At 55.4% G+C, this 57671-nt stretch carries 45 protein-coding genes (1 of these 45 cut by a window edge); 25 read left to right on the top strand and 20 right to left on the bottom strand.

The features are described from left to right. Positions 1 to 231 carry the 3' end of an aspartate--tRNA ligase gene (gene aspS / locus CPH65_RS20505; RefSeq protein ID WP_096175562.1) on the top strand. It extends 1551 nt beyond the left edge of the window, so 231 of the gene's 1782 nt are visible here — the last part of the coding sequence; its start codon lies beyond the left edge, outside the window; its stop codon occupies positions 229 to 231. 104 nt (positions 232 to 335) lie between these two features. Here the strand turns inward: aspS and CPH65_RS20500 are convergent, their stop codons facing one another. Then, on the bottom strand, positions 336 to 2543 hold the full coding sequence (locus CPH65_RS20500; RefSeq protein ID WP_096175561.1) for a hypothetical protein: 2208 nt from the start codon (positions 2541 to 2543) through the stop codon (positions 336 to 338). A 420-nt stretch (positions 2544 to 2963) separates the two neighbouring features. Between CPH65_RS20500 and CPH65_RS20490 the strand changes: the two genes are divergently transcribed. Further along, the gene (locus tag CPH65_RS20490) at positions 2964 to 4637 is read left to right on the top strand and encodes an EAL domain-containing protein (RefSeq protein ID WP_157747834.1); all 1674 of its coding nucleotides are present in this window, start codon (positions 2964 to 2966) and stop codon (positions 4635 to 4637) included. 182 nt (positions 4638 to 4819) lie between these two features. After that, positions 4820 to 6388 carry an EAL domain-containing protein gene (locus tag CPH65_RS20485; RefSeq protein WP_172891557.1) on the top strand — a complete coding sequence of 523 codons (1569 nt, stop codon included), beginning with the start codon at positions 4820 to 4822 and terminating at the stop codon, positions 6386 to 6388. Between the two features lie 91 nt (positions 6389 to 6479). Here the strand turns inward: CPH65_RS20485 and CPH65_RS20480 are convergent, their stop codons facing one another. Continuing rightward, entirely contained in the window at positions 6480 to 7967 is a 1488-nt protein-coding gene (locus tag CPH65_RS20480) for an AMP nucleosidase (RefSeq protein WP_096175557.1), read from the bottom strand. A gap of 437 nt (positions 7968 to 8404) precedes the next feature. On the opposite strand from CPH65_RS20480, the gene CPH65_RS20475 reads away from it, so the two are divergent. Together CPH65_RS20475 and CPH65_RS20470 are read left to right on the top strand one after the other, a co-directional pair. Then, a complete protein-coding gene (locus CPH65_RS20475) occupies positions 8405 to 8734 on the top strand; it encodes a hypothetical protein (RefSeq protein ID WP_096175556.1) in 330 nt (109 codons plus the stop codon). Between the two features lie 105 nt (positions 8735 to 8839). Next, positions 8840 to 9463 (top strand): LysE family translocator, encoded by a 624-nt coding sequence (locus tag CPH65_RS20470; RefSeq protein ID WP_096175555.1) that lies wholly within the window; start codon positions 8840 to 8842, stop codon positions 9461 to 9463. Between the two features lie 90 nt (positions 9464 to 9553). Here CPH65_RS20470 and CPH65_RS20465 read toward each other — a convergent pair whose 3' ends face one another. Next, positions 9554 to 13246: a vitamin B12-dependent ribonucleotide reductase gene (locus tag CPH65_RS20465; RefSeq protein ID WP_096175554.1), complete on the bottom strand. Its 3693-nt coding sequence runs from the start codon at positions 13244 to 13246 to the stop codon at positions 9554 to 9556. Positions 13247 to 13464: 218 nt separating this feature from the next. Between CPH65_RS20465 and CPH65_RS20460 the strand changes: the two genes are divergently transcribed. From CPH65_RS20460 to CPH65_RS20440, 4 genes are all read left to right on the top strand, one after another. After that, the gene (locus CPH65_RS20460) at positions 13465 to 13656 is read left to right on the top strand and encodes a hypothetical protein (RefSeq protein ID WP_096175553.1); all 192 of its coding nucleotides are present in this window, start codon (positions 13465 to 13467) and stop codon (positions 13654 to 13656) included. A 363-nt stretch (positions 13657 to 14019) separates the two neighbouring features. Continuing rightward, positions 14020 to 14712 carry a PleD family two-component system response regulator gene (locus CPH65_RS20455; protein ID WP_157747833.1) on the top strand — a complete coding sequence of 231 codons (693 nt, stop codon included), beginning with the start codon at positions 14020 to 14022 and terminating at the stop codon, positions 14710 to 14712. Between the two features lie 136 nt (positions 14713 to 14848). Beyond that, positions 14849 to 15268, top strand: coding sequence for an NADH:ubiquinone oxidoreductase subunit NDUFA12 (locus tag CPH65_RS20450; protein WP_096175551.1), 420 nt, complete (start codon positions 14849 to 14851; stop codon positions 15266 to 15268). A 317-nt stretch (positions 15269 to 15585) separates the two neighbouring features. Beyond that, complete coding sequence (locus CPH65_RS20440) at positions 15586 to 16020, top strand: DUF2155 domain-containing protein (protein ID WP_371359360.1); 435 nt, start codon at positions 15586 to 15588, stop codon at positions 16018 to 16020. Positions 16021 to 16084: 64 nt separating this feature from the next. Here the strand turns inward: CPH65_RS20440 and aat are convergent, their stop codons facing one another. The 4 genes from aat to aroQ all read right to left on the bottom strand — a co-directional run bounded on the left by aat (position 16085) and on the right by aroQ (position 19372). Beyond that, positions 16085 to 16771 (bottom strand): leucyl/phenylalanyl-tRNA--protein transferase, encoded by a 687-nt coding sequence (gene aat / locus CPH65_RS20435; protein ID WP_096175549.1) that lies wholly within the window; start codon positions 16769 to 16771, stop codon positions 16085 to 16087. Between the two features lie 235 nt (positions 16772 to 17006). Next, a complete protein-coding gene (accC, locus tag CPH65_RS20430; protein WP_096175548.1) occupies positions 17007 to 18347 on the bottom strand; it encodes an acetyl-CoA carboxylase biotin carboxylase subunit in 1341 nt (446 codons plus the stop codon). Positions 18348 to 18373: 26 nt separating this feature from the next. Next, positions 18374 to 18853 carry an acetyl-CoA carboxylase biotin carboxyl carrier protein gene (accB, locus tag CPH65_RS20425; RefSeq protein ID WP_096175547.1) on the bottom strand — a complete coding sequence of 160 codons (480 nt, stop codon included), beginning with the start codon at positions 18851 to 18853 and terminating at the stop codon, positions 18374 to 18376. Positions 18854 to 18919: 66 nt separating this feature from the next. Further along, positions 18920 to 19372 (bottom strand): type II 3-dehydroquinate dehydratase, encoded by a 453-nt coding sequence (gene aroQ / locus CPH65_RS20420; RefSeq protein WP_096176542.1) that lies wholly within the window; start codon positions 19370 to 19372, stop codon positions 18920 to 18922. A 162-nt stretch (positions 19373 to 19534) separates the two neighbouring features. On the opposite strand from aroQ, the gene CPH65_RS20415 reads away from it, so the two are divergent. Beyond that, positions 19535 to 19753 carry a hypothetical protein gene (locus CPH65_RS20415; RefSeq protein WP_096175546.1) on the top strand — a complete coding sequence of 73 codons (219 nt, stop codon included), beginning with the start codon at positions 19535 to 19537 and terminating at the stop codon, positions 19751 to 19753. Here CPH65_RS20415 and CPH65_RS20410 read toward each other — a convergent pair whose 3' ends face one another. After that, on the bottom strand, positions 19754 to 20545 hold the full coding sequence (locus tag CPH65_RS20410) for a DsbA family protein (protein ID WP_096175545.1): 792 nt from the start codon (positions 20543 to 20545) through the stop codon (positions 19754 to 19756). It lies immediately after the preceding gene. Between the two features lie 178 nt (positions 20546 to 20723). Further along, positions 20724 to 22172: a M48 family metalloprotease gene (locus CPH65_RS20405; RefSeq protein ID WP_096176541.1), complete on the bottom strand. Its 1449-nt coding sequence runs from the start codon at positions 22170 to 22172 to the stop codon at positions 20724 to 20726. Positions 22173 to 22314: 142 nt separating this feature from the next. Between CPH65_RS20405 and CPH65_RS20400 the strand changes: the two genes are divergently transcribed. Then, on the top strand, positions 22315 to 23487 hold the full coding sequence (locus tag CPH65_RS20400) for a pyridoxal phosphate-dependent aminotransferase (protein ID WP_197703897.1): 1173 nt from the start codon (positions 22315 to 22317) through the stop codon (positions 23485 to 23487). A gap of 448 nt (positions 23488 to 23935) precedes the next feature. On the opposite strand, the gene CPH65_RS20390 is transcribed toward CPH65_RS20400, so the two are convergent. Next, a complete protein-coding gene (locus tag CPH65_RS20390) occupies positions 23936 to 26914 on the bottom strand; it encodes a ribonuclease E/G (RefSeq protein WP_096175543.1) in 2979 nt (992 codons plus the stop codon). Between the two features lie 764 nt (positions 26915 to 27678). On the opposite strand from CPH65_RS20390, the gene CPH65_RS20385 reads away from it, so the two are divergent. The 4 genes from CPH65_RS20385 to prfB all read left to right on the top strand — a co-directional run bounded on the left by CPH65_RS20385 (position 27679) and on the right by prfB (position 34295). Further along, positions 27679 to 28995, top strand: coding sequence for an N-acetylmuramoyl-L-alanine amidase (locus CPH65_RS20385; protein WP_172891556.1), 1317 nt, complete (start codon positions 27679 to 27681; stop codon positions 28993 to 28995). A 50-nt stretch (positions 28996 to 29045) separates the two neighbouring features. Further along, positions 29046 to 30287: a sodium:proton antiporter gene (locus CPH65_RS20380; RefSeq protein ID WP_096175541.1), complete on the top strand. Its 1242-nt coding sequence runs from the start codon at positions 29046 to 29048 to the stop codon at positions 30285 to 30287. A 285-nt stretch (positions 30288 to 30572) separates the two neighbouring features. Then, positions 30573 to 33023 (top strand): penicillin-binding protein 1A, encoded by a 2451-nt coding sequence (locus tag CPH65_RS20375; protein WP_096176539.1) that lies wholly within the window; start codon positions 30573 to 30575, stop codon positions 33021 to 33023. Positions 33024 to 33160: 137 nt separating this feature from the next. Next, a protein-coding gene (gene prfB / locus CPH65_RS20370) for a peptide chain release factor 2 (RefSeq protein ID WP_096175540.1) occupies positions 33161 to 34295 on the top strand; the annotation gives its coding sequence in 2 pieces (ribosomal slippage) (positions 33161 to 33229 and positions 33231 to 34295; 1134 coding nt in all). Positions 34296 to 34609: 314 nt separating this feature from the next. Here prfB and CPH65_RS20365 read toward each other — a convergent pair. The 3 genes from CPH65_RS20365 to bcp form a co-directional block, all read right to left on the bottom strand. After that, entirely contained in the window at positions 34610 to 34759 is a 150-nt protein-coding gene (locus tag CPH65_RS20365; protein ID WP_096175539.1) for a DUF3563 family protein, read from the bottom strand. 357 nt (positions 34760 to 35116) lie between these two features. Then, positions 35117 to 36553, bottom strand: a complete 1437-nt coding sequence (locus tag CPH65_RS20360; protein WP_096175538.1) for a M23 family metallopeptidase — start codon at positions 36551 to 36553, stop codon at positions 35117 to 35119. A 250-nt stretch (positions 36554 to 36803) separates the two neighbouring features. Continuing rightward, positions 36804 to 37289: a thioredoxin-dependent thiol peroxidase gene (bcp, locus tag CPH65_RS20355; RefSeq protein ID WP_096176538.1), complete on the bottom strand. Its 486-nt coding sequence runs from the start codon at positions 37287 to 37289 to the stop codon at positions 36804 to 36806. Between the two features lie 277 nt (positions 37290 to 37566). On the opposite strand from bcp, the gene CPH65_RS20350 reads away from it, so the two are divergent. Continuing rightward, complete coding sequence (locus CPH65_RS20350; protein ID WP_096175537.1) at positions 37567 to 40980, top strand: AsmA-like C-terminal region-containing protein; 3414 nt, start codon at positions 37567 to 37569, stop codon at positions 40978 to 40980. 90 nt (positions 40981 to 41070) lie between these two features. On the opposite strand, the gene tyrS is transcribed toward CPH65_RS20350, so the two are convergent. Beyond that, positions 41071 to 42327 carry a tyrosine--tRNA ligase gene (gene tyrS / locus CPH65_RS20345; protein WP_096175536.1) on the bottom strand — a complete coding sequence of 419 codons (1257 nt, stop codon included), beginning with the start codon at positions 42325 to 42327 and terminating at the stop codon, positions 41071 to 41073. Positions 42328 to 42490: 163 nt separating this feature from the next. Between tyrS and CPH65_RS20340 the strand changes: the two genes are divergently transcribed. Further along, positions 42491 to 43639, top strand: a complete 1149-nt coding sequence (locus tag CPH65_RS20340; protein ID WP_244574467.1) for an anhydro-N-acetylmuramic acid kinase — start codon at positions 42491 to 42493, stop codon at positions 43637 to 43639. 169 nt (positions 43640 to 43808) lie between these two features. On the opposite strand, the gene CPH65_RS20335 is transcribed toward CPH65_RS20340, so the two are convergent. Then, on the bottom strand, positions 43809 to 44501 hold the full coding sequence (locus CPH65_RS20335) for an alpha/beta hydrolase (protein WP_096175535.1): 693 nt from the start codon (positions 44499 to 44501) through the stop codon (positions 43809 to 43811). A 319-nt stretch (positions 44502 to 44820) separates the two neighbouring features. On the opposite strand from CPH65_RS20335, the gene CPH65_RS20330 reads away from it, so the two are divergent. The 8 genes from CPH65_RS20330 to CPH65_RS20295 all read left to right on the top strand — a co-directional run bounded on the left by CPH65_RS20330 (position 44821) and on the right by CPH65_RS20295 (position 52589). Beyond that, positions 44821 to 45987, top strand: coding sequence for a cysteine desulfurase family protein (locus CPH65_RS20330; RefSeq protein ID WP_244574466.1), 1167 nt, complete (start codon positions 44821 to 44823; stop codon positions 45985 to 45987). Between the two features lie 277 nt (positions 45988 to 46264). Next, positions 46265 to 47749, top strand: coding sequence for a Fe-S cluster assembly protein SufB (gene sufB / locus CPH65_RS20325; RefSeq protein WP_096176536.1), 1485 nt, complete (start codon positions 46265 to 46267; stop codon positions 47747 to 47749). 9 nt (positions 47750 to 47758) lie between these two features. Beyond that, positions 47759 to 48265 (top strand): cupin domain-containing protein, encoded by a 507-nt coding sequence (locus CPH65_RS20320; protein WP_096175533.1) that lies wholly within the window; start codon positions 47759 to 47761, stop codon positions 48263 to 48265. Positions 48266 to 48294: 29 nt separating this feature from the next. Further along, positions 48295 to 49044, top strand: coding sequence for a Fe-S cluster assembly ATPase SufC (gene sufC / locus CPH65_RS20315; RefSeq protein ID WP_096175532.1), 750 nt, complete (start codon positions 48295 to 48297; stop codon positions 49042 to 49044). Positions 49045 to 49059: 15 nt separating this feature from the next. Further along, entirely contained in the window at positions 49060 to 50367 is a 1308-nt protein-coding gene (gene sufD, locus CPH65_RS20310) for a Fe-S cluster assembly protein SufD (RefSeq protein ID WP_096175531.1), read from the top strand. Positions 50368 to 50424: 57 nt separating this feature from the next. Next, complete coding sequence (locus tag CPH65_RS20305; protein ID WP_096175530.1) at positions 50425 to 51672, top strand: cysteine desulfurase; 1248 nt, start codon at positions 50425 to 50427, stop codon at positions 51670 to 51672. A 57-nt stretch (positions 51673 to 51729) separates the two neighbouring features. After that, positions 51730 to 52119, top strand: coding sequence for an SUF system Fe-S cluster assembly protein (locus CPH65_RS20300; RefSeq protein ID WP_096175529.1), 390 nt, complete (start codon positions 51730 to 51732; stop codon positions 52117 to 52119). An 83-nt stretch (positions 52120 to 52202) separates the two neighbouring features. Continuing rightward, on the top strand, positions 52203 to 52589 hold the full coding sequence (locus CPH65_RS20295; RefSeq protein WP_096175528.1) for an iron-sulfur cluster assembly accessory protein: 387 nt from the start codon (positions 52203 to 52205) through the stop codon (positions 52587 to 52589). Positions 52590 to 52687: 98 nt separating this feature from the next. On the opposite strand, the gene CPH65_RS20290 is transcribed toward CPH65_RS20295, so the two are convergent. The 5 genes from CPH65_RS20290 to CPH65_RS20270 all read right to left on the bottom strand — a co-directional run bounded on the left by CPH65_RS20290 (position 52688) and on the right by CPH65_RS20270 (position 57578). After that, positions 52688 to 53689 (bottom strand): GGDEF domain-containing protein, encoded by a 1002-nt coding sequence (locus CPH65_RS20290; RefSeq protein ID WP_244574465.1) that lies wholly within the window; start codon positions 53687 to 53689, stop codon positions 52688 to 52690. A 383-nt stretch (positions 53690 to 54072) separates the two neighbouring features. Further along, positions 54073 to 55578: a DEAD/DEAH box helicase gene (locus CPH65_RS20285; protein ID WP_096175526.1), complete on the bottom strand. Its 1506-nt coding sequence runs from the start codon at positions 55576 to 55578 to the stop codon at positions 54073 to 54075. 236 nt (positions 55579 to 55814) lie between these two features. Next, on the bottom strand, positions 55815 to 56258 hold the full coding sequence (locus CPH65_RS20280) for a hypothetical protein (RefSeq protein ID WP_096175525.1): 444 nt from the start codon (positions 56256 to 56258) through the stop codon (positions 55815 to 55817). Positions 56259 to 56414: 156 nt separating this feature from the next. After that, positions 56415 to 57125 carry a hypothetical protein gene (locus tag CPH65_RS20275; RefSeq protein ID WP_244574464.1) on the bottom strand — a complete coding sequence of 237 codons (711 nt, stop codon included), beginning with the start codon at positions 57123 to 57125 and terminating at the stop codon, positions 56415 to 56417. Between the two features lie 174 nt (positions 57126 to 57299). After that, complete coding sequence (locus tag CPH65_RS20270; protein WP_244574463.1) at positions 57300 to 57578, bottom strand: hypothetical protein; 279 nt, start codon at positions 57576 to 57578, stop codon at positions 57300 to 57302. Positions 57579 to 57671: the final 93 nt, after the last annotated feature.

Below are 57671 nucleotides of genomic sequence, written 5' to 3'. Positions count from 1 at the left end.
GAGCGTTTCGGCGGCATGTATCGGGCCTTCCAGTATGGCGCGCCTCCGCATGGCGGTATGGCTGCTGGTATGGATCGCATCATCATGCTGCTCTGCGGCACGCCCAACTTGCGCGAAATCTCACTGTTCCCGATGAACCAGCAGGCCGAAGACCTGATGATGGGCGCGCCGAGCGACGCAACCAATCAGCAGCTGCGTGATCTGCATTTGAGACTTAATCTTCCAGAATAAGAAAATTCTGCAAGTTTCTGAATTCAATAAAAAAGGCGGCTTTCGAAGCCGCCTTTTTCTATGTCTGATGATGTCGAAATGCAGACTTCTTACCTGCTATTCGGTTAATTCTCGTTTGCTGCTACACCAATGTTGAGCAGATCGGGAATAGTGCCCGGATCCTGAGACATTGCTGCCAGGACCTGCATCACGGGGACGGGTGCGCCCGGGTTCAGCATGATCTTGAGGCTTTTGGGATCACTCAGGAAGGCGCGGATCTCGCCGCCAACCGCTTTGGCGAAGTCGGGCTTGGTAAAGGCAGACAGGGTCGCCTGAGCCTGACTGGATGCGAATTCGCGCACCTGATCGGGGCCCATGCCGGTGGTGACGCCAGCCAGATCGATCAGGTTGTCAAGGCCGCCCAAATCAGCAAGCGTGAGGTTGGAAGGCTGGATCGTGCCGGTCATCATGGCCGCTTGCGCCATTTCCGGATTGTCCAGATAGTTCCGGATGATGCCGCCGAAGCCCAAGTTACCGGACAGTTTGGCTATCTGCATCAACTCGATGGAAAGGGGATCCACATTGACGGTTTCGCTGTTTTCATCCCAGGCGATCTTGATGTCTTGGTTAAATGTCAGACTATCAAGATTAAGCTGGGTCATCAGCACCGACGCGAGGGGATGGCGAAGCAGTGATTTGGAAATCGTCAGCTCGTCGATCTTGGACGTGAAGAGTGCCGGAATGGCAAGGCCTTGACGTTTCATGCCGGTTTTAAGCGACGCGAGGCTAACCTTGTTGTCTTTTGCGTCCTGATAGGACAGATCGCTGATAGCAATGTCAAAGCCTTCAGGGGCGATCTTTGCCATTTCTGCGGATGTTGGATCCTGTCCCTCAAGGCGGCGCATGAAGAAGTTTTCAATTTCGTCGTAGTTGGCGAATTCGAGGTTCTCGAGCGCCAGACGTCCAAGGGACAGCTGAATGCTCGGAGGACCGCCATAGGTTACGCCTGACAGGGAGACTTCTCCAACACCTTCGGCGCTGATATCGGAAACGTGCAGTTTGCCGATGCTGGCTTCGATTGTCTGGCCCTTGTACTTGCCTTCGGGCATGGTGCCCTTGGCTTTTATTTCACCATTTTCACTCAGCCCGAGGCTAAATCCGCGCAAGAGATCAAAGCCGGCCCGGAACAGGGCGCGTTTTTGTTCAGCGGGCAGATTTTCCGGTGACTGACCCTTGGCGATGAGTTCATCGATCAGGGGAACGATGTAGGTCTGAGGCTGCTTGAGCGCGAAGTCCTTCATCACCGACGGGGCGATCGAAAATTCGAAGAGGTCCGTGGCGGTCATTGTGATCGGACCGGTATTGACCTCGGACAGAACCATCGCGTTGTCGTCTTGAGCCGACAGGTTGGGATCTATAGCGGCCAACATGGCTGCAATATTGTAATCCTTGTAAGTCGTCTTTCCGACTTCGTAGGTCAGCTTTTCAGGTATCCCTTTGAGGGATTGATCGGGTGTCTCGTCGCTCTCGGTTTGACCCGCCATCATGGCTCTAAGCGGCATCTCACCCTTTTGATAGGCCAGTTCGTAGCTCTCGATCTTGCCGTCCCGCATGTTCTTCATGGTCAGAGGCCCCAATTCGGCTTCTTCGGTGACCACGCCTTTGCCTGTGAGTTGGGTCGTCGTGTAGCCTGCAGAGGTGTATTCGTCGAGGTGCGGTTTGAGCAACAGCGGACGCATATAGTCCAGTACGCTGCCAATCGGGCGGTCAGAGGCGATTTCGAATTTGCCAAGAAATGGCTGATAGCCATTGACCATTTCGTCCTTGCCAAGGCCCGTTCCCTTGATTGTCGCGTCGTTGTCGGTGCCGGGCATATCGATGGTGACAAGGAACTGATGTCCTTCGTAGCTCATCGTGTCGTAGGAAACACCATCAAGCTCCAGTCTCATGCCAGTTGCCGTGATCGTTGGCACTGTCATGGTCATGGATATGTGGCCTTCGGTATCTTCTTTCTCGTCCGATTCTTTCGATCCGTCCGAAGCAGCGCTGCTTTTGCTGCCATCGGCTTTGTTTTGATCATCGAGCTTCAGCAAGTCATCATTAAGCGACATCAGGTCACCGGGGAGTGACCAGTCAAACTTGTAGGTGACATTTTGAGCCGTCAGGACATCACCATCTTCCTGATAGTGCATGGATCCAACCTCGGCGGTGAACAGGCCGCTCTGGTTGAGGTCCCGGATGAGTTCCGAAAATGCCTCTTCAGCTCCGCTCTGGGCGTGAGCCAATGAGGTTGAAATAAGAAGGAAAGAAATGGTCCAGCTGTGGCGCTTCATAAGCAAATTGCCTTTTTGGCTATCAGTGAGCAGAGTGAACGACCAATTGGTCTTGCTCCGTGTGAATGGAGTGCGCGGAGCATTGCGGAGAAATGTGGCAACAAGACGCACGAAATGACTCGGCAAGCTTCGGAAATGACGGTTGTTGCCCCGCAGTGCGCGCCGTTTCCCAGCGGCAGTATGTGGGCGGGACATTGCGAGATTACGAAGTCTGTGTCGGTCCTGGGGAAAAGACAATAGGCAGGATGTATCAGTTTTGTATGCCTGTCTTGTCAGGACGTTGTTTGCTCCAGTCCTATCACGTCTGTTCCGATATCGAAATGTGCTTATCACGTTTAAAATTGTTGTTTGCAATCGGATGGTTAAAGCAATGTTAGGGGTCTTTTCCTAAAGTCGCTTAGTCAATAGGGAAGCAAATCTTTGAGAAACAGAATCCGATCGGTCATTTTGATGTTACTGGGCGTTGTTCTCGGTCTCGCACCGATGTTCCTTGCCCATGTGCTCATGCGCGACTATGTGCAGTCGCGGGCCGTGTGGAATCTGGAACAGACGGCCTCCCGATCGCTTGCCAATGCGGAACGGTTGATTCAGGTCGCGGTCGACGTTTTCACTACTTTGCCGCACCAAAATCACGTGCCAGCCTGTGACGCTTCGCTTCAGGCATCGTTTCGGGAGATGACCCTGCGCCATGGCGATATGCATAACATCGGCCTGATCTACAACAAAAATCAAATGTACTGCTCGTCCATCCGGGATATTTCGCGTCTCCATCTTCTTTCGGGTGGTGCTTCCGGAACTGTCCCTCACTTGCACTATTTTGCAGTTGTGGATGGCTTTACGGACAAAAATGGATTGCTCGTCACCTGGAAGATCAAAGAGGGTGTTTCGATTGGTGCGTTCATTCTTGCTGAATCATTCGATCTTGATTCCATGCAGACCGAGTTTGGTTCCGATTATAGGATGTCGGTGAAACTGGCCGACGAAGCGGTGATCGCTGAAACATCACCCGAGATAAAACTGAGACAGGCATCTCCGTTTGCAGATATTCAGGAAGATCCGATTTGGGCGGGGGATCTTGTGACCCTCAGCAAGACCTCTGAGCGTTACCCAATCGGTGTGTCGATTTCGGTCCCCTTTGCCAGTGTCTGGCAATCCTTTGACGGTATCATGAATGTGATTCATGGGTTTTCGGCGCTGACCGGGGTGTTCATCCTGTTTTTCTGCGTTCGCTTGGGCATGCGCAAGCCCAGCCCCTATATCAGCATCAAGCAGGGTATCAAGCTGCGGGAGTTCGTGCCGTTCTATCAGCCGATCATCGATATCCAGAGCGGACGTCTTGCTGGATGCGAGGTGCTGGTGCGGTGGCGTAAATCCGATGGTTCGATTGTTCCGCCGGGCCACTTCATCGACACGGCGGAAGCATCCGGACTGGCCTTGCCAATGACGAGCCTTTTGATGGAACAGGTCGCTGTGGAATTGTCGAATTCCTATGCGCGGTTCCCGCATCTCAAGGTCGCTATCAACCTGTTCAACCGGCATTTCGATGATATCGAGATCGTTAGCGAGATTGAACGGACTTTTGGCAACTCCGGGGTTCGCTTCAAGCAATTGGTCTTTGAAGTAACAGAGCGCCAGCCGCTCGAGAATCTTGACCGGGCTCGCGCTATCATAGAACGGATGCAGCGGCTCGGTGTGCGGGTCGCTCTGGATGATGCCGGGACGGGCCACGGGGGATTTGCCTATCTGCAGAAGCTCGGGATGGACATCATCAAGATCGACAAACTGTTTGTCGACAGCATCACGGCTGAGAGCGAAACCTCACCCATTGTCGATTCCCTCAGTGCCATGGCGAAGGGGATGAAGATGGTGGTCGTGGCAGAAGGGGTGGAGACCGAGGGTCAGCTCTCCTATCTGCGCAAGGCGGGGGTCGATGAAGCGCAAGGCTATCTGTTTGCGCCTCCGCTTCCTAGTTCTGCCTATCTCAAGCTGGTTGAGAAACTGGGCAAGTCGCCTCGTCATCAGTCGCCTGAGGATCTTCCAACCGTTTTGGGGCCGGACAACAGCGTTACGATGCCCAAAGAGATTAGCGCCTAGTCGACAGGTGCCTTTGGTGAGAGGAACCGCGAAGCCTTTGCTTGAAGGTTTGTGCAGATCTCGGCTCGGAATATTAAGGCCAAATATGTCAACCGAATTTTCATCGCTCGTGGGGTATAGTGGTGGTGGGAATAGGGGTGCGGGGATTCATGTTTAGGAATGCCACGAAAATTGCTGGCTACATGTCGTTTGGAGTGTTGGGCGCGTTGCTTCTCACTATGGGCGCGCGCGGCGTACTTGATTGGCAGACACGCTCCGAAGTCGAAGAAGGACTCAATGTTTCTGCGCAATTGATGCTGGAGCGTGCCTCGGAGGCGACGCAGACCACCATCAAGGTGTTGAACGATCTTGCGAATTCGTCGGGGCTTTCCTGCACCCATGATCATCGTTACCTTTACAGTGACGCCGTCAGGTCGACCCCGTGGATCGACACCATCGGTCTGGTTGATCGCAATGGCAATCTGGTTTGCACCGATCTTGGTCAGTCGTCCCGTCAGAAGGGGCTTTTGTCGACATACGATACCAATGATCCGGAGGTGATGCTGTCGCTTTCCGAGGGCAGGAAAGAAGGCGAGATGGCCTCTCTTCTGGTTATTCGCCATATCACCAACGGTCGCCGGCTGGTGGCCCGGGTGCCCGGCGAATTGATCCGTATCGATCCTGTTCGCAACGAATTGCGCCGCTTCCGTGTTGCCATGCTGTCTCTGGGCAACAACGAACCATGGTACATTCTGGAAGCGTTGGAAAGCGGTGAGACCTCTGTCCATGTTCGCGCCATGTCCGAGTTCATGCCGTTCGAGGTCAACATCTCGGTCTCCAAGGCTGCGCTTGATGTCATTGCGCATCAACCGCGCAAGATGATCAATGCATTCGGTTTCATTCTTTGTGCCATTGCGCTGGTTGGTGGATTTCTTCTTGGGCGGTATCGTCCGACCGAGGGGGATCGCATTCTGGCTGCATTGGACAATGGAGAATTTGTGCCGTTCATGCAGCCGATCGTGTGTCTGGAAACGGGCCGAATCACGGGATGCGAAGTGCTGACACGCTGGAACAAGCCAGATGGCACTGTCGTTCAACCACACGAATTCATCCCGCTGGCTCAGAACTATCGGGTCACGCGAGAAGTCACCAACCGGATCATGGAAGATGCAAGGGACGTGATTGCCCCGCTCATTGATGGTGGTGGCGATCTGAAAGTCTCGTTCAATCTCTTTTCAAGCCAGTTGGTTGACGAGGCCATCGTCGATGACGTCCAGAGCGTTTTCGGCGAAAGCTCGGTTGGCTACACGAATCTGATCTTTGAAGTGTCAGATCGGGTTCCGATTACCGACTTGACCCTGGCCAAGGATATCATCAGCCGCATTCAGGCATTGGGGTCCGAAATCGCTCTCGATGATGTGGGATCGGGTCACAGTGGCCTGTACAATCTGACGAGCATCGGTGTTGATATTCTCAAGCTCGACAAGCTTATGGTGGATGCCATCGATCAGGGACTTGCGGGAACCGAGTTGGTCAAGGGATTGATTGAGCTGGCCGCTCGCCTCAACATCGGAGTGATTGCTGAGGGCATCGAAACCGAGAGGCAGGTGGTCGAATTGCGCCGAATGGGTGTGTCTGCCGCGCAAGGCTATCTCTTCGCGCCGCCGCTACCCGCCTCATCGTTTGCCGAATTGTACAAGGCTTCCCGGGCCCTTGCCTCACAGAAGGACGCGGCGCCCGAGGAATTGGATGAAGCCGTGAACGCTGCCTGATTGCGCAGCCGAGGCTCTTGTTCATTTGCTTTTCAGAATAAAAAAAGCGGCTCCTGAGGGCCGCTTTTTCTTTTTGATGATCAGTTCGCAATCACTGGAAGGCCGTTTCTGCGAAGCTGCGCAGTTTCCTAGAATGAATGCGTTCTATCGGCATCTTGCGCAGCTCTTCCAACGCTCTGATGCCGATTTGAAGATGCTGGCCGACTTGTTCGTTGTAGAATGAGCTGGCCATGCCGGGGAGCTTCAATTCGCCATGAAGTGGTTTGTCCGAGACGCACAGAAGCGTGCCGTAAGGAACGCGGAAGCGGAATCCATTGGCGGCAATCGTGGCCGATTCCATATCCAGCCCGATGGCGCGAGACTGGGACAGGCGCTCCACCGGTTCCCGGTGGTCGCGCAATTCCCAGTTCCGGTTGTCGATCGTTGCGACGGTCCCGGTTCGCATGATCCGCTTGAGCTCGTAGCCGCTGTAGCCAGTGATGTCGGCGACGGCCTTTTCGAGTGCGACCTGAATTTCGGCTAGGGGCGGAATGGGCACCCAGGTGGGCAAGTCCGCGTCCAGAACATGATCCTCGCGGACATAGCCATGTGCGAGGACATAATCGCCAAGACGCTGCGTGTTGCGCAGGCCCGCACAATGGCCCAGCATCAGCCAGGCATGGGGGCGGAGCACTGCGATATGGTCGGTGATCGTCTTGGCGTTTGATGGCCCGACGCCGATGTTGACCATCGAGATGCCGTCCCGTCCCTTGCGTTTCATATGGTAGGCCGGCATCTGGGGCAGGCGCGCGAGCGGCGAGCCGATCTCAGGCGATGTGGCACCGCGTGGAGTCTCGACATTGCCCGGTTCGACAAAGGCTTCATATTCAGAGTTGCCACTGGCAATTTCTTTACGGGCCCAGTTCACGAATTCGTCGACATAGAATTGGTAGTTGGTAAAGAGGACGAAATTCTGGAAGTGCTCGGGCCGGGTCGCCGTGTAATGGGCAAGACGATGAAGCGAGTAGTCGATGCGTGGTCCGGTAAAGGGTGCAAGCGGGATGATCTCGTCAGGCGCGTAATGCTGTGTGCCGTTGACAATGGCGTCATCGGTGATGGACAGATCCGGCACATCGAACACGTCGCGCAAGGGACGCTCCCATGTTTCCGGCAACGAACCATCGACATCCATGCCATTGGGCCAGGCAAAGTGAACAGGGATCGGCGTGTTCGACGGGCCGACTTCGATGCCCACATTGTGATTGGCCAGCAGCAGTTCGATCTGGGTTTTCAGGTAGTGTCGAAACAGATCGGGACGGGTGATGGTTGTGGTGTACTGCCCCGGTCCGGGCACATGACCAAAGGACAAGCGGCTGTCGATGTGGGCGTGGGTGTCCGTGGTCAGGCGGATTTCGGGGTAGGTGGCGCGATAGCGTCCCGATATGGGTACATCACCGTTGGCCACACGCGCGAATGCGGACTGCAGAAACTCGGTGTGCGATTCATAGATCAGCAGCAACCGGTCAATCGCGTCTTCGGCGTTGCGGTAGGTTTCGTGATTGAACTGATTTGGTGCAATTACGGAAAAGGGGGAATTCATTGTTGTTCTTTCTCCTTTTCCTCTGGCCTTTTCTGCGTTTTTTGCAAAAAGGTCAAGAGAAAATCTTCTTCGGCAACACTTGCAGGCCTGCTGTTGCAATTTTGCGATCATTCAATAGTGGTGGATTTCCGGCTATCAGCTTGGGCTCGTCGGATCTGCCACACAATATCCTTCATTTGTTGCGAGCTATTGTGCAGCGTTTTTCTTGTGAAATTGTAAGGATGCAATTTTTCAATTTGTTTACACAGTTAGGCGTACTCTAAGGTGAGTAATTTGTTACTTACGACGCTTGAGGCGGTAAGTCAGCTTCGCAACAGCTTACGTGAGTATAAAACTCTTTCGCCATGGTCGAAGGGTCGCTGTGGGGGAAACCTGAAAATGACTGGATACATTGGTTTCTTTTGGCCGATCGGGTCGAATAGAATAGGAGATCTGAAATGACTGTCGGACAGTTCGTGAAACCCATCATATTGCTCTCGGCAACGCTTGTGCTGCTGGCGTCACAGGTGGCATCGTCTCAAGCTGCCTGTCTTGTCAACGTGACGGATCGCAGCCTTATCCTTTTCATGAAATCTCCTGTTGAGCGCATTGAGCGCAGCTTTCCCATTGGCGCGCGGGTCTGTCAGACAGTGTCCGATCAGACAGTGGTCGAAGCCCATATCCTCCCCTATGTCGGGGCGCGATTTGGCTGTGAGGCCGAGATCAAGGGGCAACAGGTGCTGCGATTGCGGCATTTCGGCACCATGAACAAGTGCGAGTTCGAATAATCGGGCTTTGCTTTCATCCGGTCTTGCGGCCGGGTAACCGTGATTGTATTTCACTCATTTCATGACCTATAGTGGCCGGGATCGATTTTTCTTTCGGAGCCACCCATGTCCATTGAGTTTCTCATTACTTCATTGTTTGTCGTGATCACGCCCGGAACCGGTATGATCTATACCTTAGCCACCACGCTTGGTTATGGCTTTCGCGCTGGCCTACTTGCTGCGCTCGGCGGCACGCTTTCCATCATTTCCCATATTGCCGCCGCCATTCTGGGGCTTGCGGCACTGCTCCATGCCAGCGCCATGGCGTTTCAGATCGTCAAGTTTGCTGGCGTCGCCTATCTTCTTTATATGGCTTACAAAATGCTCAAGGAGAAAGGGCAGCTGGACGCCGAGAGCCTTGGTGCGGAAAACAGGGAAGGGCGCACGGCGCTGGTGATTATTCGCGACGGCATTCTGCTCAATCTGCTCAATCCCAAGCTGTCGATTTTCTTTCTGGCCTTTCTGCCGCAGTTCATTCATGTAGATGAGGTCAATCCGGTGTTTGAAATGGCCGCGCTCGGGGCCGTGTTCATGCTGATGACGTTCGTTGTTTTCGCGCTCGTTGGCCTTGCTGCTGCGTCTGTCAGGGACAAGGTCTTGACCCGTCCGACCGTTATGAATTGGCTGAAGCGCGGATTTGCTGCGACCTTCGTCATGCTCGGCGCCCGCCTTGCGCTGACGGAGCGTTGAGGTCGGGTTTCTTTTATAGATCTGCCATAGAAATGAAAAAGCCCCGCTCGATCTGAGCGGGGCTTTCTATTTTGGTTTGTCCTGAAACTGTTACGAGCAGCCGCTCGTACTTCCACAGGTGTCGCATTTGAGGCAGGTACCGTTGCGGACCATGGTGAAGTTGCCGCATTCGGAGCAGCTTTCACCCTCATACCCCTGCATGCGGGCCAGAGCGATCTGGTTGGCCTTGACAGGCTTTGCCTTTGTTTCGGTTGAGCCGACCTCTGCATGGCCGTGGTCATGATTGTGATCATGCTCGACCTGTGTGTCCGGCTTGAGCATGGTCGCCGAGGACGGCATCACGGCAGGAGCCGGTTCTGATGCGGTCTGGGTTGGCGAGCCAACAGCGTCGGTGCCTTCCACGAGTTTGAAGCGTTTGGACCCGCCGCGCAGCAGTCCCTTGGAGATTGGCACCGTGAGTTTGCCTTCGGCGTTGCCCTTGCTCATGGCTGTTGCTTCGATATCGGCCGGATTGACATGGGCCAGATCGTGGCGATCCAGATAGGAAACCGCCAATTCGCGGAAGACATAATCAAGGATCGACGTCGCGTTCTTGATGGCGGCGTTGCCCTGAACCATGCCGGCAGGCTCGAACCGGGTGAAGGTGAAGGCGTCGACATATTCCTCGAGCGGAACACCATATTGCAGGCCAAGGGAGATGGCGATGGCGAAGTTGTTCATGATCGAACGGAACGCCGCGCCTTCCTTGTGCATGTCGATGAAGATTTCGCCAAGGCGTCCGTCTTCATATTCACCGGTGGTTACATAGACCTTATGGCCGCCAACGCGGGCTTTCTGGGTGTAGCCCTTGCGGCGATCAGGCAGCTTTTCCCGGTCGCGAATGTGACGTTCGACGATGCGCTCGACGATCTTCTCGGTGACGAGGGTCGCACGCTCGGTCATCGATGTGGATGCCGAGGTGAGGGCCTCGACCACATCTTCGGCTTCGTCGTCATCATCGGCGAGCAGTTGGCTGTTGAGCGGCTGGCTGAGTTTGGAGCCGTCGCGATAAAGAGCATTGGCCTTCAATGCCAGTCGCCAGGACAACATGTAGGCGTCCTTGCAATCCTCAACCGAAGCATCGTTTGGCATGTTGATCGTCTTGGAGATCGCACCGGAGATGAAGGGCTGGGATGCGGCCATCATGCGAATGTGGCTGTCGACCGAGAGATAGCGCTTGCCGATGCGACCGCACGGGTTGGCACAATCGAAGACCGGCAGATGCTCGTCTTTCAGGTGAGGGGCCCCTTCAAGGGTCATCGCACCGCAGACATGGATGTTGGCAACGTCGATTTCTTCCTTGCCGAAGCCAAGGGCCGCCAGCATGTCAAAATCGGGGTCATCAAGCGTTTCGCTGTCAAAGCCGAGGGCTTCCTTGCAGAATTCCTCACCAAGGCTCCACTTGTTGAAGGCGAACTTGATGTCAAAGGCGCTGCCGAGGCCGCTTTCGATCGCAGCGATTTTTTCGTCGGTGAAGCCTTTTTCCTTCAGCGCATTGTGGCTGATGGCGTTGCAGTCCTTGAGAGACCCGCGACCAACGGCATAGGCTTCCATGTCCTTGATCTGCTCCTCGCTGTAACCCAGTTTGCTCAATGCATTGGGCACGGCGCGGTTGATGATCTTGAAGTAGCCGCCACCGGCGAGTTTCTTGAATTTGACCAGCGCGAAGTCCGGTTCGATGCCCGTGGTGTCGCAGTCCATGACCAGACCGATGGTGCCGGTGGGGGCGACAACGGTGGTCTGGGCGTTGCGATAGCCATACTGCTGGCCGAGATCGACGGCTTTGTCCCATGCGGCGATGGCGCGCTGAACAAGGGTCTTGTCGGAGCAGCTGGCGTGGTCAAGACCGACCGGCGCAATGTCGAGGCCCTCATAGCCATCGCTTTCGCCATAGGCGGCCCGGCGGTGGTTGCGCATCACCCGCAGCATATGCTCGGAGTTTGCCTCATAGCGGTCGAACGCGCCCAGTTCCTTTGCCATTTCAGCAGACGTGGCATAGGAGGTGCCGGTCATCAGAGCGGAGATGGCACCACAGATTGCGCGGCCTTCGTCGCTGTCATAAGGAATGCCGGAGGTCATCAAGAGGCCGCCGATGTTGGCATAGCCAAGACCAAGGGTGCGGTAGAGATAGGACCGTTCGGCGATTTCCGGCGATGGGAACTGTGCCATCAGAACAGAGATTTCAAGCACCATCGTCCAAAGACGCACGGTGTGCTCGAACTGATCGACGTTGAGGGTTCCGTCGTCTTGGCGGAACTGCAACAGGTTGATCGAGGCAAGGTTGCAGGCCGTGTTGTCGAGGAACATATATTCCGAGCACGGGTTGGAGGCGATAATGTCGCCATCTGCCCGGCAGGTGTGCCACTCGTTGATGGTGGTGTGATACTGAAGCCCCGGGTCGGCAGATGCCCATGCGGCATAGCCGATCTGATCCCACAGATCACGCGCCTTGACGGTCTTGCGTACATCGCCCTTGATGCGGCCGATGAGGTTCCAGTCGCGGTCTTCCTTGACTGCATTGAGGAAGTCGTCGGTGACGCGGACCGAGTTGTTCGAGTTCTGGCCCGAAACGGTCAGGTAAGCGCCGCTATCCCAGTCGGTGTTGTAGGTATCGAACTGAATATCCTTATAGCCCTGTTTGGCAAACTGGATGACGCGGCGGATGTAGTTCTCGGGAACCTGCGCCTTTTTGGCGGCGCGGATTTCGCGCTTCAGGGCAGGGTTCTTGGCCGGATCAAAGCATTCGTCATTGGAGCCCTGACAATTGACGCAGGCCTTCATGATCGCTTTCAAATGCTTGGAGACGATCTTGGAGCCGGTGACGATCGCGGCGACCTTCTCCTCTTCCTTGACCTTCCAGCTGATGTAGTTCTCGATATCCGGATGATCGATGTCGACCACGACCATCTTGGCCGCGCGACGGGTGGTGCCGCCGGACTTGATCGCGCCCGCTGCACGGTCGCCGATCTTGAGGAAGGACATCAGGCCCGAGGATTTGCCGCCACCGGACAGGGGCTCGCCTTCGGAACGCAGGGAAGAAAAGTTGGTGCCGGTGCCGGAGCCGTATTTGAACAGGCGCGCCTCGCGAACCCACAGATCCATGATGCCGCCATCATTGACCAGATCATCAGAGATGGACTGGATGAAGCAGGCATGGGGCTGCGGATGCTCGTAGGCACCGGTCGAACGGGTCAGGCGACCGGTTTCGAAATCGACATAATGGTGGCCCTGGCTGGGGCCGTCGATACCATAGGCCCAATGCAGGCCGGTGTTGAACCACTGCGGAGAGTTCGGGGCAACGCGCTGGGTGCAGAGCATGTAGCGCAATTCGTCAAAGAAGGTGCGTGCGTCGGCTTCGGTGTCAAAATAGCCACCTTTCCAGCCCCAGTAGGTCCAGGTGCCCGCCAGGCGGTCAAAGACCTGCTGAGCGGCCATTTCGGGACCGAAGCGCTGTTCTTCCGGCAATTGCGCGAGCGCATCTTCATCGGGTACGGAGCGCCACAGCCATGACGGCACGGAGTTTTCCTCCACGCGTTTCAGGATGGCAGGTACACCGGCCTTGCGGAAATATTTCTGTGCCAGAATGTCCGAAGCAACCTGAGACCAGGATGTCGGAACGTCAATGTTTTCCAGCTTAAAGACAATGGAGCCGTCTGGGTTGCGGATTTCGCTTGTTGCCTTGCGAAAGTCGATCTCGTTATAGGCTGATTTGCCTTCTTCGGTATAGCGCCGCTCTACACGCATTGAGTATCCCCTAAAGATATCTGAGTGCTGACAGTCTTCCCGTCAGTCATTTGCCCTATACAGAAAGGAGGAAGACCATGGCCCTGGTGCATCCGCAATCCTGCAATCCGAAGAGTCCATATTCGCCGCGAATCGTGGCACAGTGGACTCGTTTTGCGGACACCATTACACCGTTGAGTGGTTAATGAGATATTAACATATCTCTAGATATAGTGTCCATGCCAGTGTCGAATGACGATATCTGGTGTATTTCCCTTATTTCCTATGAACACAGAGCACAAGAAAACCCGACCGTGAAAACCGTCCGAGTTCAGCAGGTCTTGCTGCCGGATCGGATGATCCACGGTGTTACGGCTTGCTATTGTGAACAGGAAATCCGGGAATTGCCGCCGGAAACGCATCTGTCTTGACTGGTTGGAGTATGGAATTTTGCAGGGTGCAGCGTCAAGCAAAGAAAACTACGTCTGGTGGTGTGTGTTGTGTTAAAAACTATATCTAGTGCCTGTCGATGTGCCCGCGGAATAGGAAGAATCCGCCCCTACCGGCGTCAAGTGCCTAGAGTTTCGTACGTACGATCCGGGCTGCAATAAATCTGTTAAAATTAGAGACAAATTCGAGTTCAATTTGCACCCTCATTTTGAGCGTGATTTAAACGCTCTGTGCCATAGTTGCCAACGGACGGGCATAAGCCTCAATAATACAACGGGTTGGTGGGTTGCATGGAACATCATTCAGCTTTTGGACTGGATATCGAATCGTTAGATATTGTCATAGTGGATGACTCCAAGACCATCCTGACCATGATTCGATCGATGATATCCGCCCTCAAGGTGGCACGAGTGCGATCATTTGATCGCGGGGATCTTGCTCTGCACGCTATATTGCAAGAGCCGCCGAATGTGATCCTGACCGATCTGGCCATGTCGCCGATGTCAGGCATGCAGTTGATCAAGCTGATCCGGCAACAGACGATGGAGCCGCTGTGCTTCATTCCTGTCATCGTCATAACAGCTCACGCAACTCAGGCCCGGGTGGCACAATTGTTCGAGATTGGTGCGCACCACGTGTTGGCCAAGCCGCTTTCCTCTGCCGTGCTGCAAAATCGTCTGCGAGCGCTCAGCAGTGATCGGCGCGTCATGCGTCTTGACGGGGATCGCTATGTGATTGACGGCATGCATGAAGTGCTGCTCGAAAAGCAGTCGCGGTTGAAATCGCTGGAGAAGGCGAGGGAGTTCCACGAGCAGGTTTTGCCTCAGGCCAAGGAATCGCAGCGTGAGGCGGACGAGATTCTGCGCGGGCTCGATGTCTGCGAAGAAGAACCGATCCGTGCACGGCCCTTTGCCTCGTCCGGCATGCGGATTGCGGAGCATCTCAGAGAAGCAAAGGTGCGCGAAGACAAGTCAAAGAGCGCGTCTCGTCCGAGCTCAAAGCGGTATGCCGGCGTCAGTCGTCGCGGCAACCGTTGAGGTCCCTATGCTCATGCTGCGGCGTCTCAAGTCTCGCGCCGACAGATCAAGCCGCTTTTCACCAAAGCAGTCTGGACATCAGGAAAATTTTGTAGTCATAGTGCCCTGACTGAACCGTGAGGAAAGTTGGCGCACCATGAAGAAATTTCTGCTTTTGCTGTTCACTTGGTGGGGAAACGCAACCCTTGGGACCTTGGTGCACACCAAGCGGCGCGGCATCTATGTCGGCAAGGATGACTTCGGCAACAAATACTATAAGCAAGCGGTCAAGCATAACGCGAGCTATTCGGGAAGCCGAAAGGGCGAGCGACGCTGGGTCATTTATGCTCAGGACGCAGAAGCAAGCGCTGTGCCTGCCGGTTGGCATGGCTGGCTGCATTACCGCACCGATGTTGCTCCCAGTCAGGATGACTATGTGTCCTGGCCTTGGCAGAAGCCTCATCAAGCCAACAGGACCGGAACAGATGAAGCCTATCGACCTGCCGGATCGATTCTGTCGCCTCAGAGCCGCCCCGTTGCTACTGGGGACTATGAAGCATGGTCGCCGGAAGGGTGAGAGACGTCTTTGACCCCCGCGAAATGGGTTGAAGGATATCCTTGGGGACAATCCCAGTCTCGCCAGAATTGAGAGCTAGACAAGAATCGCCATGCTGTGAGGGTGGCGATTTTCTTTTGCCTTTGCCGGTACGATCCAGTTCAACTCTTGCAAGACGCTGCTTTTTTGCCAGTTCACTCTTGCCTTGGAGCACCAAAGGGCGATAGGAACGAGATGATAAATCAGGTGCCTGTGCGGCGCGGCTTGGGATGGTTCGAAGATACCACGGTATGCGGACCGGTTCTCATTTGTCTGACGCATGGAGGTCGGAGAATTCGATGATGTGTTTGAAGAACCGCCAATGGTTCACGAAGGCCATGCTTGGGCTTGGCGCAGTCGTTTTGGCTTTTGGTGGTCTGTTCGGGTCTCCGGCGGCGGCACAGAAGGTTGCCAATCCGGTTGCGGTCTTTTCCGGGCTGGACAAGATCACAGGTCGGATCATCCAGTTTGATGTCTATGTTGATGAAACGGTCCAGTTCGGCGCCCTGCAGGTCACGCCTCGTGTGTGCTACACGCGGCCCGAGACCGAGCGACAACAGGTCACGGCTTTTGTCGAGGTGGACGAGATCACGCTTGAGCGCAAGGTGCGCCGCATTTTCACCGGCTGGATGTTCGCATCCAGCCCGGGACTGAACGCAGTCGAGCACGGGGTCTATGATGTCTGGCTCGAGGGCTGCCGGGAAAATTCGGAAGTTCCCAAGCCACAACAATAGTTGCCTTTTGCTTCAGTCCGCACCTGCCATCTCGGGATGCGTCATCTCTCATATCTGTGTACGCTCAGGCGCTTTTGTTGTCCGATGAGGCGTCTTTGTTGTTGTTCGTCGCAGCCTTGTCGTTAGGCTGTTGATCAAAGGCATGGAAGTCGCCGACGTCTTTCAGGGCATGTTCGAGCAGTTCGTGATATTCGGCTTTGGGCACTTCCAGCGCACCAAACTGCTTGAGATGGTCCGTGATGAATTGGGCGTCGAGCAGGGTGTAACCCCCGACCTTGAGACGATCTACGAGATGGACCAGAGCCATTTTTGACGTGTCGCGCTCCCGCGAGAACATGCTCTCGCCAAAGAAGGCGGTTCCCAGCGACACCCCATACAATCCACCCACCAGACGATCCTCATCCCAGATTTCAACCGAATGGCAATGGCCCATATCGAACAGGCTGCGATAGAGATCGTGGATCTGATCGTTGATCCATGTCGAGGGGCGGTCCGGTGCCGCTTCGGCGCAGGCATCCATGACGGCACCGAAAGCGCTGTCGACCCGAATGTCGAAAGGGGAGTTGCGCATGGTGCGCAACAGGCGACGGGGGGCATGAAAGCTGTCGAGCGGAATAACGCCACGAAAGTCGGGCTCGATCCACAAGACTGTCGCGTCGTTTGCATCCTCTGCCATGGGAAAGATGCCACAGGCATAGGCTCTAAGCAGAATTTGAGGTGTAATCTCGAACGTCTGGGACTCGTCTGTCATGAGCGCATTCTGGTCTATTTTTCAGTCAGATCGATTGTCGAGAGAGCATGCAGCAGCACATCCTATGCTCCTGCCTGTCCGCTTGCCAAGGTCGTATTGAATGCCATTGAAACCGTCATGAGAATAAACCGGTTTTGCCGACATGCAATCAGCTTTTGCTCGATGGAATGGAAAAAGACCGCACCAGAAGTGCGGTCTTACTATCACGGCAACAGCTTTTGTCCTATCCGGCAGGTTATTTCATGCCCAGATGCTTTTCCAGCCAATGAATGTCATAGGCACCGTTCGCGATGTCAGGATTGTCGACCAGCGAGCGGAACAAGGGCAGCGTGGTGTGAATGCCGTCAACGATGAATTCGTCAAGAGCACGCCGAAGGCGCATCATGCATTCGACGCGGTTGCGGCCTGTCACGATGAGCTTGCCGATGAGGCTGTCATAGTAGGGCGGGATGGTGTAGCCCTGATAGACACCCGAATCAACGCGCACGCCAAGTCCGCCCGGTGGGTGGTAATAGGTGATACGGCCCGGAGATGGTGCGAAAGTTTCCGGGTTTTCGGCGTTAATGCGGCACTCGATGGCATGACCGTTGAAGGTGATGTCTTCCTGCTTGATATCGAGGCCAGCACCACAAGCAACCTTGAGCTGCTCGTTGACCAGATCAATGCCGGTGATCATCTCGGTAATGGGATGCTCTACCTGCAGGCGGGTGTTCATTTCGATGAAATAGAATTCGCCGTTTTCATAAAGAAACTCGATTGTGCCGGCGCCAGAATATTGCAGGCCCTGCATCGCCTTGGCGCAGATGTCACCGATTTTCTTCTGCTGTTCCTCATTGAGGGCAGGGGATTGTGCTTCTTCCCAGACCTTCTGGTGACGACGCTGCAAAGAGCAGTCGCGCTCGCCAAGGTGAATGGCGTGGCCCTTGCCGTCGCCCATGACCTGCACTTCGATATGGCGCGGGGTCGAGAGATACTTCTCGATATAGACCGTGGCGTCACCGAAGTTGGATTCGGCTTCACTGCGCGCGGTGCTGAAGGCAACGCCAATGTCTTCTTCCTTGTGGACGACCTGCATGCCCTTGCCGCCACCACCGGATGCGGCCTTGATCAAAATGGGATAGCCCATTTCGGAAGCGATGCGCTTGGCTTCTTCAACGGAACCGACGCCGCCTTCAGAACCCGGAACAACCGGAATGCCGAGGCGTTTGGCGGTCTGTTTGGCGGCGATCTTGTCGCCCATGATGCGGATATGCTCGGCGCTCGGGCCGATGAACCCCACCTTGTGTTCCTCAAGGATTTGCGCAAAGCGCGCATTCTCTGACAGGAAGCCGTAACCGGGATGGACCGCATCGGCACCCGTGATTTCACACGCGGCCAGAATCTGCGGGATGTTGAGATAGCTGTCGCGCGCAGAGGGTGGCCCGATGCAGACGCTTTCGTCTGCGAGTTTGACATGCATGGCGTCCGCATCCGCGGTGGAATGAACGGTCACGGTCTCGATGCCAAGTTCCTTGCAGGCGCGCAAAACCCGGAGCGCGATTTCGCCTCGGTTTGCGATAAGAACCTTAGAAAACATGAGTTTACCTTACCTAATGTGGCTGCCTATTCGATGATGACGAGGGGTTCGTCAAATTCTACTGGCTGGCCATTTTCCACCAGGATAGCGGTGACTTTGCCAGACTTGGTCGAGGGAATGTGGTTCATGGTCTTCATGGCTTCCACAATCATCAGGGTCTGGCCTTCCTTGATCTGGTCACCAACCGCGATGAAGGGAGCCGAGCCCGGCTCTGGCGAAAGATAGGCGGTGCCAACCATCGGGCAGCGTTCTGCGTTGGCAAGGCTCGTCTCTGCGGCTGGTGCTGCTGCGGCCGGAGCAGCCGAAGCGGCCGGTGCTGCTGGCGCTGCGGCAATCGGAGCTGCCATGGGTGCGCTGGCTGCTGCCTGCTGCACGATGATGTCACGGGCAACCCGGATGCGCAGATCGTCCTGTTCGATTTCGATTTCCGTCAAATCGCTGTCCTTGACGAGTTCAGCGAGCTGGCGGATGTAATCTGGATCGAGATAGTTTTTTTCTTTTGACATGTTTCCGCATTCCATTGTTTGGCGCGAGGCATGCTCTGCGCGGTTAGAATGTGTTGATGATTCTGGTCAGGCCTTCGCGGCCTCATTGAGATGGTTAGAAAGCGCTTCAAGGGCTGCAACGTAGCCAAATGCACCCAGGCCACAGATTACCCCGATAGCCACCGGAGAGATGAAGGAGTGATGGCGAAAGCTCTCTCTTTTATGAATGTTGGACAGGTGAACCTCTACAACCGGCAGCGCCACAGCACGGACGGCATCCTGCAATGCGACCGATGTATGAGAGTAGGCTGCGGGATTGAAGATGATACCAGCGGCGCGCCTGCCGGCTTCCTGCACCCAATCCACAAGCTCGCCTTCATGGTTCGACTGCAGAAATTCGATGGAAACACCCAATTCTGAAGCCTTCGAGAGGCACATGGCCTCGATGCCCTCAAGGGAGGTCGCGCCGTAAATGCCGGGTTCTCGCTGACCTAACAGATTGAGGTTGGGACCATTAAGAACGTAAATAACTTGGGTCATGCAGGTTTCCGCTTGATAACACTCGTCTGACGAATGCATGCGTGCCATCGTCAGGTCCGAACTTTATAGGCTTTCCATCGATGAGAGGGAAGTGTTGTTGGGGGATGTCCCGACTTTTGGGCAGTAATTATCGGCAAGTTTTTGCGAAAACATGGCCTTTTTATGGTTGTTTTCGTCATCGGCTCTATAGGTGACGTGCCGATTGCCTTTCTGGAGAACCGATCAGGGCCAAGTTTGTTGTTCCCTGATCGATTGCTTGATTGGGGTCGCTCGCGTCTTGGTGCGGCCCCCGATGCCTTGTCTCAGGCTCTCTGGCTGGCTCTCTCGCTTCAGGCTTCAGGGCCTTTGGGGCGATCCGCCGAACGCCATCACGCTTGCTGATCAGCAGGTTGTCGAGCCACAGGAGCGGACCGATTCCAGCTTGCTCTGAAGGGCTTGGGCCGGAACAAATCCCGGGATGACCTCATCGCCAACGACAAAACCGGGTGTGCCGGTCAGTTGCAGCGCTTCTGCAAGACGGTAGTTGTCTTCGATTGGCTTGATCAGCGACTTGTCTTCATAAAGTGCCTCAAGCTTGCTTCGTGATAGGCCGAGTTTTTCGGCAACACGCAGGGCGCTTTCCTTGTCAGCCGTGCCGCGCAAGGTCATCATTGCCTTGTGGAAGTCCCAGTATTTTTCCGGCGCTTCTTGCGTGACGGCCATGGCAACAAGGGCTGCCTCCATGGATTGCGGACCCAGAACCGGCCATTCCTTGACGATGAAGCGAAGATCCTTATCACTCTCTACAAGCGACAACATGCTGCCGAAGGCCTGTTTGCAGTAGCCGCAGTTGTAGTCGAGAAACTCCACGATGGTCACATCGCCGTCCGGGTTGCCAAAGACGATCTGGTCCTCGGCATTGAGGAGCTCATCCTTGTTTTCGGCCAAGGCCTGTTTGGCGCGATTGGCACGCTCGGCGCGAGCGGCTTGTTCACGCTTGGAATCTTCTTCGCGGAGCTTGCCAAAAACCTGACGGATAACATCGGGATTTTCCAAAAGATAGTCGGTGACGATCTGTTCGATTTCTTCCTTCTGAGCATCGTCGAAGGAGGCGGCGTTGGCGTTGCCGGCCGCTAGGCCCGTGGTCGCTATGGCGAACAGCAGCAGGGCAATCAAGTGCTTGACTGGTTGCATGGAATAGCATCCTTGATGTTTGTCCGTCGGGTCAACGGAGGTCGTGACTGTCTCTTTGGGCGCACCTTATGCCAGAATGGGCCCATTTGGTGACAAAACTGAAATTGTTCACTTGAAAGTGACCATTTACCGCGGCCTGTCGACAGGGGCGCATGGGTGCCAGAGCTTTGCTGGCCATTCAGATTTTCGGTGGTCTGTAATCGATGATGTCCTGCGCCTGAACCCATTCGGGGCTGCCGCGTTTGAGCTTTTTCTGGGCGCGGGTGGCCATGGCTTTTGCCGAGCTGATATCGCCTTGCGCGAAATAGCCGTTTGCGGTGGCCATTTCGGCTTCGGCCCGTTTTCCGATCTGGTCATAGGCCTGAGCGAGAAGGCGATAGCCGATGGGTTGGTCTGGGTCATTCTGAAGACCGCGGCGCAAATGCGATATGGCCGCTTTCGGATTGCGGTTGCGTTTGGCCGAAAGCAGCGCCTGTCCGAGCATGACGCGCAGAAGTCCTTCATTCGGATGCATGTTCACGGCCTGATTGAGCGGGGCAATGGCCTGGTCGCCCGACCCTGTTTCGAGCAGAATCTGCCCCTTAAGTTCCCAGAAGTAAGGGAAGTCGGGACGGGCCTTGATCAGGCTGTCAACGAGCCGAAGAGCCTTCTTGTGGCTGCCGAGGCGATAGGTGACGATCGCACGGGCATATTGGCTGGGGAGATCGTTGCCCTTGTATTTGCGCATCACGCGCTTGGCGCGCTGGGTAAAGGCCGACAGCTTGGCGCGCACCATGTCATGGCGGAATTGAAGCGCTGGACTGTCCTTTTTTTGATAGTGCTTGCTGCTTTTTGCGAGGCGCTCAATCTGTGAAATGCGCTCGCGGGGCAGGGGATGGGACTGGATATAGGGATCGACGTAGCGCGATGAGAAGAGATCCTGATCCGCAAAGCGCTGGAATGTGGTCAGCATGCCTTTGGCCGACTGGCCCGACCGTTCGAGGTAGCGGATCGCAGCGCGGTCGGCGGCGATTTCTTCGGTGCGGGCATAGTTGAGCAAGGAATTCTGGGCAATGGTGGGGGAGCCCATCATGATGCCGCTTCCTACTGCTGCGGCATTCCTGTTGCCTGTGGCAGCGCCTGCTGCGGCGGCACCTGCTCCCAAAAGCATCCCGACCACCGCCATTGTCTGTGCATTTTCAACCGCCCGACGCAGCCGGACGAGATGGCCGCCAGCGATGTGGCCCGTTTCATGGGCAAGGATGCCGATGACTTCGTTGGGGGTCTTGGCGGCAATCAAGGTGCCGGTGTTGATGAAGATTCGCTTGCCATCGACGACGAAGGCATTCATGCGGCTGTCATTGACCAGATGGATACGGATGTTGCCCGGCTTGAGACCCGCAACCTTGAGAATTGGACGGGCGTAGTCTCTGATCAGCTCTTCGGTCTCGGCATCGCGCACAAGGCGCAGCTTGCTGTTCTGAGCGTTGGCGCTTGCGGCATGCAGGATAGGGCCAAGCGCGATCAAGGCAGCCAGCAGGCTGTGAGATGCGCTCCTGAGTATCCGCTGTTTTGTCCGGTTGACTTCAACAGGTGTGCAAACCGGTAGAAGTTTTCGCAAAGACTTGATACCAAAGCCTAGAAACATGAACACCGCCTTTTCCCACTTGCGGGTGACTAAGACTGAAGCAACACCATCAGCGCTTCGTTTTGGTTTGGCCCGGATGGTTTCATCCCTCAGGGGTGAAATTATGGCACAGGAGGGAAAAGACAGCCAAAGGGAAAGAAACATGCTCACGATTTCCAAGCGGGGAGCGATCCAGCCTTTTCTGGCGATGGATGTGATGGCCAAGGCCAATGTCATGGCGGCTGACGGGGCCGATATCGTTCATATGGAGGTCGGCCAACCGGGGGCTCCGGCTCCTCAGCCGGTCCTTGAGGCCGCGCAAAAGGCGCTGGTGGATGGCCGGATCGGATACACCGATGCGCTCGGGATCCTGCCGCTTCGGGAGCGGATCGCCCAGCACTATATGGAGAGATATGGCGTGTCTGTTTCACCGGATCAGGTCGCTGTGACGACCGGGTCCAGCGCCGGGTTCAATCTTGCTTTTCTTGCATTGTTTGAGGCTGGAGACCGGATCATCCTGCCAAGTCCGGGCTACCCGGCCTATCGCAATATTCTGTCCGCCCTCGGGCTGGAGGTTGTCGAAGTGGAGACCAGAGCCGAGGACCGCTGGTGTCTGACCGCCGACGCCATTCGTGCCGCTCATCTGGAGGGTTCGGTCAAGGGCGTGCTCATCGCCAGCCCTTCCAATCCATCGGGAACGATCATGGAAGCCGAAGCCCTGCAGTCGGTGATCGAGACTTGCGAGGAACTGGGGATCTGGTTCATTTCCGATGAAATCTACCACGGGCTTGAGTATAGCTTCGAGGCACAAACGGCGCTCGCGATCTCGCCCAATGTGGTGATCATCAACAGCTTCTCGAAATATTACTGCATGACCGGGTGGCGCATCGGCTGGATGGTGTTGCCGGACAAGGCGCGGCGGTCGGTCGAATGCCTTGGACAGAGCCTCTATATTTCGGCGCCGATGCTCAGTCAGGTTGCGGCCATGGCGGCTTTCGATGCCACTGAGGAGCTTGAAGCGATCAAGGCAGGATATGGCCGTAACAGGGCCCTGTTGGTGGAAGCTTTGCCGGGGATCGGGCTGGGGGATTTCATGCCCATGGACGGAGCCTTCTACACCTATTGCGATGTCAGCAAGCTGACCAACGATTCCATGGATTTCGCCAACCGATGTCTCACGGAGGCGAAGGTCGCCATCACGCCGGGGGCCGATTTTGATATCACGCGCGGCCACCGCTTTGTCAGACTATCCTTTGCAGGCACCGAAGTGGATATGGCCGAGGCCATCAAGCGATTGGGTGCTTGGATCCGTTGGAAGTCATCGCTTCGGTCTTGATCAGGTGCCCATGGCATTCCTGCATTGCCATCATGATGAGGTAACAAAGAAATGACGCGTTCATCGCGTCCGCTTTCTTGTATGCTTGGTTCAGGATGTCGCGAATTTCTGTCGTGTTTTCTAGGTGATCTGTCATCGCCTTACCCCCGCTAACCACAATAGAAAACAGTATAAACCAAACTGCTTTGAATGCTTCAAATTCCGGTTTGTACAAATGTAGGTGTGTAAAACTACCCTTTTGTATCGTCGCAAGGAAAGGGGTTTTTACGGGATTTGTATTGGTAATAGTGCTGGTTAACTCAATTCTGAATGGTATTTGGCGTTCTCGATTAAACTGCCGATTAAACTGCCGATTGAGATGACCGCTTGTGGATAAAAAAAGCCGCTTCCGAAGGGAAGCGGCTTTTGTGTTGATCCAAGAAGTCTGGGTCAGAATTTCAACCAGCGTTTAAAGAAAGCCGTTGCGATTCCACCAACCGGAGCGCTTGGGCCGTTTGTCTTCTGACTGCTCTGGTTCGGACTTTTCTTGTTTGCTTTCGACGGGAAAGGGGGCGGTGTCGGCATCTGCTGCCTCCTCGCCTTTGACGTCGTCTTGCTCGTTTTCTGCCGTGCTCTCGACCGATGCTTGCGCATCTGGAGCGGGTTCGGCTGCTTGCGTTACGTCTGACATAGTTGCTGCGGCTTCTTCGGAGCTTGCGGCTTCGCTGATAACCTCTGATGCAGGTTCGGGCGCTGCGATTTCGGGCGTCACTGTTTCTTCAGTGACATTGCCGACTTCTTCACTTGCAGCGATCGGTGCCATGTCAGGCAGTTCGCCTGTCGGTTCTGCCGAGATGATCGGTTCTGGGGCGTCATTCCGGTCCGGATTTTGATCGCTCACAGATGCTCTATTCTCTGAGGAACTTTCTTCAGAAGAGCTGGCATCAGAAGAGCTGTCGTCAGAAGACCTGTCGGGCGACCCTTCACTTGCGGATGCCGCATCATCTTCGCCTGAAGCGTCAGACGTCTGATCCTGACCGTCATTGTTGCGATTGCGGCGATTACGGCGACCGCCGCGGCGACCACGACGACGGCTCTTTTTCGGCCTTTCGTCATTGTCATCATCGCTGCTAGCGTCCTGCTGACCAGAGGAGGCTTCACCGTTTTCGCTGTCATCGTCAGCGTCGGTGTCATTATCGCCATCATCGCTATCGTTATCGTCATCCTGCTGACCATTTCTCAGGTCTTGCTGGTTGCCTTTCTTGCGACGTCTGCGACGGCGGCGTTTTTTCGAGCTGCTTTCCTCATCCTGTTCGCGTTCCATTTCGGCTTCGAACTCGAGATCGTCGTCATTGTCGAGATCGTCGGTCATCAGCATGGAAACGGTCGGAGTGGGAGCGACTGGCTCCTCGAGCGGATCCCCCCGTTCGATTTCCAGATGTTTGCCTTCCAGATGATCGTCGACCTCAATGAAGATGTTCACGCCAAAGCGGCCTTCCAATTCGAACAGGTTCTGACGTTTCTGGTTGAGGATATAAAGAGCCACATTGCCGCGGGTCTTGACCACGACATGATGGGTCACACCCTTGAGCAGGTGGTCCTCAATGGAGCGCAGAATCAACAGCGCAACAGAGGCCGATGCTCGGACATAGCCGGTGCCATGACAATGCGGGCAGGGGTCCATGGAGCTTTCCAGAACGCCGGTGCGGATGCGCTGGCGGGACATTTCCATGAGGCCGAAATGGGATATGCGGCCGACCTGAATGCGGGCACGGTCGGACTTGAGGCAATCCTTCAGGCGTTTCTCGACAGACCGGTTGTTGCGCTTCTCTTCCATATCGATGAAGTCGATGACAACAAGGCCGGCCAGATCGCGCAGACGCAACTGACGGGAAATCTCTTCGGACGCTTCCAAGTTGGTCGAAAGCGCCGTGTCCTCGATGTTGTGCTCGCGGGTCGAACGCCCCGAGTTGACGTCGATAGAGACAAGAGCCTCGGTCTGGTCGATGACGATATAGCCGCCGGATTTCAGTGTGACCTGCGGGCTGAACATGGCGTCGAGCTGATTTTCGATGCCCATGCGCGTGAAGATCGGCTGCGGATCGCGATAGGGCTGAACATTGCGGGCATGGCTCGGCATGAGCATGCGCATGAAGCCCTTGGCTTCCTTGTAGCCTTCTTCGCCAGCGACAAGAACCTGATCGATGTCCTTGTTGTAAAGGTCTCGAATGGATCGCTTGATCAGCGATCCCTCCTCATAGACCAGCGTCGGCGCGGCGGATTGTAGGGTCAGATCGCGAACATTCTCCCACAGACGCAGGAGATATTCGAAATCGCGCTTGATCTCGGTCTTGGTACGCGATGCACCGGCTGTGCGCAGGATGACGCCCATGCCGTCGGCAACTTCCAGCTCGGAAGCAATTGTTTTAAGGCGCTTGCGGTCGGTCACGTTGGTGATCTTGCGCGAAATGCCGCCACCGCGTGCCGTGTTCGGCATCAGGACCGAATAACGGCCTGCGAGGGAAAGATAGGTGGTCAGGGCTGCGCCCTTGTTGCCGCGTTCTTCCTTGACGACCTGAACCAGAAGGATCTGGCGACGCTTGATGACTTCCTGGATCTTGTACTGGCGAGCGCGACGACGGGTGCGGCGCTCCGGTACTTCTTCCATTGCGTCTTCAGCACCGACATGCTCGACATCGCCGTTCTCATCGGAATCATCATCGTCATCGCTGTCGTCGAGCGCTTCGAACGGGACTTTTTCGTCGTCGTCCAGTTCCTCGGCTTCCTCGATGTCGTCAGGGTCTACCTCGACACTGTCATCCTTGGCGACTGCGTGCGCCTGTGCTGGCGGATTGCTGTCGTCATCGTCTGATCCTGAAGGAGCGTCAGCGGCCGGAACATCGGAGCTCTCCGAGGCAGCACTCGCGGCCACATCGTTGTTCTCCGGATTGTTCGCAGGCTCCGAATCGGGCGTATCAGCAGACTGGGTGTCCGCCGCAGAGGTGTCGCTGTCGGACTGATTGTCCGTCTTGTCTGCTGCTTCTGGCTGCTTGGCGTCGCCGTTGTTCTTCTTGGACTGTTTGGAATTCCGGCGAGACCGCGAAGAGCGTTTGCGCTTTGGTTCGGCCGCTTCGGACTCATCTTCCTCGTCGTCGGAATGATGGCCTTTTTCTTCCTCAAGGAGCGCCTGACGGTCAGCTACCGGGATCTGGTAATAATCGGGATGGATTTCGCTGAATGCGAGAAAGCCATGACGGTTGCCGCCGTAGTCGACGAATGCAGCCTGAAGCGAAGGCTCAACTCTGGTAACTTTCGCTAGATAGATATTACCGCGCAATTGTTTGCGATTGGCGGACTCAAAGTCGAATTCCTCGACCCGATTGCCGCGTACGACAACAACCCGGGTCTCTTCCGGGTGCGTCGCATCGACGAGCATTTGATTTGGCATTGGAACGTGTCTCCACGGAAAGGCGCGCCGACAACCGTTCTGGCCGGAATTTCCGACACTCGGCAGGTTCGCGCTTCTCCGCTTTTATCTGGGGACGACCCTGCCTTCTCCTGTGGACGGACGTGCCGACGACCGTTGGTCAGGGCATGCAGCATGGCTGCAAAGCGATCTCCGACCTTCTGTCTTGTCGTTGTGCACATCACTTGGCGGGGTCCTCTTGTTGAAATTCGCTACCCGGCGAATGCGAAAAAACGCTGCATTCGGGGAGGGGGTTCTAAAAGGCCAGTAAGTCCCAAGCTTTGTTAGAGCCAAGGGACTTGCGGCGAAAAATCATGTTTCCAGGATAACAGTCTGATATCCTGAGGCATTTTGCTTAAAGCTTGGCATGTACAATTCGTCGGCGCTCCCTTTCGTCGCAACGGTCGTTGAACACGTCGAAACGGGTGCGGTTGCCGTCAATTTGCATCTTCTGATTTTACTCGGTCAAACATGCAAATCATCGAATCGGATCATTGCTTTGCAACAATAGCCCATTGGCCTTTTTAGGGTTCCTTGCGGGAATATGCAAGTGCAACGCATCATCTGTGTCGCATTTGATACATATGGACACCCGAAGTCCTGTATGAAAGCAGTAGGCTTGAGTCACTCTTAGGTGATTTCTGTCAAGATGGGGTTAACCTCGACGTGTTTATGGTTTAGCAAATCTTTCAAAGGCAGATAGAGACTTCTTGAGCATGAGCGGATCCTTGAAACGAAAAGCTCGAATGATATCCATTCTCGCAGACGTCAGCGCACGGCTCCGGTGCGCAAGCGGCAGAGCCTTGCTGACCCTTCTGGTGTGTCTTGCGGCTGTATCGTTGTTTGGCGTTGATGGAGCGCGGGCGGATGATCAGTCTGGCTCCGACCCTGTTGTCGTTGAAGCCGTGCGAACCACTGGCACCAAAGAGCTGTCGCGCTTTGTGATTGATGTCAGCCAGCCTGTCGACTTCACGATCTTTGCCCTTGATGAACCCTACCGGTTGGTAATCGATCTGCCGGGCATGGATTTCGAGGTCGAGCATGGCATGGGGCAGGTGGAGCGTGCGCTGGTCAAGAATTTCCGGTTTGGTTCCTTCAGCGGCTCCCGCTCTCGCATCGTTCTGGACCTGACCGACCCTGTGCGGATCATCAAGGCCCAGACCTTCCCGCCGGTTGATGATATTCCTGCCAAGATCCTGATCGAACTTGAAGCGGTCGAGCAAGACGTCTTTGTCAAGGAGACCATGAAGGATGTGATGCACGTCGATGTCGACGGCACGATCGACGACAAGCGCCTTGCTGTAGCTGCAGCGTCCAGCGCTGTGGATGAGGCCCCCCCGGAAGACCCACGGCCATTGGTGGTGATTGATCCGGGGCACGGGGGCATTGACCGGGGCGCCACATCGCGCTCTGGTCTCAAAGAGAGCGAGTTGGTGCTGACTTTTGCCAAGGCGCTGAAGAAGCGACTGGAGAAGGACGGGCATGTTCGGGTTGCCATGACCCGTGAGAAAGATGTGTTCATCTCACTTTCGAAGCGCGTCGCCATTGCGCGGGAGTTGAAAGCGGACTTGTTCGTCTCTATTCATGCCGATACGGTTAGGCAGAGTTATGTGCGTGGAGCCACGGTCTACACCCTTTCGGACAAGGCGTCGGACGCTGTTGCCGCGCGTCTCGCAAGGCAGGAAAACAGGTCGGATCTTCTCGCCGGTCTTGAGATCGAGAAGGATGATGATGTCGTCGCGGACATTCTCATCGATCTGACCCGCAGAGAGACCTCCAATCATTCGGCGCTTTACTCGCGCACACTGGTTGGTGCGCTGAAGTCTTCCATCCGACTGTCAAAGACCCCTGAGCGCTCTGCCGGGTTCAAGGTGCTTAAGGCACCGGACATCCCCAGCGTGCTGGTGGAGTTGGGCTATCTGTCCAATAGCAAGGATCAGTCGGCGCTGGCTTCGAAAGCCTGGCAAGAAAAGGCGGTCGAGTCCATTTCGAAATCGATGCGGACGTTCTTTCTGCGTCGCTCAACGCAGTCCAGTGGTCTGATTGCACCGGACGCGGGATAGGATCCGGTCCTCCCAAGTCGGGCGGAACGCATGGCCGTGAGAGGATTGTCATGATTGCCAATGTCGGACTGCTTGCGGCCTTTGCCTTTTTCTATTCGCTGATTTCGGCCAGATTGTCGTCGACGGTGCTGACCGGGCCGATGATCTTTGTGCTTTTTGGATTGCTGGCAGGCAATTGGGGCCTTGGGTTGTTTGAATTCAACATCAATGCCCACAGTGTACGCACCTTTGCCGACTGGACACTGGCGCTTGTGCTTTTCACTGATGCAGCCACGGCCAATCGGTCCGCTCTTGTGCACAAAATCCGCATTCCCGAACGCATGCTGTTCATCGGCATGCCTCTGGTGATGCTGCTGGGAACCGCCGTCGGCTGGCTTTTATTCGATCACCTTCCGATCTGGGAAATCGCGATTGTTGCCTGTTGTCTGGCGGCAACCGACGCCGCGCTTGGTGCGGAATGTCTGCATGACGAGGCGGTGCCGAACTATCTGCGCACCGGCCTTAATGTTGAGAGCGGGCTCAATGATGGTCTTGCGGTGCCGGTCCTTCTGGTTCTGATCGAGTTGGCTGTTGCGCTGCCGGATTCGTCGATGAGCGGCACCGATGTGATGGTGATCCTTCTGCGCGAGATCGGTCTGGGCGTCGTTGTTGGTGTCGCTGTTTCGATGGTTGGCGTTTTTCTGATGCAGCAGGCCAAGCGCTTTAATTGGGTCGATGCCGACTGGAAGCAGATTCCTGTTGTTGCCTTGGCGATGTGCAGTTTTGCCTTCGCACAGGAACTGGAGGGCAGCGGCTATATCGCGGCTTTCTGTGGCGGGCTGATGTTCCGGCAACTGACCAAGCGCTTCTCCCACGGTATGATCGAGGGGGCGACCGAGGTGGGAGAGACGTTATCTCTTGTTGTCTGGGTATTTTTCGGTGCGGTCATGCTTGATATCATGATGCCCGTGATGCATTGGACAGTGCTGGTCTACGCCTTGCTCAGTCTTACCGTGGTGCGCAGCCTGTCCATCATTCTGTCTCTTGCCTGGTCTGGTGAAACACTGGCCGGGAAGACCTATTTGGGATGGTTTGGACCGCGCGGTCTGGCGAGCCTCGTGTTCGTCGAGATTGTCAGCAATGCTGGTGTTCCGCATACGGATTTCATTGCCGGGGTCGTTTTCACGACTGTCTTGATGAGTGTCTTTCTGCATGGCCTTTCCACCCATCCCATGAGCCGTTGGCTCGCGCAGTTGGATCAAGAGAGCAAGAGGCGGCGGAACGGGGCGGATGACAAGCAGGCCAAGACCTGAAATCCGAGCGCTCGGGGCGGTGTGGCAAAAATAACACGCTGTTTCGGTCAATGCCACTGTGCCCAATATGTGGCATTCCAAGCCCTTTTGCTGCCCCAATGTGATGGAATGGTTGCAAATTGAAAATTGGCAGAATAAGTCTTGGCCCTGCGTTGCGGGGTCCGAATCCTTAAAAACATGATTCGTGCTTGCGACTTTGCATGGGATGGAACGACCTGAGAGCGGCACCCTGCGGTGTCAGTTGCGCAACTCCGAGCGAATGAGAAAATAGGGACAGATATGATAATTTGGCGTTTCTTCGGCTTTTTGTTTGCCGCAGGGTCAGTTCTGTTCATCGTCGTGGCGGTCGCCGTGTACATCTTCCTCAACTCCATGATGGCGGGACTGCCCGACTTCACGGCCTTGCGGAATTACGAACCACCGGTGATGACCCGAATTCATGCGGCTGACGGTCAGTTGATGGCGGAATATGCAGAACAGCGTCGTCTGTTCCTACCTATTCAGGCAATTCCTGATCGTGTGAAACAGGCTTTCCTGTCTGCCGAGGACAAAAATTTCTATAATCATGCCGGCCTTGACTTCATGGGCATTGCCCGTGCGATCGTGACCAACGTGCGCAATTATGGATCGAACCGGCGTCCTGTCGGTGCGTCGACCATCACCCAGCAGGTGGCGAAGAACTTCCTTCTAAGCTCGGAGCAATCCTATGAGCGCAAGATCAAGGAAGCGCTTCTGTCAATGCGTATCGAGCAGGCCTTCTCGAAAGACGAGATCCTTGAGCTTTATCTCAACGAGATCTTCTTCGGGATCGGTTCTTATGGCATCGGGTCGGCTGCGCTGCACTATTTCGACAAATCCGTACACGAGCTGACTTTGGCCGAGGTGGCCTATCTGGCGGCCCTACCCAAGGCTCCGAACAACTATCATCCGATCCATGATACCGAAAAGGCCATCGAGCGACGCAATTGGGTCATCGACCAGATGGTCAACAATGGCTATGCCACAATCGAAGAGGCCAATCAGGCCAAGGCGTCCGATCTTGAGGTCAAGTTCCGTCCCCGTGGTGCGCATATATTTGCTGCGGACTATTTCGCCGAGGAAGTGCGCCGATGGATTGACGAGGAATTCGGAACCGAAAAGCTCTACAAGGGTGGATTGTCGGTTCGCACATCGCTTGATGTTGATCTGCAGGTTGAAGCCCGCAAGGCTCTCAATGATGGCCTGATCAAGTATGATCGCCGTAAGGGGTGGCGCGGTCCCGTGAAGACAGCGTCGATTACCGATGATTGGGGAACCGCTCTTTACAAGATCGATCCGCTCTCTGACGTTCCCGAGTGGAAGCTGGCCGTCGTTCTGGAAGCTGGCGACAACGAAGCGACCATTGGTTTGCGTCCCGAAAAAGACGCTACAGGCGAGGTCTCTACGGCGCGTGAAACTGGCACCATTCCGCTCAAAGATCTGAAATGGGCCAAGTGGTCCAAGGGCGATCGCAAGGGCAAGGCGATTCGAAAGACCTCTGATGTATTCGCGCCTGGTGACGTGGTTTATGTGACCAAAGAGGAGGATGGCAGCTACAGTCTGGAGCAGCCGCCGGAAGTCTCTGGCGCGTTGATTGCCATGGATCCCTATACGGGTCGGATCCTCGCGATTGCTGGCGGGTTTTCCTATGACCAGAGCCAGTTCGACCGTGCGACACAGGCCTACCGTCAGCCCGGATCGTCGTTCAAGCCGTTTGTCTATGCAACAGCACTCGACAATGGCTACACGCCTTCGAGCGTGGTGATGGATGCGCCGATCGAGATCCAGCAGGGTGGTGGACAGGGCATCTGGCGGCCCCAGAACTATGGTGGCAAATTCTATGGTCCTTCGACCCTGCGTCTTGGGATCGAAAAGTCACGTAACGTGATGACCGTGCGTCTTGCACAGGACATGGGCATGCCGCTTGTTGCCGAATATGCCAAACGCTTTGGCATCTATGACAATCTCATGCCGGTGCTGTCGATGGCGCTGGGCGCGGGTGAAACGACGGTCATGCGCATGGTGACGGCCTATTCGATGCTCGCTAATGGCGGACGGCGTGTAACGCCGACCTTTGTCGACCGTGTGCAGGACCGCTACGGCAAAACCATCTATAAGCATGATCAGCGCATCTGCGACGCCTGCAACGTGCAGAGCTGGCAGAATCAGGATGAGCCTGAAGTGATCGACAATCGCGAACAGGTGCTCGATCCGATGACTGCCTATCAGATCACTTCCATGCTTGAAGGGGTCGTTACACGCGGTACAGCTCCGGTCGTGCGTGAAGTCGGCAAACCGATTGCGGGCAAGACCGGCACCACCAACGACGAGCGGGACGCCTGGTTCGTGGGATATTCACCCGATCTGGTGGTTGGGGTCTATGTCGGTTACGACCGTCCGCGCCCGATGGGCCGCGGTTCGACCGGTGGCCATTTGGCTGCGCCGATTTTCACCGAGTTCATGAAGGTTGCTCTGAAGGACAAGCCCAAGAAACCGTTCGCGGTGCCGGAAGGCTTGCAGCTCATTCCGATTGATCGCCGGACGGGCCTTCGGGCATCGGCCAGCAGCGATGGCGGCGTGATCATGGAGGCCTTTAAACCGGGCACAGCACCGCCGGACAGCTACTCTGTCATCGGCTATACCGATGACATGGGACGGCCTGTCACTGCACAGGAGGCCGAACGTGCCTTGACGCAGGGCACTGGCGGTCTGTATTAACCTCCCATCCAGTTGATGGCGGACGAAGTCTGGCTAAAGCCCGTTGATCCGCCATCATCTTTTGCTCCCGATTCAGGGGTAATTTGGCTGGTCGGGCCGAGGGTCCGATTGGCTTGCCTCTTGCCAATGAGACGAGAATGCGCGCAGAAATTCAGAATGTAGTCGACGAAATCAAGCAGGGTCTTGCTCTGCTGAGGAGGCATCTTTGACTGGGATGTCTCGCAAAAACGTCTCCTAGAACTCAATAACCTCGCCGAAGATCCGGACCTCTGGAACGATCCGCAGGAAGCTCAGAAGCTGATGCAGGAACGCCAGAAGCTGGAAAACGCGATCCATGGCTATACCAAGGCCAATCAGGATCTTGAGGATTCCATCGAGCTCATCGAAATGGGCGAGATGGAAGATGATGCCGAGATCGTGGCCGATGCCGAGGCCACCTTGCAGGGGCTTCTTGCGGACATCAATCGCCAGCAGATCGAAACCCTGCTTTCGGGCGAGGCTGACAGCAACGACTGTTATATCGAAGTGCACTCCGGTGCCGGTGGTACGGAGAGTCAGGATTGGGCCTCTATGCTTTTGCGCATGTACACGCGCTGGGCAGAGAAGTCTGGTTTCAAGGTAGAAGTGCTTGAGGTAACCGCAGGCGAGGAAGCGGGCATCAAAGCCGCAACCATCATGGTCAAGGGCGAAAATGCCTATGGCTGGGCCAAGACGGAGAGCGGCGTGCATCGCCTTGTGCGTATTTCGCCGTTCGACAGTCAGGCGCGGCGTCACACGTCGTTTTCTTCCATCTGGATCTATCCGGTGATCGACGACTCCATCGATATCGATATTAACGAGAGCGATTGTCGCATCGATACCTACCGTGCATCTGGCGCGGGTGGACAGCACGTCAACACGACGGATTCCGCCGTGCGTATCACCCACCAGCCAACCGGCATTGTGGTGCAGTGTCAGAACCAACGTTCTCAGCACAAGAACCGGGCGCAGGCATGGGACATGCTTAAAGCGCGGCTTTATGAACGAGAGCTACAGATTCGGGAAGATAAGGCCAGTGCAGAAGCGGCCTCCAAAACCGATATCGGTTGGGGCCACCAGATCCGGTCCTATGTGTTGCAGCCCTACCAGCTGGTCAAGGATTTGCGCACGGGCGTGGAGAGCACAAGCCCGCAGGACGTGCTCGATGGCGCTTTGACCCCCTATATGGAGGCCGCGCTGGCGCAACGGGCTTATGGGGATGATGACGGTGTCAATGTCGAGGACATCGTCTAGGCCACTTGCTGCCAGATCAGATCATTCGAAAGCCCGGTTCATCTGAGCCGGGCTTTTTCGTACCTCTGTGATCGGGCGCACGATGACTGGCTTTTCATAAAACAAAATAGCGTGGGGAACATGTGCCCCGAATCCAGACAAACAAAAAGCGCGTGGGATACACGCGCTTGTTCAAATCTACTTGTTTTTTTGCCTTCGTCCGAAATCTGGGGGGACGTTGGTTCGGATCGGGTGGTTTTGATTAACCTTGGGGCAATTCAGCGATCTTTTGATCGGTTTGCCACTCTCCCTTTTCTGAAGGCCAAGCTGTCCGATTATTGGAACCGGACGTTGCCGCGGTCGATCTGGCGCATACGATATTCAAGATCGTAGCCGTCAGCGGCATCATTCAGGTATGCTTCTTCCAGTTCGGCATTGCTGGGAATGTGGAAGGCGCTTGCGAGTTTTTTGATCGTACTGAACATATTTTCAGTTCCTTTTGTCTCTGTTTCTCTGTTCTGTTTACAGTTGAGACAATACCCGTGGTCTGTGGGAACAACCAGCGCTATATGGATTGAACAGCCATGCGTTATGTGCATACCGTAATTTTCCGTTGCTCCTAAAATGAATGGTATAGGGAATAATTATTCAAAAACAATTGCTTGGGTGTAGTTTCTGTTGTGCGGTGGGGCCGGATGCCCAAATATGGGGGGGGGCACGATCCTGGTTTGGCGCATTGAAATGCGTATGGAGTATCAACCCGGAACCGGCAATGCCATCCAGAGTAGTGACGCCAAGACCCCTGTTCCGATCCGGCGCTGCCTTTGACGCTATTGGGATTGCTAGATGAGGCGACGCAATTCCTGGCCTGCAATCAGGAAGGAGTAGGGATTCACCGGCTTGTTTCGCACGCGTGTTTCGAAATGCAGGTGCGGGCCGGTGGACCGTCCCGAGCTGCCGACCTTGCCAATAATTGTGCCTTTGGTGACCTTTTCACCCTTCTTGGCCAGTGTCTTGCTCATATGGGCATAGCGGCTGACGACACCGTTTCCATGGTTGACCTCCACCATCAGACCATAACCCGATTTGCGACCGGCATGGGTGACGATACCTGTGCCTGCGGAGCGGATGGGTGTTCCATATTTATCCGCGATGTCGATGCCCGAGTGCATTGACATGCGCTTGAGAAAAGGATCTCGCCGAATGCCAAAGCGACTGCTCAGGTGTCCTGTGGGCAGCGGGTGGGATATGGGAAGACGGTAGACCTGATCCTTGAGCTGCACGAAGCGGTCCAGCGCCAGTTTGACCTTCTCTGCGTCTTCGGCCAGCCTATCGTGATCAATGTCGCTGCTCACTGGGATGAAGGGACCACCAATCGAGAGCTTTTCGCTGGATGGCAAAGGAACCTTGATGCCCAGTTTGGCGATGCGCGCTTCAACCCGCGTGGATTTGCGCTGCAGGTCATTGAGCAGATTGTGCAGGATGACCTGACTATCGAGCATTTCCGTTTCTAGGCGGTTTGCAGCGTCTGCGAGCTTGACGACCGTCTGATTGCCCTCCGCGACTGCCGGGGTGTCGAGAATGCTGGGCTGTTCCAGCCCGAGCGGCAAGGCTTCGGCAACCACGATGCTGCCTGTGATGTCCGGGGTGTCATCAAGCGAATGAGAGGATCGGAAGCCCAGCTGTGTGAGTTCCTTGAACCGCCCAGAGATATGGCTTGGCGATTGAAAGGCGCTGATGTTGCTTGCGCTGGCGATTGCCAATTTCGGCTGCTCGACTTGTGCTGACTTGGTGCTGGCTTCGAGATTTTCCTTCTCGCGCCATGGTGCAGGGCGCGGGATCGGGACGTTCAACTCGGAACGGATGGCGACACCGGCCTTGCGCGCCTTTTCGATGATCGGTTCAAGGACGGAAGAGTAGGCTTCGAAATCCGCCTGTTTGCGCATGAGATGCTGCACATGGGTCTCAATCGCCTGTTGATCAATCATCTGGCGGCTGGCGACGCGATCAAGCTGCGACCGCAATTGCGCAATGCGATCCTCATAGGCCGCTTGCACCTGGGCCTGTTCGGCGCGCGAGAAGCTGATGACCTCATCGCGAAAGACCAAATATGTCGTGGCGGAAAGATAAAGAAGGCTGAAAACCAAACCGAGTCCAAAGACGGAAGACATGATCCATGGGCGTACGGTAAAATCCTGTACCACATCGCCATGCGCAATGATGATGCGATGCGGCTCCTTTCGGCGACCGAAATTCCGGCGTCTACCATCTGACAACATGTGCAGCCCAACTCGTTTACTGGTCTTCGACTGCGATAATTAAAGCCTTGGTATGGTTAATATTTCGTTACTTGAGCTGTTTTGAGGCGCGATGCCTGAAGGTTAAATCTTCGTAAAAACCGTAGCTTAGTCGCCGGGCCGGTAAGGCAGCAAGAGTTAAGGAAAAAGAGGGGATGGCATGAGAATCTTGCTTTTTTGAGAGCGATGCCGGGGCGGCCGCTGGACGGTCTTCCCCGGCATTGCCATTGGATTACTTGTCCAGCGTCCGGACGGCATCAAGCACGTCTGACGCGTGGTTCTTGACTTTCACCTTGCGCCAGACCTTGGCAATTTTACCTTCTTTGTCAATGAGAAACGTGCTGCGTTCGACGCCCATGAAGGTCTTGCCATACATCTTCTTCTCACCCCAGATGCCATAGGCTTCACACGTGCTGGTGTCTTCATCACTGGCCAGAAGAATCGTCAAGTCATGTTTGGCGACGAAGTTGTCATGCTTTTTCACGCTATCAGGCGAGATGCCGATGATGGTGGTGTCAAGGCTTGCAAATTCATCCTTGAGGGCGCTGAAATCGAGGGCTTCTGTGGTGCAGCCCGGCGTGTTGTCCTTTGGATAAAAATAGACCACAACCGGGTTTCCCTGCAGAGCGCTGAGCGTCACTGTACCGGAGCCGTTGGTCGGGAGTGAGAAATCCGGAGCGGTATCTCCCTGTTCCAGCACTGTTGCCTTGTCTGTCATGTCGTCATCCTTTCGTCCCTTTTTCGCACCATTCTTTTGCACGGATCGTGGCTTGTGCTTCCTGATACGGGTTTTTGGAAGCTCCGGACCAATTCGAGACCGGATAAGCCGGTATATTTGGGCATATTCCCTTGATCGAACCAACTCGGATTTTGATAATTCTTGTTAAGGGCCCGATTCTAGCCTAACAGAACAAGCGTGATCAGGTTCTCAGGACTTGCAATGGCGTCTGAAATCCGATTTGGGAAGAGACAAGAACATAGGGAGGCGACGCAGTTTGGCTGACGAATTGAACGGTATACCCGCTGAACAGTCAGCCAAGGGCAACCTTTCCGAAGGTGGCGAGGGGCCGAACGGGAAAAAGCGTCGCCCAGTTGTCCGCAAGATCCTTTATGTTCTGGGAGGCCTCGTCCTTGTTCTCTGTCTGGTGATCGGTCTTGGCGCGCTGCGTCTTTGGATCTCTCCCTTGTCGGTCAGCTCTTTTCTCACGGAAATCGAAGAAGAAGCGGCGGACCGTCTTCCTGAAGGGCAGATGCTGGATATCGAGGATGCCCAGATCAGCCTTGCTGAAAATGGTCTTGTGGCCCTCAGGCTGTCCAATGTAACCCTGCGCGAGGGTGAGCGAATTCTTCTTTCAGCGCCCCGCATCGATCTTGAAGCGGGATTGATGGATCTGTTCGACAGGCGATTCCGTCCTTCCATGATCTTCATTCCCAGCATGAGGGCGCATGTTGAACGCGATGAACGCGGACGCTTTCTCATTGCCGGTCAGGATCCCGGCGCCATGGAAGAGGTGGTGGGGCCGCCAGTACGCTCCGAGGCGATCTTCTATGACGCAAGCGAACCGGGGTTCGTGTCCTACATCTATGCGATGCGTCGTGCGATCCGTCCGCTTGCGGATGATGACTTGAAAAAGCGGCCGCCAAGGATCCTCATTCGCGACACTCAGGTGACCTTCGATGATGCGATTGATGGACGATCACGCACCTTTGAAAAAGTCGCGTTTTCCTACAATCCCATTGGTGAGAAAGACAATCTCTGGCGGATCGATTTTGCTGCGGATGGGAGCAATGGCCGCATCGGTTTCGCCATGGCTGAATTCCCCATGCCGGAAGAGGAGCGCGGTGTCGAGGGGCGGTCCATCGAATTCCGTTTTGCAGATGTTGCTCTGGCTGATTTTTCTCCCGAACTCGACAACGACCGCCCAGGATTTCAGTTCTCTTCACCCTTCTATGGTGGGGCACGTCTCGACTTTGATCTCAAGGGAGAGCTGGTTGGCATGCTCGCTGCGCTCGATGTTGGGGCAGGGCAGCTTGATTTTGGCGAGAAAGATACGGCTCTGCTTGATGAGGCCAGTTTCCGGTTTGAATGGGTGCCGAGATTGCGGGCTCTCAGGCTGACGCGCGGTGATGTGCATTTTGGTGAAACCGGCGGTGCGTTCAAGGGGTTGGCCATCTGGCCCAAGTCTCGTAAAGGCGATATCCGCATTGCTCTGGAGGGGACCGATATCACCCTTGCTGCACGGGACAATCCCTTGCCGCCCGAAAAGCTCAACAAGTTCATCCTCAATACCAAGATCGGTCGGGACACCGGCATTGCGACAATTGATCGTGTCGCCATGCTGGCGGATGAAGGGTCGATTCAGGGCAGTGGCTCCATGGCCATGGTCGGAGGCGAATTGACTACGGGGATGACGTTTGTGATCTCTCAGATGCCCTATGATCTGCTGACCCAAATGTGGCCGATCAGTGTGGCCAATGGTGCCCGAAAATGGGTGATCGAGAATGTCGAAAAAGGTGAATTGACCGGAGCGACTGTTGACCTCGCGCTGACCCAGAGCATGCTGAAACGCAACGAACAGGGGCGGTTGGTGCTGCCCGATGATGCGGTCAACATGACCTTCGGCGTCAAGAATGCGCGGTTCAAGGGATTTGGTGATTTTCCGCCAGCTGTCGGTGTCAACGGAACGGGATTGGTGACAGGGCGAACTTTTGTTTCGAACCTGACGAAAGGGCGATTCATCACCAAGGGTGAGCGGTCCTTCACCATTTCCTCAGGCCGGATCGAGATCCCGGACCATTCCGAAAAACCGGCAACCGGGATCATCATGCTGGAAGGATCCGGATCGGCCAAGGCGCTGGGTGAAATTGTCGACAGTGCGCCGCTGCATGTTTTGGCCAAGGAGAAACACACGCCCGACGATGTGGCAGGCAGGGCCAAGGCACGCGTGCAGGTGTCCTTTCCATTCATCAAGAATTTGAAGCAGGACGATGTCGTTTACAGCGCGAAGATCACGCTGGAGGATTTCTCGAGCCGGAACAACATTCGGGGGCATAGCATCAAGGATGCGACTCTGACCATTGGGACCGATGGCAAGCGCATCGACATTGCAGGCAATGGGGTGATGGACGGCATCAAGACAAATCTTGATCTGACGACGTCGACAGACGACTCGGTGGAACTGGCCTCGAATTTCCAGTTGCAGCTCTTCGATGACGACCGACGCAATCTCGGACTTGATCTCGACAAATGGCTTCGTGGTCCCGTTGCTGTCAAGATTGCCCAAAGCGGTGGTGCACGCAGCGTGACGAAGGTCGAGGTCGACCTCAGCAAGGCATCACTGGTGATGGATGAAATTGGCTGGCGCAAGAAACCCAATGTATCGGGCAAGGCGACCTTCGATGTCATCCAGTCGGGCGATGATGTCACGGTTGAGAATATCAGCATTTCCGGCGATGGCTTCAAGGCGGAAGGGGCCGCGGAGCTGCATGCCAAAGAGGGCCTCAAGAGCCTGACCATCTCCAAGCTTGAGTTGAGCCGAGGTGATCGCCTGCGACTTGATGTGGTTCAGAGCAAGAAGAACTTCTATACCCTGCGCGCAACGGGCAGCATACTCGATCTGCGGGGGAAACTGCTTGCGAGCAATCTTGGTGCATCGGGTGAGGGCGCGCCGCCGATGCAGTCGGGCTATGTGATCAATGCAAGCTTCGACAAGGTGATTGGCTTGTCAGGGCACACCATTACCAATTTTGAAGGCAGCCAGCACGTTGAAAGAGGAAAAGTCAAATCCGTTCGCGTTCGCGGCCTGCTTGATGGCCAATCCTCTCTTGAGGTGAGCACCAAAGCCGCCAAGCAACCCGTGCTGCATGTTTCTACGGGCAATGCGGGAGCTCTGTTCCGTTTCATGGGTGTCATTGATCGGGTGATCGGCGGCCGGCTTGATCTCTCGGTCGTGCTGCGCAATGGCTGGGACGAAATATCCGGATCGGTCTATGTCAAGGATTTCAATATCAGCGGCGAGGTGGCACAGCAGCGTGCGAGTACCCTTTCCACCAAACAGGTGAACAGCCAGTTCGAGCGTTTCACGATCAATTATTCCGGCACGAAAGGCATCTATGCCGTGACAAGCGGCGTTCTCAAAGGGCCCGTGCTGGGCGCTACCGTGAGCGGGACCATCGACATGCGCAACAAGGGGCTTTCGCTGTCCGGGACCTATATTCCTGCCTATACGGTGAACAACATCTTCTCGCGTCTGCCGCTCATCGGTCGAGCGTTGGGCAACCGAAAGAACGAGGGGCTGCTTGGGCTTACCTATCAGATCAAGGGCAAGTTGGGGAATCCAACGGTGGTGGTCAATCCGGCGTCGATCCTTGCTCCCGGTGTCTTGCGCAAACTCTTCGAATTCCGCTGAGGAAATCTGGATCGGAGATCAAAAAAGGCTCCCGCACCAAGCGTGGGGAGCCTTTTATATTGGGCCTTGATCATCGCTGAAAATGAGTGATCAGGCGAGTTTCAGCAGGACGTGCTTTTTCTTGCCCATAGAGAGCTTGATCACGCCGTCCTGATTGACGTCTTCCAGACCGAGACTGGTGCTGTCGTCACTGACCGTTGCGTCGTTGATCTTGAGAGCTCCGCCCTTGATCGACCGGCGCGCGTCGCCATTGGATTTTGCAAGCCCGGCGGTGACGAAGGCGGAAAGGATGCCCATACCCGCTTCAAGATCACTTTTGGCAATCTCGATGGTCGGCAGATTGGCAGTCGCGCCCAGACCTTCCTCGAAGGTCTTGCGAGCCGTTTCGGCGGCCTGTTCGGCATCGGCGCGACTATGAATTAGAGCCGTTGCCTCGGTTGCGAGGATTTTCTTGGCCTCGTTCAACTCGTTGCCTTCCAGCGCTTCAAGGCGGCGGACTTCGTCCATCGGCATTGTGGTGTAAAGGCGCAGGAAGCGTCCGACGTCGGCATCACTGACGTTGCGCCAGAACTGCCAGTAGTCGTAGGGGCTGTACATATCCGCGCGCAGCCAGACGGCACCATCAACCGACTTGCCCATTTTGGATCCGTCGGATTTGGTGATCAGTGGCACGGTGACACCATAGGTCTCAACCCCGTTCATGCGACGGCAGAGGTCGATGCCGGAGACGATGTTGCCCCACTGATCCGAGCCGCCCATCTGAAGCTTGCAGTTATATTTCTTGTTCAGCACCGTGTAGTCATAGGCCTGAAGGATCATGTAGTTGAATTCAAGGAAGCTGAGGGCCTGCTCGCGTTCAAGACGCAGACGCACAGCATCGCGGGCCAGCATCTGGTTGACCGAGAATTTGCTGCCAATGTCGCGAAGGAATTCGACATAATTGAGATCGAGTAACCAGTTGGCATTGTCTTCCTGAACGGCATCGGTCGGACCATCACCAAAGGTCAGCAGCTTGGAGAAAATCTCGCGGATGCTGTCCTTGTTGGACTGGATCTTTTCTGGCGTCAGAAGCAGGCGGCTCTCGTCCCGGCCGGACGGATCACCCACCATCGTGGTGCCGCCACCCATCAGGGCGATGGGGCGATGGCCGGTTTTCTGCATCCAGTGCAGGATCATCATGGACACCAGATTGCCGACATGAACCGAGGGAGCCGTGCAATCATAGCCGATATAGGCAGTCACCGTTTCATTGCAAAAGAGTTTGTCCAACCCTTCCGGGTCCGAGCACTGATGAATGAAGCCACGCTCATTCAGGGTGTGAAGAAATTCGGATTTGAAGGCGGTCATTGCCGCTTTTCTCCTTAATTAAACGGTTGTTACTGCTAATCTTGGCTCTTGAGTCGCATGCGCAAGACGCGATGCCGGGCGCACCGCAAAGAGCCTCAGGATCGTTGGTCTAGCAAAGTTCAGAAGAGAATTCACCATCGCATTTGCACGAAGGGGAAGAAAATTGGCAGAAAATCAGAAGAAAAGCATTCTGGCGGTGGGCTTGATGAGCGGAACTTCCTGCGATGGCGTCGATGCTGCGCTGATTGAGAGCGATGGTGAAGCGGCTGTTCGCCCCATCGCGCCGGCCTTTCGGCCCTATGACGGCGCTGAGCAGGATCTCTTGCGTCAGGCGCTTGATGATGCCCGTGGGCTTGAGGATCGGGACGCAAGGCCGGGGTGCCTGCCTGAGGCTGAGGCGATGATCACCAAGGCGCATGCAGAGGCTGTCGCGCAGCTGTTAGCCGGCAAAGGGGCGGAAGGTTTTCGCCCGGATCTTGTCGGGTTCCATGGCCAGACGGTCTGGCACAATCCGGCTGCGGGGGTCACGATGCAGATCGGAGACGGACAGGCGCTGGCTGATGCGACTGGTTTGCCCGTTGTGCATGATTTTCGCGCTGCCGATGTTGACGCTGGCGGGCAGGGCGCGCCGCTTGTGCCGATCTATCATCAGGCGCTTGTTGGTGCGAGCAGCATCCCCGTGACGCCGCCTGTTGCGGTGGTCAATATCGGCGGGGTTGCCAACATCACATGGATTGGTGCGGATGGTGGTCTCATGGCGTTTGACAGTGGGCCGGGCAACGCGCTGATCAATGATTGGGTGCGGGCGCGTGCGGATGTCTCGATGGATAAAGGCGGCCAGATCGCGGCAAAAGGTCAGGTTGATTTTCTGGCGCTGCTTGGCCTGATGGGCAATCCCTATTTCAAGCGTGAGGCGCCCAAGTCGCTCGATCGCAATGCCTTTGATATCGAGCCGGTGGCGCAGCTTTCGACGGAGGATGGCGCTGCAACCCTGACGGCGTTCACGGTCGAGACGATCTGTCTTGGCCTTGAACATATGGAAGTGCGGTTTGGCGGCGCTGCCACGATGGCCATCATATGTGGCGGTGGGCAACGCAATGACTGGATGATGGCACAATTGTCAGAGGCACTGGACATGCCTGTCATGGGGGCTGATGCGCTCGGCTGGCGTGGGGATGCTCTGGAAGCCGAGGCCTTTGCCTATCTGGCGATCCGCTCACGGAAAGGACTGCCGCTGACGTTCCCGGGGACGACCGGCGTCGCCGCGCCAATGCCGGGTGGTGTGATGGCCATGCCTGCCGACAAGATATAGGTGCGGTGAGGGCAATTGGCATGGTGGATGTGCCGGGAAATTACGCCGATCAGGAGCATTCAGAGCGGCTGGCCTTTTGCAAATCTGGCGTTTTACAAAAATGAAAAGGCCGCCCTTGTGAGGCGGCCGTGATTTCTTGCGACTGATCCAAACCTGTCAGAGGCGGACGCTAGGCGTCTTCGTCGTCATCGCTTTCGGAAAAATCTTCAAGCTGGGTCGGGTCGAAGCCGATGCGCTGATCAAGATAGTTGGCGCAGACATTGATCAACTGATCCGTCTCTTCCTTGAAGAAGTGGTTGGCACCGGGAATGATCTCCTGATCGATGACAATGCCCTTTTGGGTCTTGAGCTTGTCAACGAGGGCCTGAACATCCTTGTGCGGCACGACCTTGTCCATGCCGCCGTGAGTGATGAGACCGGAGGACGGGCAGGGGGCAAGGAAGGAGAAGTCATAGAGGTTCGCCGGTGGCGCGATCGAGATGAAGCCCTCGACTTCCGGGCGGCGCATCAGAAGCTGCATGCCGATCCAGGCACCAAAGGAGAAGCCTGCAATCCAGACGCCCGGTGCTTCGGAATGGAAGGTCTGGACCCAGTCGAGCGCAGCAGCAGCATCGGACAGCTCTCCTACACCGTGATCGAATGTGCCTTGCGAGCGGCCGACGCCGCGGAAGTTGAACCGCAGAACCGTGAACCCGCGGCGGGCAAACATGTAATAGAGATGATAGATAATCTCGTTGTTCATGGTGCCGCCGAAGCGGGGATGCGGATGCAGGATGAGTGCGATCGGAGCTTTGCGGTTTTTGGAAGGATGAAGACGGCCTTCCAGGCGCCCCGAAGGGCCGTTGAAGATTACCTCTGGCATAGAGTGCCCGGTCCTCTCTTTATGGTTGTCTCGTCAGGATCGCGCCACGATCACGCAGGACAAATATGTGTAAATACAAATTACCTGCGATGTGTCGAATGGTTATAACTTGACTGATAGAGACAAGTTTAATAGCGTATTTTTAGAACCATTCAAAACTAGAGGTGGCTAGATCCATTTGTCCGCCCTTCATAGCACAAAGAAAGAGTGTCATTTCAAGTCTTTTAGACGAGTTGGCCGAATTATTGAGTGTTTGATGTCTGTGCGGTCCGAAAAGGCAAACTCTAATCTGTGCATCTCAAGGTAGATAATCAAGGCTATGACCCGCGCTTATCTTGATCACAATGCGACATCCCCTCTCCGGCCTGCCGTGCGGGACGCGATGCTTGATGCTTATGGCACCATCGGCAATCCGTCGTCCGTGCATCGCGAAGGGCGTGCGGCGCGCGCGCTGGTCGAAGCCGCCCGGGCAAAGGTGGCCGATCTGGTCGGGGCCAAGGCAGGGCATGTCATCCTGACCTCCGGTGCGAGCGAAGCCAATATGCTGGCGCTCGGCAAGGGAATGAAAGAGGAATTCCAGCCCGCTTCAGCCTCTCATCTTTTTATCAGTGCCATCGAGCATCCGTCGGTTCTGTCCGGTGGACGCTTTTCTGTGCGCGAGCGGAGCGAAATTCCGGTTGACCGGGCCGGTGTCATTGATCTTGGCGCCTTGCGTGCTCGGCTCGATGATCATGACCGCCGTCACGGGCGTGCTCTGATCGCCGTGATGGCGGTGAACAGCGAAACCGGCGTCATCCAGCCGATCGCAGAGATTGCCGAATTGGCACAAGTGTATGACGCCTATTTCCATCTTGATGCCGTACAGGCCGCCGGGCGTATTCCGTTCGATATCGAGACGCTTGGATGCACCAGTCTGTCGCTGTCCGCGCATAAACTGGGTGGGCCGCAGGGCGTTGGTGCTCTGGTGATGGCCGCTGAGGGGCTGGAGCCGGAACCCTTGTTGACAGGCGGCCCGCAGGAGCACCGCTTGCGGGCGGGGACCGAAAATGTCGCAGGGATTGTCGGGTTTGGCGAGGCTTGCGTTCTGGCCAAAGACGCTCTGAGCGGTGAAAATGGCATTGCGATCCAGACCAAATTGCGGAACGCCTTTGAGGCCCGTTTGACCGAGATCGCGCCTGAGGTGGAAATCTTCGGGGCCGCGGCATCGCGTGTGGGCAACACATGCCAGTTTGTGGTTCCTGGCCTGAAGGGGGAGACGGTGCTCATCCAGCTTGATCTGGCTGGTGTTGCAGTGAGTTCCGGGTCTGCCTGCTCATCGGGCAAGGTGTCCGCATCCCACGTGCTGTCGGCCATGGGATATGACGCTGAACTGGCATCTGGCGCCATCCGCATGAGCCTTGGCTGGAGCAGTTCTGAGGCGGATGTCGAGCACTTGTTGGGAGCTCTTGAGAAAATATGTGCGAAATACTCAAGAAAAGCCGGGTGAATTGTTGAGTTTGTCGTTTCGGAATCCCTATATAAGGGTAATGGAAAGTTTTGAGCGCACGTGATGTGTGCAGAAATTGGAATGGATGTGTTGGCGGTTCCGCTCAGTCGGGACGCTGATATCAAGGTGGAATGGGATGTTTTACAGTCTGCAATCGGACATCCCAGGACGGTTTCACCTTGCTGATGGGCCAGCATCAGATCATCGATGAAGCAGAGAGCAGGGCGTTTGACCCGTAGACCGGCGGTCTTTGAAACCGCAAAACATGGAGTGGCGCATGGCTGCTGTTAAGGAAACGGTCGATCAGGTAAAGCAGATCGACGTTGACCAATATAAATATGGCTTTGTGACGGACATCGAGTCTGAAAAAGCCCCGATCGGTTTGAATGAAGACATCATCCGTTTCATCTCGGCCAAGAAGGACGAGCCGGAATGGATGCTCGAATGGCGGCTGGAAGCGTACAAGCGCTGGCTGACCATGGAAGAGCCGACGTGGGCCAAGCTCGAATACCCGAAGCCGAAATTCAACGATATCTATTATTATTCCGCACCCAAGGTGGCCGAAGGGCCGAACAGCCTTGATGAGGTGGATCCGGAGCTTCTGAGCACCTACGCCAAGCTTGGCATTCCGCTTCAGGAACAGGAAATCCTCGCCGGTGTTTCGGAAGAAAACCGCCAGTATTCCAGGGTTGCCGTTGATGCGGTGTTTGATTCCGTTTCAGTTGCAACGACCTTCAAGGAAGAGCTGCACAAGGCTGGCGTGATCTTCTGCTCGATATCCGAAGCGATCCGTGAGCATCCCGAGCTGGTGAAGAAGTATCTGGCGTCGGTCGTGCCTGTTTCTGACAACTTCTATGCAACGCTGAACAGCGCGGTCTTTACTGACGGCTCGTTCGTCTATGTGCCGCCGGGTGTTCGCTGCCCAATGGAGCTGTCCACCTATTTCCGCATCAATGAGCAGAACACCGGACAGTTCGAGCGCACGTTGATCATTGCGGACAAGGGGTCTTACGTCTCCTATCTCGAAGGCTGCACCGCGCCGCAGCGTGACGAGAACCAGCTTCATGCTGCCGTGGTGGAACTGATTGCTCTGGAAGACGCCGAAATCAAATATTCGACGGTCCAGAACTGGTATCCGGGCGACAGCGAAGGCAAGGGTGGCATCTACAACTTCGTGACCAAGCGAGGTGACTGCCGCGAGGACAATGCCAAGATTTCCTGGACACAGGTCGAGACCGGCTCTGCGATCACATGGAAATACCCCAGCTGCATCCTGCGTGGTGACAACACCGTTGGCGAATTCTACTCGATTGCCATCTCGAACGGCTATCAGCAGATCGACAGCGGCACCAAGATGACCCATCTGGGCAAGAACACCTCATCAAGGATCATCTCCAAGGGGATTTCCGCCGGACGGTCGAACAACACCTATCGCGGGCTTGTCGCGGCCAACAAGAAGGCCTCCAACGCGCGAAACTTCACCCAGTGCGACAGTCTGTTGATCGGGGATCAGTGTGGCGCTCACACCGTGCCCTATATCGAGAGCAAGAACGCATCTGCCATCTTCGAGCATGAGGCAACGACCTCCAAGATATCTGATGATCAGATGTTCTATTGCCGGGCTCGCGGCATCGGTGAAGAAGAAGCGGTTGCGCTTATCGTCAACGGGTTCGTCAAGGATGTGATCCAGCAACTGCCGATGGAGTTTGCCGTCGAAGCGCAGAAGCTGATCAATATCTCGCTTGAAGGGTCAGTGGGTTAGGGTGTTTCCATGGCCAATGAAACGAAAAATCCGATTGCCAATATTGCTGATTTGGAATTGGCAGAATTCGGCAACGGTGATCAGTACCGGTGCTTGAGAGCACGACTTGGGTCTCTGGTCGGTCTTGAAAAAATCGGATGCAGCATTGTTGTGCTGGAGCCGGGCAAGAAGGCCGTTCCTTTTCATGTTCATTCAAGCAACGAAGAGGCTTTCTTCATCCTTGAAGGTGAGGGGAGCTACCGGTTTGGAGATCAAACTCATGCGGTGAAGGCGGGTGATTTGCTAGCAGCGCCGGTGGGTGGAGCAGAGAATGCACATCAGATCATCAACACCGGTTCATTGCCAATGAAATATTTGGCTCTATCCACTCTGCTTCAGCCCGAGGTTGTCGAGTATCCCGATTCTGGAAAGTTTGTGGTCATTGCCCGAAGCGAAGACGGATCCTTGCACAAAGCCGAATTCAAACATATCGGACGCTTGTCCGATGCATACGATTATTGGGATGGCGAAAGCTGAGACGCTGACGCCCCAAAAGGAACAATGCGATGTTGGAAATCAAAAATCTTCATGCCGAAGTCGAAGGCAACAAAATCCTCAATGGTATCAACCTGACCATCAAGGCTGGTGAAGTACACGCCATCATGGGCCCAAACGGCTCTGGCAAGTCCACGCTCTCCTATGTGCTGGCGGGCAAGGACGACTATGAAATCACCGAGGGCGAAGTGCTCTTCTATGGTGAGAATGTTCTGGAGATGGAACCGGAAGAGCGCGCTGCCGTCGGCCTGTTTCTTGCCATGCAGTATCCGATTGAAATTCCGGGCGTGTCGAACATGACCTTCCTGAAGACCGCGCTCAATGCGCAGCGCGTCGCGCGCGAGGAAGGCGAAATCAGCACACCGGATTTCATGAAGAAAGTCAAAGCACTATCAGCAAGCTTGAATGTCAGTCAAGAAATGCTGCGTCGTCCGCTCAACGTCGGTTTTTCCGGTGGCGAGAAGAAACGCAACGAGATCCTTCAGATGGCACTTTTGGAGCCCAAGCTCTGCATTCTTGACGAGACCGACTCCGGTCTCGATATCGACGCGCTTCGCATCGTGTCCGATGGTGTGAATGCCCTGCGTTCGCCAGAGCGTTCCATGCTCATCATCACCCACTATCAGCGCTTGCTCGACTATATCGTGCCGGACGTTGTGCATGTGATGTACAAGGGCCAGATCGTGAAGACCGGCGACAAGGACCTCGCGCTCGAGCTGGAAGAAAAAGGCTATGCCCAGTTCACCGGCGAAGCAGCGTAAGCGGGAGGAACAACAATGGTACTTCCTGTAGTAAAGACGGCCTCGGACGAGGCCATGGAGTCGGTTTTGAAGACCGTGCAGAGCGAGCTTCCCGGAACGTCCGGGTTCGCGGCTCTTCGGTCTGCGGCTGCCAGCAAGTTTTCCGAGACCGGCCTGCCGAACAAGCGGGTCGAAGAGTGGAAATACTCCGATCTCAAGCGTGTCATGCCAGCCAATCTGGCGCTTGCCGGACCGGTGGATGACGCCAAACTGTCCGAACAGCTTGATACCGCACGGGTCTTCAAGGGCGTTGAACGCAATCGTCTGGTGATCGCCAATGGTGCTTTCCGTCCCGATCTGTCCGATCTGGATGCGCTCGGTGACAAGGTGCGGATCACCTCGGTTTCTGATGCGTTGCAGGCGGGGCAATTCGCTCTTGATGCACCTGAAATCAGTGATGGTGATATGGCCTTATCGCTCAACACCGCCCTGTTGCAGGACGGTGTGATCATCGAGATTGCCGAAGGGGTGGAGCTTGATAAACCCATCGAAATCCGCAACGTGATGATCGGTGGTGGCATGTCGACCATTCGCAACCGCGTTGTGGTGGCCAAGGGCGTTCATGTCGATTTGCTGGAAAGCTATGTCGGTGATGACGATGCCTATCAGCTCAACAGCGCGATCGACTACCGCATCGCCGACGGGGCGAATGTCAACGTGATGCGTATGCTCAATGACGGAGCGGACGCCATTCACGTCGGGTCCACGACGGCGATCCTCGGTGCCGAGTGCAAGTTCGAGCATTTCACCATGTCGACCGGTGGCAAGTTCGTTCGCTCTCAGGCCTTCGTGCGCTTCGAAGGCGAATTCAGTGATGCCGAGCTGTTCGGGACAACCATCGTTGATGGGACCCAGCACAGTGATATCACGCTGTTTGTCGATCATGCCGTGCCCAACTGCAATTCCAAGGAGCAGTATCGCACGGTGATGGATGACAAGGCCGAAGGCGTGTTCCAAGGCAAGATCATCGTTCGCCAAATTGCTCAGAAAACGGACGGGCAAATGATGAGCCAGGCGCTTCTTCTGTCCGAAGATGCGGCTTTCTACAACAAGCCCGAGCTGGAGATCTATGCTGACGATGTGATTTGTGCCCATGGTGCGACGTGTGGTGAGCTTGATGAAGACCTGCTCTTCTATCTCAAGGCGCGCGGCATTCCGGCCGACTATGCCAAGAAGATGCTCGTTCTCGCCTTCCTTGCAGAAGCGATTGAGAATGTCTCCAATGAACAGTTCGTTGAAGCGCTGGAAGGCTATGTAGCCGAGCGTCTTGGCGTGGAATACTGAGTGTGCAAAATGCAGGACCGTTTGATCGGTCCTGCTTCCAATTCAGGATGATGGATCATGCAGTCACCAGCACTGGCCCCTGCGGCCGCTTATGATATCGACGCCATTCGAGCAGACTTTCCCATTCTGTCGCGGGAGGTTTATGGCAAGCCGCTTGTGTATCTGGACAACGGCGCGTCGGCCCAGAAGCCTCGGGCGGTGATTGACGCGATTACCGAGAGCTATTCTCAGGGCTACGCCAATGTGCATCGCGGGCTGCATTTCCTTTCCAATATGGCGACAGACAATTTCGAGGCGGCACGCGAGAAAGTGCGCCGCTTTCTCAATGCGCCTTCGGTGAACAATCTGGTTTTCACGCGGTCCTCGACCGAGGCGATCAATCTGGTCGCCAGTTCCTATGGTGGCATGGTGCTCAAAGAAGGGGATGAGATCATCCTCTCGATCATGGAGCATCATTCCAACATCGTGCCGTGGAATTTCTTTCGCGAGCGCTTCGGTGTGACCATCAAATGGGCGCCGGTGGATGATGAGGGCAACTTCCTGATGGAAGAGTTCGAAGCGCTCCTCAGCGAGAAGACCAAGATCGTCGCCATCACGCATATGTCCAATGCGCTGGGGACCATCGTGCCGATCAAGGAGGTCATCGAGAAGGCCCATGCGGCTGGAGCCAAGGTGCTGGTTGATGGCAGCCAGAGCGCTGTTCACATGCCGATTGATGTGCAGGATCTGGATGCCGACTTCTATGCCATCACGGGCCACAAGCTTTATGGCCCTTCCGGGATCGGCGTGCTTTATGGCAAAATGGAGCTGCTTGATGCCATGCCGCCCTATATGGGTGGGGGCGAGATGATCAAGGACGTGACCCTTGATGGTGTGACCTATGGCGAGGTGCCGCATAAATTTGAGGCTGGAACGCCTCCGATCGTGCAGGCTATTGGATTGGGCGTTGCCCTTGACTATATGGAAGGGATAGGCCGCGAAGCCATTGCCGCCCATGAAGCCGACCTGTGTGCCTATGCGCACGAGCGACTTTCCGCGATCAATTCTCTGCGGATCATCGGGCAGGCCAAGAACAAGGGTGCGATCGTTTCCTTTGAAATGGAAGGAATTCATGCCCATGATATATCGATGGTTATTGACCGGTCGGGCATTGCAGTCAGGGCCGGGACGCACTGTGCGCAGCCGTTGATGACACGCTTTGGTGTCACATCGACTTGCCGTGCGTCGTTTGGTCTTTACAATACGAAGCAGGAAGTGGATTCCCTTGCAGAGGCCTTGATGAAAGCAAGAGACTTTTTTGGCTGATCAGTGTTGCGACTGGATCCCTATTGGAATGCGTCTGAAGTAAACGGATATGAGATGATGAGTGAAACCCAACCAGAGACCGAGTTTGCCGAGCCGAATATGCCAAGCATTGAGCAGGCGGCGGGAATCCCTGCGGATGAACTGGAGCGCTTGACGCAAGACATCATTGCGGCTCTGAAGACGGTTTATGACCCGGAGATTCCGGCAGACATCTATGAAATCGGCCTGATCTACCGGGTCGATATCGATGATGATCGCAATGTCGAGGTCGACATGACGCTCACGGCCCCTGGCTGTCCAGTTGCGGGTGAAATGCCCGGCTGGGTAGAAAATGCGGTGAGTTCCGTCGCTGGCGTGGGGCTCGTGACCGTCAATATGGTTTTTGATCCGCCGTGGACTCCAGATCGCATGAGTGAAGAAGCCAAGATTGCGATCAATTGGTACTGACCCCATATCAAGGGACAGTAGCAAGACATGAACTCGACAGACACAAATGGTGCGACTGTTCGCACCGTTGAGGAAAGCTGGAAATGGCAGGCAAATTCAACGTACTAAGCATCAGTGATGACGCAGCGGAGCGCATCCGGACCATTATGGAATCCTCGGACGTTGCCATCAAGGGCATTCGCATCGGGGTGAAAAATGGTGGCTGCGCAGGTATGGAATATGTTCTGGACAAAGTCGTGGATATCGATCCTGCCGATGATGTGGTCGAAGAGAAAGGGGTTTCGGTCTTTGTTGACCCGAAAGCCGTTCTCTTTCTGCTCGGCACGGAGATGGGCTACGAGGTGGGCAAGTTCCGCACGGGCTTTACCTTCAACAATCCCAATGAATCGTCGGCTTGCGGCTGTGGCGAGTCGGTGTCGCTGACGCCGGTTGATCCATCCAAGCTTGAGGCGCTCAAGGCGGCGCAGTGAGTTGGATCAGGCTGAGACCCAGAGTTTGAGAAGAAATTCGAATACAAAAAAGCGGCTCTCGGGCCGCTTTTTGTTTGTCTTCACATTGTCTTTCAGGACTATGCCGCGCCTGTCGTGGTGATGGCTGTTTCCAGCACATCCACGTCCGGATCGGTTTCGCACTTGACCAGATTGCGCCCGCTGCGTTTGGCTGCATAGAGACACTGGTCGGCACGCTCGATCACTTCCTGAATCGAATCGCCCGGAGCGTAGCTCGAACACCCAATGGAAATTGTGATCCTGCCGAGATTTTCGCCGGTAGAGCGCTTGATCAGTTCCTTGGCCATCACAGCCTTGCGGATATTTTCTGCCACGGCTAGAGCCTGCCGCAGGTTCGTCTTGGGCAGGATGACCGCAAATTCTTCGCCACCATAACGGCAGGGGATGTCCTGACCCTTCACATTCTGTTTCACCGCGATCGCAACGAGGCGCAGGACCTGATCGCCTGTCTGGTGTCCGAATGTGTCATTGAACTTTTTGAAATGGTCGATGTCGGTCATCAGAAGTGTCAGCGGATCACCGGTGTGTTCTGCTTCTTCCATGGCCTGTTGCAGCGATCGATCAAAATGCTTGCGATTGGCAAGGGTGGTCAGATCGTCGGTGAGGGACTCGTACCGGATGGTATCGAGCGTTTCACGCAGTTCCACGACTTGCGCCTGCGAAGTTGCGAGCTGTTCGCTCAAGGCGCGGTTCTGCTCTTCCACATCCTTGGTTTCATTGATGAGCTCGGAGACAATCTGGCGAATGACCTGACGGTCTTCCGTCATTGACAGGTTTTTCGACGCACCAACAAGAGCATCACCATAGTTGCTTGCGGTGCTGACATATTCTTCGACTTCGCGCACAATGGAGCGCAGTTCCGTCGATATCTTGCCGCCGACCTCCTCGATGCGATCGTTGAGGCGGTTGGGAGCAAGATGTTCGGAATAAATCGTGTCGAGTTGGCCTGGCGTGATGGTGCCATGGGCTCGCAGAATATCGTTTATGGCCTTGTTCAGGCCCCGGTTGAAGCCGGCTGCATAGGTGTACCAGATCTCATAATTGCGCGGATAAGCGGGCATTTGATTTTTCTTCAAATTGCCAAGAGCTGACTCACCGTAAATGTATGTGCGTTTATAGTCGCCGTTTTCCATCGCTATCGACTTAGTGTGCTAGCACACGATCCCTCGTTACCCCAATATGTCGAATAGAATATTCGATGAAGGCTTAAAACGACGTTAAGTGGGGGATTTTGTACGCTCGATAATACAACGAAAATTCCTCATATTTTCAAAGGCTTGAGAAATTTTCGATGATTTCTGCGATTTTGCGTAGGGAACTTTCTGATCGAAAAGTCGACATTTTTGCTTCTTTTTTGCAAAAATCTTCTGGCTAAAGCGCGAATGTGTCTCAGAATTTTGCAGCCATAGGTAATTTTTGCAGGTGTGGTGGGAAACAGCTGAATCTATTCGGCTGTTTCGCTACCCTCGGAACTGCTCTTGGGCGGCCGGATCGGCTGCAACAGGAATGCTGGCACATGATCGCCCATTCCGATCACTTGCTTGTCATCGCGATCCCGATTGCGGCGGGAATTGTTGTTGCCGCGTGACTGACTGGGCGCTGTCCGTTTGGTCTCGCTTCTGGGAGCGGGGTCCTTCGCTACGTCCGGCTTGCTGGCAGGTTCGTTATCGCTCTGCTTGGGTTTGGACCGCGAGGGCTTGTTCTCAGACTTTGCCTGACGATTATCGTTCGATTGATCGTCGTTCTTGGCCTTTTTGCTCCGACCACCACGGCGGGAGCGTTTTGCATCCGCTGCCGTGTCGTCTTCGCCTTCGGACGAGGTGAAGTCCATTTCACCGAGCCATTCGATCTTTTCATCGATCAGCTTCTCGATGGCATCGACATATTTTCTGTCGGCTTTGGTCACAATGGAGATTGCGAGCCCTTCGCGTCCGGCGCGTCCGGTTCTACCGATGCGGTGGACATAGTCCTCGGCGTGCGTGGGCATATCGAAGTTGAAAACATGGCTCACGGTAGGGATGTCGAGGCCTCGGGCAGCAACATCGCTGGCAACCAAAATGCTGATCGTGCCATTCTTGAAGCCGTCCAGCGTCGCCATACGCGAGCTCTGGTCCATGTCGCCATGCAGAGAGCCGGCGTTGAAGCCGTGTTTGGACAGCGAGCGCTGAAGTGTGGCCACGTCGCGCTTACGGTTGCAGAAGACAATAGCGTTTTTGAGATCGGTCGCGCCTTCGATCTGCGAGCGCAAGGTCTCGCGCTTGTCCCAGGGTTTGTTGCCCGAGGCGATTAAGCGCTGGGTGATCGTCTTGGCGGTTGATGCCGCAGGAGACGCCTCGATCCGCACAGGATTATGCAGAAACTGCTCTGTGAGGGTCTGGATTTCCTTGGGCATGGTTGCCGAGAAGAAAACGGTCTGACGGGTAAAGGGCAGAAGCTTGCAGATCCGTTCGATATCGGGGACAAAACCCATGTCGAGCATCCTGTCGGCTTCATCGACGACAAAGGTTTCAACACCGGTCAGGAGCAGCTTGCCACGTTCGAAATGGTCAAGCAGGCGGCCGGGTGTCGCAATCAGGACATCTGCGCCGCGATCAAGCTTTTTCAGCTGTTCGGCAAAGGATACGCCGCCGATCAGAAGAGAAACAGTCAGACGGTGGTTCTTGCCGTAGGATTCAAAGCTCTGCTGAACCTGAGCGGCAAGCTCGCGGGTCGGTTCCAAGATAAGCGTACGAGGCATACGCGCACGGGCTCTACCACTCTCAAGAAGCGATAGCATCGGCAGGGTGAACGATGCCGTTTTCCCGGTGCCGGTTTGCGCGACTCCGAGAACATCCTTGCGGGCAAGAACGTGGGGTATAGCTTGTGCCTGAATTGGTGTGGGTTCTACATAGCCCGCTGCCTCTACGGCTGCGAGGACTTTATCACTCAGGCCTAGATCCGAAAATTTCATCCGTTGATGGAACCATTGTTAGCGGATGTTTTGGAAGCCTTTTGCTCGTGCCCAACAGGGGTCAGACACACCAAAAACACCGGCGTTCGTTTAGAATTCTGCCGAACCATACGATTTTGTCACGATTTGTCAATGGAATGGCTCGATTAGGGTTTATTTGATGGGCAAATAGAGTGAATCAGTCGCTTTTCCCCAAGCTCACCCAAAAATCGATGCGGACGACTGGCGCGTGTTGGTCAGTTGCTGGCTGGTTTCTTGCCGACAAATGCCGAAAGACCGCTCGACCATGATACATCTTCGGGCACCGTTTCCGGGTCCATGCGGCGCTTCACTTCGGTTTCCATATGGTCGAACAGATCATCACTGGTCTGTGCGCGCTCCTGTTCGGGCAATTGTTCATTCTGCTCGAACAGATTGATCCAATGGTCCGTCACCCGGCCAAAGCTCATCAGGCGATCCAGTGCCCAGCTTGGATTGTCCGGCTTGAGCAAGCCGAGAAGCGCCGCGATCACGCAAATGGGGCTGAGCAGCAGGTCACGAAGGCCATCTGCTGCGAGGCGCAACTGGAAAAGGATTGTGCGGCGGACAACCGAACTATAGCTGGCATTGTTGTTAAAAGGGCAGGACGATGCCGTTTTCTCGAGGTGGAATTGCTGTCTGTCCGCGTGTGGCGGGGCCAAGAGCTTTCCCCGGGTTCTTCGGCTTCGCCGTGCCATCTCATTGCCCCCGCAATTTGGATTGTGCCGTTAAGGTGTGAAGGCACAGTGTCGCCCCAATATGGGGTAAAACTTGGGCTGGTTCAAGCTGCCCGATGCGCCTCTAAATCGCAAAGAGCCTCAATCGCCTGCGACAAAGTAGTGCCACGTTCCGTCCGGGGCAATGCCGAGGCGGAAGAAATAATATTGTCCGATGGCCTGCATCTCTTCCACATCTCCCGACGTTACGAGCCTGAATAGATCCACTTTCTGAGCTTGTGTCAGGGCCGAGAAGGGATAGTTGGCAAGGTAAGGCCAGACATACATCTCCTGAGGTGTGCCTTGTCCAACATGGACAAAGCCGCTCTCCAGCACCTCGGCCATGATGGCGAGAATTTCTGCGCCGTCAGGATCGCCCGACAGGGCGCGCAGCTGGTCAATGGGATCGCCTTCGTTGCCCTCAAGACCGAGCACTGGCGGCATTTCATTCATCTCGATGGGAAGGCGCAGAGCCTCGATATTCCCGGTCAGACTGGCGCTGTAGATCGCGTCATACATGCGCGCGACAGGACGCGGGAGGGCTGCTGTGTCGCGGAAAATCTGAGGAGGAGGCGATGAGGGGCGTGTTGTGATGTCTTCAATCTCGACATCATCGACATTTGGCGGCACCACGGGCGCTTCGCTCTTGATCTCTCCGTTGACGCTGGCCCTGGAGGTGGCGGATGCTTCTGCGTCGGGGCCGACCGTGGCGGGCATATCGTCACTTGAGGCCGAGTAGCGGGGCAGGGTGATGATCCGCTCGGTGGTGACCTGACTGCCCTGTGCGGACGCTTCGGGTACCTCGAGGGACATCCCGAGACTTGAGCTTGCTACAAGAAAAAATCCAAAGAGGGAGCGCATCATATTTGCCGCCATCGGTCTGTGTCCTGAGGTCAGCCATAGTCCTATGACACTTCGGCCATTGCAAGGACAAAGCAGGCTAAGTGGCTTATTGGACACGCGCTGTGTTTTGGCGGTTACAGATGGTTATTGCAGATTGCGCCCGAGGGTGTAGTCCCCGCATCTCAGCCGTTCCGGCAACTTGGAGACCATGCGGGCAACCGATTCCTCGCCATAGACCAGAACGAGGCTGGAAAGAGCCTGAAACAGGGCTGCATGAGCGAGACAATCGAGATTAAGGCCGTCGTCGCAGGCCTGATCCCAGATTTCATCGAGGAGGCCGAGGGCCTCTTGTTTCTGGCGGTCTATTTCGATGGTGTCTAGCTGGGGGGTGCAACCGGATTTGTTTTGCGAAAAATTTCCCATTAGAACCTTGCTCTTTTGATTTCAGACCATCGACCCCGCAGTTGAGACTCTCGTGTGGAGAGTGCCTTGCGGGATGTATCGGTTCTAACATGC

The organism is Cohaesibacter sp. ES.047 (genome assembly GCF_900215505.1).
In the GTDB taxonomy this organism is placed as follows: domain Bacteria; phylum Pseudomonadota; class Alphaproteobacteria; order Rhizobiales; family Cohaesibacteraceae; genus Cohaesibacter.
Note: the sequence above shows the minus strand (reverse complement) of the source record. Positions and strands in the feature narration are given on the sequence as shown.

Coding starts and splice junctions, on each gene's coding strand:
- CPH65_RS20500 (WP_096175561.1), bottom strand. CDS start 2,543: ATGAAGCGCCACAGCTGGACCATTTCTTTCCTTCTTATTTCAACCTCA.
- CPH65_RS20485 (WP_172891557.1), top strand. CDS start 4,820: ATGTCGTTTGGAGTGTTGGGCGCGTTGCTTCTCACTATGGGCGCGCGC.
- CPH65_RS20480 (WP_096175557.1), bottom strand. CDS start 7,967: ATGAATTCCCCCTTTTCCGTAATTGCACCAAATCAGTTCAATCACGAA.
- CPH65_RS20475 (WP_096175556.1), top strand. CDS start 8,405: ATGACTGTCGGACAGTTCGTGAAACCCATCATATTGCTCTCGGCAACG.
- CPH65_RS20470 (WP_096175555.1), top strand. CDS start 8,840: ATGTCCATTGAGTTTCTCATTACTTCATTGTTTGTCGTGATCACGCCC.
- CPH65_RS20465 (WP_096175554.1), bottom strand. CDS start 13,246: ATGCGTGTAGAGCGGCGCTATACCGAAGAAGGCAAATCAGCCTATAAC.
- CPH65_RS20460 (WP_096175553.1), top strand. CDS start 13,465: ATGCCAGTGTCGAATGACGATATCTGGTGTATTTCCCTTATTTCCTAT.
- CPH65_RS20450 (WP_096175551.1), top strand. CDS start 14,849: ATGAAGAAATTTCTGCTTTTGCTGTTCACTTGGTGGGGAAACGCAACC.
- CPH65_RS20440 (WP_371359360.1), top strand. CDS start 15,586: ATGATGTGTTTGAAGAACCGCCAATGGTTCACGAAGGCCATGCTTGGG.
- aat (WP_096175549.1), bottom strand. CDS start 16,771: ATGACAGACGAGTCCCAGACGTTCGAGATTACACCTCAAATTCTGCTT.
- accC (WP_096175548.1), bottom strand. CDS start 18,347: ATGTTTTCTAAGGTTCTTATCGCAAACCGAGGCGAAATCGCGCTCCGG.
- accB (WP_096175547.1), bottom strand. CDS start 18,853: ATGTCAAAAGAAAAAAACTATCTCGATCCAGATTACATCCGCCAGCTC.
- aroQ (WP_096176542.1), bottom strand. CDS start 19,372: ATGACCCAAGTTATTTACGTTCTTAATGGTCCCAACCTCAATCTGTTA.
- CPH65_RS20415 (WP_096175546.1), top strand. CDS start 19,535: ATGGTTGTTTTCGTCATCGGCTCTATAGGTGACGTGCCGATTGCCTTT.
- CPH65_RS20410 (WP_096175545.1), bottom strand. CDS start 20,545: ATGCAACCAGTCAAGCACTTGATTGCCCTGCTGCTGTTCGCCATAGCG.
- CPH65_RS20405 (WP_096176541.1), bottom strand. CDS start 22,172: ATGTTTCTAGGCTTTGGTATCAAGTCTTTGCGAAAACTTCTACCGGTT.
- CPH65_RS20400 (WP_197703897.1), top strand. CDS start 22,315: ATGCTCACGATTTCCAAGCGGGGAGCGATCCAGCCTTTTCTGGCGATG.
- CPH65_RS20390 (WP_096175543.1), bottom strand. CDS start 26,914: ATGCCAAATCAAATGCTCGTCGATGCGACGCACCCGGAAGAGACCCGG.
- CPH65_RS20385 (WP_172891556.1), top strand. CDS start 27,679: ATGATATCCATTCTCGCAGACGTCAGCGCACGGCTCCGGTGCGCAAGC.
- CPH65_RS20380 (WP_096175541.1), top strand. CDS start 29,046: ATGATTGCCAATGTCGGACTGCTTGCGGCCTTTGCCTTTTTCTATTCG.
- CPH65_RS20365 (WP_096175539.1), bottom strand. CDS start 34,759: ATGTTCAGTACGATCAAAAAACTCGCAAGCGCCTTCCACATTCCCAGC.
- CPH65_RS20360 (WP_096175538.1), bottom strand. CDS start 36,553: ATGTTGTCAGATGGTAGACGCCGGAATTTCGGTCGCCGAAAGGAGCCG.
- bcp (WP_096176538.1), bottom strand. CDS start 37,289: ATGACAGACAAGGCAACAGTGCTGGAACAGGGAGATACCGCTCCGGAT.
- tyrS (WP_096175536.1), bottom strand. CDS start 42,327: ATGACCGCCTTCAAATCCGAATTTCTTCACACCCTGAATGAGCGTGGC.
- CPH65_RS20335 (WP_096175535.1), bottom strand. CDS start 44,501: ATGCCAGAGGTAATCTTCAACGGCCCTTCGGGGCGCCTGGAAGGCCGT.
- CPH65_RS20330 (WP_244574466.1), top strand. CDS start 44,821: ATGACCCGCGCTTATCTTGATCACAATGCGACATCCCCTCTCCGGCCT.
- sufB (WP_096176536.1), top strand. CDS start 46,265: ATGGCTGCTGTTAAGGAAACGGTCGATCAGGTAAAGCAGATCGACGTT.
- CPH65_RS20320 (WP_096175533.1), top strand. CDS start 47,759: ATGGCCAATGAAACGAAAAATCCGATTGCCAATATTGCTGATTTGGAA.
- sufC (WP_096175532.1), top strand. CDS start 48,295: ATGTTGGAAATCAAAAATCTTCATGCCGAAGTCGAAGGCAACAAAATC.
- sufD (WP_096175531.1), top strand. CDS start 49,060: ATGGTACTTCCTGTAGTAAAGACGGCCTCGGACGAGGCCATGGAGTCG.
- CPH65_RS20305 (WP_096175530.1), top strand. CDS start 50,425: ATGCAGTCACCAGCACTGGCCCCTGCGGCCGCTTATGATATCGACGCC.
- CPH65_RS20300 (WP_096175529.1), top strand. CDS start 51,730: ATGAGTGAAACCCAACCAGAGACCGAGTTTGCCGAGCCGAATATGCCA.
- CPH65_RS20295 (WP_096175528.1), top strand. CDS start 52,203: ATGGCAGGCAAATTCAACGTACTAAGCATCAGTGATGACGCAGCGGAG.
- CPH65_RS20290 (WP_244574465.1), bottom strand. CDS start 53,689: ATGCCCGCTTATCCGCGCAATTATGAGATCTGGTACACCTATGCAGCC.
- CPH65_RS20285 (WP_096175526.1), bottom strand. CDS start 55,578: ATGAAATTTTCGGATCTAGGCCTGAGTGATAAAGTCCTCGCAGCCGTA.
- CPH65_RS20275 (WP_244574464.1), bottom strand. CDS start 57,125: ATGTCCCTCGAGGTACCCGAAGCGTCCGCACAGGGCAGTCAGGTCACC.
- CPH65_RS20270 (WP_244574463.1), bottom strand. CDS start 57,578: ATGGGAAATTTTTCGCAAAACAAATCCGGTTGCACCCCCCAGCTAGAC.